Annotated in this window: 56 protein-coding genes, 1 tRNA gene and 4 pseudogenes (1 of these 61 only partly in view); 30 read left to right on the plus strand and 31 right to left on the minus strand. The window is 43.9% G+C overall.

What is annotated here, in order from left to right:
* Positions 1 to 266: 266 nt before the first annotated feature.
* Positions 267 to 563 (plus strand): DUF7219 family protein, encoded by a 297-nt coding sequence (locus tag MiAbW_RS01680; RefSeq protein WP_151694659.1) that lies wholly within the window; start codon positions 267 to 269, stop codon positions 561 to 563.
* Positions 564 to 650: 87 nt separating this feature from the next.
* Here the strand turns inward: MiAbW_RS01680 and thrS are convergent, their stop codons facing one another.
* Positions 651 to 2,450, minus strand: a complete 1,800-nt coding sequence (gene thrS, locus MiAbW_RS01685) for a threonine--tRNA ligase (RefSeq protein WP_151694660.1) — start codon at positions 2,448 to 2,450, stop codon at positions 651 to 653.
* Between the two features lie 134 nt (positions 2,451 to 2,584).
* On the opposite strand from thrS, the gene MiAbW_RS01690 reads away from it, so the two are divergent.
* Positions 2,585 to 3,496 carry a metal ABC transporter substrate-binding protein gene (locus tag MiAbW_RS01690; RefSeq protein ID WP_151694661.1) on the plus strand — a complete coding sequence of 304 codons (912 nt, stop codon included), beginning with the start codon at positions 2,585 to 2,587 and terminating at the stop codon, positions 3,494 to 3,496.
* An 83-nt stretch (positions 3,497 to 3,579) separates the two neighbouring features.
* Here the strand turns inward: MiAbW_RS01690 and MiAbW_RS01695 are convergent, their stop codons facing one another.
* Both MiAbW_RS01695 and MiAbW_RS01700 read right to left on the minus strand, forming a co-directional pair.
* The gene (locus tag MiAbW_RS01695; protein ID WP_151694662.1) at positions 3,580 to 4,680 is read right to left on the minus strand and encodes a CobW family GTP-binding protein; all 1,101 of its coding nucleotides are present in this window, start codon (positions 4,678 to 4,680) and stop codon (positions 3,580 to 3,582) included.
* 102 nt (positions 4,681 to 4,782) lie between these two features.
* Complete coding sequence (locus tag MiAbW_RS01700) at positions 4,783 to 5,220, minus strand: DUF4079 domain-containing protein (protein ID WP_151694663.1); 438 nt, start codon at positions 5,218 to 5,220, stop codon at positions 4,783 to 4,785.
* An 88-nt stretch (positions 5,221 to 5,308) separates the two neighbouring features.
* Here MiAbW_RS01700 and MiAbW_RS01705 point away from each other — a divergent pair, with 88 nt between their 5' ends.
* A complete protein-coding gene (locus tag MiAbW_RS01705; RefSeq protein WP_151694664.1) occupies positions 5,309 to 7,861 on the plus strand; it encodes a M1 family metallopeptidase in 2,553 nt (850 codons plus the stop codon).
* Between the two features lie 322 nt (positions 7,862 to 8,183).
* On the opposite strand, the gene ndhD1 is transcribed toward MiAbW_RS01705, so the two are convergent.
* Together ndhD1 and MiAbW_RS01715 are read right to left on the minus strand one after the other, a co-directional pair.
* The gene (gene ndhD1 / locus MiAbW_RS01710) at positions 8,184 to 9,767 is read right to left on the minus strand and encodes a photosynthetic/respiratory NAD(P)H-quinone oxidoreductase subunit D1 (protein ID WP_002768562.1); all 1,584 of its coding nucleotides are present in this window, start codon (positions 9,765 to 9,767) and stop codon (positions 8,184 to 8,186) included.
* A 310-nt stretch (positions 9,768 to 10,077) separates the two neighbouring features.
* Positions 10,078 to 10,815: a phycocyanobilin:ferredoxin oxidoreductase gene (locus tag MiAbW_RS01715; RefSeq protein WP_151694665.1), complete on the minus strand. Its 738-nt coding sequence runs from the start codon at positions 10,813 to 10,815 to the stop codon at positions 10,078 to 10,080.
* 200 nt (positions 10,816 to 11,015) lie between these two features.
* Between MiAbW_RS01715 and MiAbW_RS01720 the strand changes: the two genes are divergently transcribed.
* From MiAbW_RS01720 to MiAbW_RS01740, 5 genes are all read left to right on the plus strand, one after another.
* On the plus strand, positions 11,016 to 11,780 hold the full coding sequence (locus tag MiAbW_RS01720) for a PD-(D/E)XK nuclease family protein (protein ID WP_151694666.1): 765 nt from the start codon (positions 11,016 to 11,018) through the stop codon (positions 11,778 to 11,780).
* Between the two features lie 349 nt (positions 11,781 to 12,129).
* Positions 12,130 to 12,363, plus strand: coding sequence for a hypothetical protein (locus MiAbW_RS20645; protein ID WP_151694667.1), 234 nt, complete (start codon positions 12,130 to 12,132; stop codon positions 12,361 to 12,363).
* A 30-nt stretch (positions 12,364 to 12,393) separates the two neighbouring features.
* On the plus strand, positions 12,394 to 13,083 hold the full coding sequence (locus MiAbW_RS01730; protein WP_151694668.1) for a J domain-containing protein: 690 nt from the start codon (positions 12,394 to 12,396) through the stop codon (positions 13,081 to 13,083).
* A 73-nt stretch (positions 13,084 to 13,156) separates the two neighbouring features.
* Complete coding sequence (locus MiAbW_RS01735) at positions 13,157 to 13,768, plus strand: DUF3611 family protein (RefSeq protein WP_151694669.1); 612 nt, start codon at positions 13,157 to 13,159, stop codon at positions 13,766 to 13,768.
* 2 nt (positions 13,769 to 13,770) lie between these two features.
* Entirely contained in the window at positions 13,771 to 14,112 is a 342-nt protein-coding gene (locus MiAbW_RS01740) for a DUF565 domain-containing protein (RefSeq protein ID WP_151694670.1), read from the plus strand.
* A 75-nt stretch (positions 14,113 to 14,187) separates the two neighbouring features.
* Here the strand turns inward: MiAbW_RS01740 and MiAbW_RS01745 are convergent.
* A pseudogene (locus tag MiAbW_RS01745) lies at positions 14,188 to 14,545 on the minus strand (Uma2 family endonuclease); the annotation flags it as partial.
* A gap of 258 nt (positions 14,546 to 14,803) precedes the next feature.
* On the opposite strand from MiAbW_RS01745, the gene MiAbW_RS01750 reads away from it, so the two are divergent.
* Positions 14,804 to 15,673 (plus strand): bile acid:sodium symporter family protein, encoded by an 870-nt coding sequence (locus tag MiAbW_RS01750; RefSeq protein WP_151694671.1) that lies wholly within the window; start codon positions 14,804 to 14,806, stop codon positions 15,671 to 15,673.
* 334 nt (positions 15,674 to 16,007) lie between these two features.
* Positions 16,008 to 17,897, plus strand: coding sequence for an ABC-F family ATP-binding cassette domain-containing protein (locus MiAbW_RS01755; RefSeq protein ID WP_151694672.1), 1,890 nt, complete (start codon positions 16,008 to 16,010; stop codon positions 17,895 to 17,897).
* A gap of 29 nt (positions 17,898 to 17,926) precedes the next feature.
* On the opposite strand, the gene MiAbW_RS01760 is transcribed toward MiAbW_RS01755, so the two are convergent.
* Positions 17,927 to 18,397: a hypothetical protein gene (locus tag MiAbW_RS01760; protein ID WP_151694673.1), complete on the minus strand. Its 471-nt coding sequence runs from the start codon at positions 18,395 to 18,397 to the stop codon at positions 17,927 to 17,929.
* Positions 18,398 to 18,517: 120 nt separating this feature from the next.
* On the opposite strand from MiAbW_RS01760, the gene MiAbW_RS01765 reads away from it, so the two are divergent.
* The 6 genes from MiAbW_RS01765 (at position 18,518) to MiAbW_RS01790 (ending at position 21,835) form a co-directional block, all read left to right on the plus strand.
* A complete protein-coding gene (locus MiAbW_RS01765; RefSeq protein WP_151694674.1) occupies positions 18,518 to 18,781 on the plus strand; it encodes a hypothetical protein in 264 nt (87 codons plus the stop codon).
* A gap of 90 nt (positions 18,782 to 18,871) precedes the next feature.
* Positions 18,872 to 19,225: a metal-sensing transcriptional repressor gene (locus MiAbW_RS01770; protein ID WP_002766602.1), complete on the plus strand. Its 354-nt coding sequence runs from the start codon at positions 18,872 to 18,874 to the stop codon at positions 19,223 to 19,225.
* 66 nt (positions 19,226 to 19,291) lie between these two features.
* Positions 19,292 to 19,474, plus strand: coding sequence for a 30S ribosomal protein S21 (gene rpsU / locus MiAbW_RS01775; RefSeq protein ID WP_002738938.1), 183 nt, complete (start codon positions 19,292 to 19,294; stop codon positions 19,472 to 19,474).
* 139 nt (positions 19,475 to 19,613) lie between these two features.
* Positions 19,614 to 20,267 carry a uracil phosphoribosyltransferase gene (gene upp, locus MiAbW_RS01780; RefSeq protein WP_151694675.1) on the plus strand — a complete coding sequence of 218 codons (654 nt, stop codon included), beginning with the start codon at positions 19,614 to 19,616 and terminating at the stop codon, positions 20,265 to 20,267.
* A gap of 14 nt (positions 20,268 to 20,281) precedes the next feature.
* Positions 20,282 to 20,569 (plus strand): hypothetical protein, encoded by a 288-nt coding sequence (locus MiAbW_RS01785; protein ID WP_151694676.1) that lies wholly within the window; start codon positions 20,282 to 20,284, stop codon positions 20,567 to 20,569.
* 885 nt (positions 20,570 to 21,454) lie between these two features.
* Positions 21,455 to 21,835, plus strand: a complete 381-nt coding sequence (locus MiAbW_RS01790) for a DUF1830 domain-containing protein (protein ID WP_151694677.1) — start codon at positions 21,455 to 21,457, stop codon at positions 21,833 to 21,835.
* A gap of 8 nt (positions 21,836 to 21,843) precedes the next feature.
* Here MiAbW_RS01790 and MiAbW_RS01795 read toward each other — a convergent pair whose 3' ends face one another.
* A complete protein-coding gene (locus tag MiAbW_RS01795; RefSeq protein WP_151694678.1) occupies positions 21,844 to 24,471 on the minus strand; it encodes a chloride channel protein in 2,628 nt (875 codons plus the stop codon).
* Between the two features lie 574 nt (positions 24,472 to 25,045).
* On the opposite strand from MiAbW_RS01795, the gene MiAbW_RS01800 reads away from it, so the two are divergent.
* From MiAbW_RS01800 to MiAbW_RS01810, 3 genes are all read left to right on the plus strand, one after another.
* Positions 25,046 to 25,816 carry a sirohydrochlorin chelatase gene (locus tag MiAbW_RS01800; RefSeq protein ID WP_151694679.1) on the plus strand — a complete coding sequence of 257 codons (771 nt, stop codon included), beginning with the start codon at positions 25,046 to 25,048 and terminating at the stop codon, positions 25,814 to 25,816.
* The gene (gene folK / locus MiAbW_RS01805) at positions 25,813 to 26,277 is read left to right on the plus strand and encodes a 2-amino-4-hydroxy-6-hydroxymethyldihydropteridine diphosphokinase (protein ID WP_151694722.1); all 465 of its coding nucleotides are present in this window, start codon (positions 25,813 to 25,815) and stop codon (positions 26,275 to 26,277) included. Before MiAbW_RS01800 ends, folK begins: the two co-directional genes overlap by 4 nt.
* 287 nt (positions 26,278 to 26,564) lie before the next feature.
* Positions 26,565 to 27,869, plus strand: coding sequence for a cytosine deaminase (locus MiAbW_RS01810; protein WP_151694680.1), 1,305 nt, complete (start codon positions 26,565 to 26,567; stop codon positions 27,867 to 27,869).
* Here the strand turns inward: MiAbW_RS01810 and MiAbW_RS01815 are convergent.
* The gene (locus MiAbW_RS01815; protein WP_151694681.1) at positions 27,855 to 28,196 is read right to left on the minus strand and encodes a DUF952 domain-containing protein; all 342 of its coding nucleotides are present in this window, start codon (positions 28,194 to 28,196) and stop codon (positions 27,855 to 27,857) included. The two genes, MiAbW_RS01810 and MiAbW_RS01815, sit on opposite strands and share 15 nt — an antisense overlap.
* 235 nt (positions 28,197 to 28,431) lie before the next feature.
* On the opposite strand from MiAbW_RS01815, the gene MiAbW_RS01820 reads away from it, so the two are divergent.
* Positions 28,432 to 29,427, plus strand: coding sequence for an L-lactate dehydrogenase (locus tag MiAbW_RS01820; RefSeq protein WP_151694682.1), 996 nt, complete (start codon positions 28,432 to 28,434; stop codon positions 29,425 to 29,427).
* A gap of 293 nt (positions 29,428 to 29,720) precedes the next feature.
* On the opposite strand, the gene MiAbW_RS01825 is transcribed toward MiAbW_RS01820, so the two are convergent.
* The 5 genes and pseudogenes from MiAbW_RS01825 to psaA form a co-directional block, all read right to left on the minus strand.
* Positions 29,721 to 29,897 carry a hypothetical protein gene (locus MiAbW_RS01825; RefSeq protein ID WP_238707169.1) on the minus strand — a complete coding sequence of 59 codons (177 nt, stop codon included), beginning with the start codon at positions 29,895 to 29,897 and terminating at the stop codon, positions 29,721 to 29,723.
* A 115-nt stretch (positions 29,898 to 30,012) separates the two neighbouring features.
* Positions 30,013 to 30,615 (minus strand): hypothetical protein, encoded by a 603-nt coding sequence (locus MiAbW_RS19485; protein WP_238707170.1) that lies wholly within the window; start codon positions 30,613 to 30,615, stop codon positions 30,013 to 30,015.
* A gap of 251 nt (positions 30,616 to 30,866) precedes the next feature.
* A pseudogene (locus MiAbW_RS01835) lies at positions 30,867 to 31,361 on the minus strand (DUF29 domain-containing protein).
* 54 nt (positions 31,362 to 31,415) lie between these two features.
* Positions 31,416 to 33,629, minus strand: a complete 2,214-nt coding sequence (psaB, locus tag MiAbW_RS01840; RefSeq protein WP_151694683.1) for a photosystem I core protein PsaB — start codon at positions 33,627 to 33,629, stop codon at positions 31,416 to 31,418.
* 178 nt (positions 33,630 to 33,807) lie between these two features.
* Positions 33,808 to 36,057 (minus strand): photosystem I core protein PsaA, encoded by a 2,250-nt coding sequence (gene psaA, locus MiAbW_RS01845; protein ID WP_371730748.1) that lies wholly within the window; start codon positions 36,055 to 36,057, stop codon positions 33,808 to 33,810.
* 467 nt (positions 36,058 to 36,524) lie between these two features.
* Here psaA and MiAbW_RS01850 point away from each other — a divergent pair, with 467 nt between their 5' ends.
* Both MiAbW_RS01850 and MiAbW_RS01855 read left to right on the plus strand, forming a co-directional pair.
* Positions 36,525 to 38,099, plus strand: a complete 1,575-nt coding sequence (locus MiAbW_RS01850) for a hypothetical protein (protein ID WP_151694685.1) — start codon at positions 36,525 to 36,527, stop codon at positions 38,097 to 38,099.
* A 208-nt stretch (positions 38,100 to 38,307) separates the two neighbouring features.
* Entirely contained in the window at positions 38,308 to 38,874 is a 567-nt protein-coding gene (locus MiAbW_RS01855; protein WP_151694686.1) for a hypothetical protein, read from the plus strand.
* A gap of 124 nt (positions 38,875 to 38,998) precedes the next feature.
* On the opposite strand, the gene MiAbW_RS01860 is transcribed toward MiAbW_RS01855, so the two are convergent.
* The 4 genes from MiAbW_RS01860 to MiAbW_RS01875 form a co-directional block, all read right to left on the minus strand.
* Positions 38,999 to 39,646, minus strand: a complete 648-nt coding sequence (locus MiAbW_RS01860; RefSeq protein ID WP_151694687.1) for a YqiA/YcfP family alpha/beta fold hydrolase — start codon at positions 39,644 to 39,646, stop codon at positions 38,999 to 39,001.
* 11 nt (positions 39,647 to 39,657) lie between these two features.
* The gene (locus MiAbW_RS01865; RefSeq protein ID WP_002748921.1) at positions 39,658 to 39,963 is read right to left on the minus strand and encodes a DUF2973 domain-containing protein; all 306 of its coding nucleotides are present in this window, start codon (positions 39,961 to 39,963) and stop codon (positions 39,658 to 39,660) included.
* A 98-nt stretch (positions 39,964 to 40,061) separates the two neighbouring features.
* On the minus strand, positions 40,062 to 40,469 hold the full coding sequence (locus MiAbW_RS01870) for a DUF2605 domain-containing protein (RefSeq protein ID WP_151694688.1): 408 nt from the start codon (positions 40,467 to 40,469) through the stop codon (positions 40,062 to 40,064).
* Between the two features lie 15 nt (positions 40,470 to 40,484).
* Entirely contained in the window at positions 40,485 to 41,111 is a 627-nt protein-coding gene (locus MiAbW_RS01875; RefSeq protein ID WP_151694689.1) for a TenA family protein, read from the minus strand.
* Positions 41,112 to 41,227: 116 nt separating this feature from the next.
* On the opposite strand from MiAbW_RS01875, the gene MiAbW_RS01880 reads away from it, so the two are divergent.
* Both MiAbW_RS01880 and MiAbW_RS01885 read left to right on the plus strand, forming a co-directional pair.
* Positions 41,228 to 41,434, plus strand: coding sequence for a hypothetical protein (locus MiAbW_RS01880; RefSeq protein ID WP_151694690.1), 207 nt, complete (start codon positions 41,228 to 41,230; stop codon positions 41,432 to 41,434).
* A gap of 41 nt (positions 41,435 to 41,475) precedes the next feature.
* Positions 41,476 to 42,375 carry an amino acid ABC transporter substrate-binding protein gene (locus tag MiAbW_RS01885; RefSeq protein WP_151694691.1) on the plus strand — a complete coding sequence of 300 codons (900 nt, stop codon included), beginning with the start codon at positions 41,476 to 41,478 and terminating at the stop codon, positions 42,373 to 42,375.
* A 329-nt stretch (positions 42,376 to 42,704) separates the two neighbouring features.
* On the opposite strand, the gene MiAbW_RS01890 is transcribed toward MiAbW_RS01885, so the two are convergent.
* The 3 genes from MiAbW_RS01890 to MiAbW_RS01900 all read right to left on the minus strand — a co-directional run bounded on the left by MiAbW_RS01890 (position 42,705) and on the right by MiAbW_RS01900 (position 44,122).
* Positions 42,705 to 43,103, minus strand: a complete 399-nt coding sequence (locus tag MiAbW_RS01890) for a type II toxin-antitoxin system VapC family toxin (protein WP_002750612.1) — start codon at positions 43,101 to 43,103, stop codon at positions 42,705 to 42,707.
* A gap of 9 nt (positions 43,104 to 43,112) precedes the next feature.
* Positions 43,113 to 43,367 (minus strand): hypothetical protein, encoded by a 255-nt coding sequence (locus MiAbW_RS01895; RefSeq protein ID WP_002750614.1) that lies wholly within the window; start codon positions 43,365 to 43,367, stop codon positions 43,113 to 43,115.
* Positions 43,368 to 43,462: 95 nt separating this feature from the next.
* Entirely contained in the window at positions 43,463 to 44,122 is a 660-nt protein-coding gene (locus MiAbW_RS01900; protein ID WP_151694692.1) for a PEP-CTERM sorting domain-containing protein, read from the minus strand.
* Between the two features lie 124 nt (positions 44,123 to 44,246).
* On the opposite strand from MiAbW_RS01900, the gene MiAbW_RS01905 reads away from it, so the two are divergent.
* Complete coding sequence (locus tag MiAbW_RS01905) at positions 44,247 to 44,468, plus strand: hypothetical protein (protein WP_151694693.1); 222 nt, start codon at positions 44,247 to 44,249, stop codon at positions 44,466 to 44,468.
* Positions 44,469 to 44,526: 58 nt separating this feature from the next.
* Positions 44,527 to 44,739, plus strand: a complete 213-nt coding sequence (gene sipA, locus MiAbW_RS01910; protein ID WP_151694723.1) for a regulatory protein SipA — start codon at positions 44,527 to 44,529, stop codon at positions 44,737 to 44,739.
* Between the two features lie 131 nt (positions 44,740 to 44,870).
* Here sipA and MiAbW_RS01915 read toward each other — a convergent pair whose 3' ends face one another.
* The 9 genes from MiAbW_RS01915 to MiAbW_RS01955 form a co-directional block, all read right to left on the minus strand.
* Positions 44,871 to 46,469, minus strand: a complete 1,599-nt coding sequence (locus tag MiAbW_RS01915) for a peptide ligase PGM1-related protein (RefSeq protein WP_151694724.1) — start codon at positions 46,467 to 46,469, stop codon at positions 44,871 to 44,873.
* 167 nt (positions 46,470 to 46,636) lie between these two features.
* Complete coding sequence (gene psaJ, locus MiAbW_RS01920) at positions 46,637 to 46,765, minus strand: photosystem I reaction center subunit IX (RefSeq protein ID WP_002738148.1); 129 nt, start codon at positions 46,763 to 46,765, stop codon at positions 46,637 to 46,639.
* 45 nt (positions 46,766 to 46,810) lie between these two features.
* On the minus strand, positions 46,811 to 47,305 hold the full coding sequence (locus MiAbW_RS01925; RefSeq protein ID WP_004163740.1) for a photosystem I reaction center subunit III: 495 nt from the start codon (positions 47,303 to 47,305) through the stop codon (positions 46,811 to 46,813).
* 132 nt (positions 47,306 to 47,437) lie between these two features.
* Positions 47,438 to 47,857 (minus strand): secondary thiamine-phosphate synthase enzyme YjbQ, encoded by a 420-nt coding sequence (locus MiAbW_RS01930; protein WP_151694694.1) that lies wholly within the window; start codon positions 47,855 to 47,857, stop codon positions 47,438 to 47,440.
* A gap of 10 nt (positions 47,858 to 47,867) precedes the next feature.
* A complete protein-coding gene (cobA, locus tag MiAbW_RS01935; protein WP_151694695.1) occupies positions 47,868 to 48,668 on the minus strand; it encodes a uroporphyrinogen-III C-methyltransferase in 801 nt (266 codons plus the stop codon).
* A gap of 270 nt (positions 48,669 to 48,938) precedes the next feature.
* Positions 48,939 to 49,229, minus strand: a complete 291-nt coding sequence (locus tag MiAbW_RS01940; RefSeq protein WP_002757266.1) for an addiction module antidote protein — start codon at positions 49,227 to 49,229, stop codon at positions 48,939 to 48,941.
* A gap of 9 nt (positions 49,230 to 49,238) precedes the next feature.
* On the minus strand, positions 49,239 to 49,529 hold the full coding sequence (locus MiAbW_RS01945) for a type II toxin-antitoxin system RelE/ParE family toxin (protein WP_072927249.1): 291 nt from the start codon (positions 49,527 to 49,529) through the stop codon (positions 49,239 to 49,241).
* 135 nt (positions 49,530 to 49,664) lie between these two features.
* On the minus strand, positions 49,665 to 49,928 hold the full coding sequence (locus tag MiAbW_RS01950) for a DUF2442 domain-containing protein (protein ID WP_151694696.1): 264 nt from the start codon (positions 49,926 to 49,928) through the stop codon (positions 49,665 to 49,667).
* A 353-nt stretch (positions 49,929 to 50,281) separates the two neighbouring features.
* Positions 50,282 to 52,054: a lipoxygenase family protein gene (locus MiAbW_RS01955; RefSeq protein ID WP_151694697.1), complete on the minus strand. Its 1,773-nt coding sequence runs from the start codon at positions 52,052 to 52,054 to the stop codon at positions 50,282 to 50,284.
* Between the two features lie 769 nt (positions 52,055 to 52,823).
* On the opposite strand from MiAbW_RS01955, the gene speB reads away from it, so the two are divergent.
* Together speB and MiAbW_RS01965 are read left to right on the plus strand one after the other, a co-directional pair.
* Positions 52,824 to 53,723, plus strand: a complete 900-nt coding sequence (speB, locus tag MiAbW_RS01960) for an agmatinase (protein ID WP_151694698.1) — start codon at positions 52,824 to 52,826, stop codon at positions 53,721 to 53,723.
* 46 nt (positions 53,724 to 53,769) lie between these two features.
* Positions 53,770 to 53,843: transfer RNA gene (locus MiAbW_RS01965), tRNA-Val, on the plus strand.
* 218 nt (positions 53,844 to 54,061) lie between these two features.
* On the opposite strand, the pseudogene MiAbW_RS01970 reads toward MiAbW_RS01965, so the two are convergent.
* A pseudogene (locus MiAbW_RS01970) lies at positions 54,062 to 54,907 on the minus strand (DUF4351 domain-containing protein).
* A 258-nt stretch (positions 54,908 to 55,165) separates the two neighbouring features.
* Here MiAbW_RS01970 and MiAbW_RS19855 point away from each other — a divergent pair.
* Positions 55,166 to 56,500: a DEAD/DEAH box helicase family protein gene (locus MiAbW_RS19855; protein WP_238707171.1), complete on the plus strand. Its 1,335-nt coding sequence runs from the start codon at positions 55,166 to 55,168 to the stop codon at positions 56,498 to 56,500.
* A 24-nt stretch (positions 56,501 to 56,524) separates the two neighbouring features.
* Positions 56,525 to 56,659, plus strand: a pseudogene (locus MiAbW_RS20385) (restriction endonuclease subunit R); its annotated part runs 144 nt beyond the window's last position; the annotation flags it as partial.

The raw sequence follows: 56,659 nt of genomic DNA on the forward strand, positions 1-56,659 counted from the left end.
GATCAAGCTAGACAAAAAATTTATCTCATCAGGGGGATAATTGTTGAGAAAAATAATGTATAATTGCTACTTAAAGATAAATGCCAACATTTAGCGACCGAACCTTAACCTATAACCAAAAACCGTCACGATCCTGGGGGTCAACTTTTGGCAAATCCGCCAAGTTTTTACTTAAATCCTCAATCATAGCCAACAATTGATATTATCTCCCATTACCATTACCGAAAAATCTAAAGAAATTCCGCAAAATTACCCGCCGTCGCCCTATGAATCAGAATCCTCCTAACGATGATAACCCCAATCTCCCCGATCGCCGCAAGGAGGATTTTCTCTATCCTCGCGCCCCCTACTATGGAGAATTTAAGCCAGAAAACCTGCTATTTAACGCCAATTTACAGGAATTTGCCCAAAAAGTCAGTTTTATTTGTAATCTGGAAACCGGGGGCAAAATCAGTTCTCTAGAAGCCTACCAAAAAATTAAAGCCCTCTGGAAAGACTTAAAACAGAGCAAAAAAGGCCTAGGCATTGGGGAAAATCCCTTTAAAAAAGATGATGATACCTAAAGGGTAATCAATAAAAATCTCCTGGGTTGACCAAAAATACTGGGACAGAAATATTTTCTGTCCCCATAGAATTAGATGAGCAAACGCTTAAAAATTACCGTGATTTTGGATGGCACTTTCTAATTTTGCCACCACTTCCTCGACGCTAATTACTCCTAAATCGCCCGTGGCACGGGTGCGAATACTTAAACTATTACTTTCCATTTCCTTTGCCCCCACCACTGCCATCACGGGAATTTTTTCGGTTTCAGCATTGCGAATCATTTTACCCAAACGTTCGCCACTGGTATCGGTTTCGGCGCGAATTCCTAACAACTGCATTTTCGCTGTCACCTCTTTAGCGTAATCCAATTGACTATCACTAACTGGTAATAATCGTATCTGAACAGGGGCTAACCAAAGAGGAAAATCCCCCGCGTATTCTTCGATTAAAATACCGATTAAACGTTCCAAAGAACCAAAAGGTGCGCGATGAATCATCACCGGACGTTTACGATTACCATCTTCGGCAACGTATTCTAGTTCAAAACGTTCGGGTAAATTATAATCTACCTGTACCGTTCCTAACTGCCATTCCCTTTCGAGGGCATCTTGGAAAATAAAGTCTAATTTTGGACCATAAAAAGCCGCTTCTCCGGGGGCTTCAAAATAATCCATCCCCAAAGTTTGCACAGCTTTTCTAATCGCTGATTGTGCCTTTTCCCAAGCTTCATCGGAACCGATATACTTATCCGATTCAGGGTCACGAAAACTCAATCGCGCCTTAAAATTCTTTAATTGTAAACTCTTAAACACAGTCAAAATTAAATCAACAACGCTTAAAAATTCCTTGTCTAATTGTTCGGGAGTGACAAACAAATGGGAATCATCGACGGTAAAACCGCGAACTCTAGTTAATCCTCCCAATTCTCCCGATTGTTCGTAACGATAAACTGTCCCGAATTCTGCCAAACGCATCGGCAATTCCCGATAGGATCTTAAATCACTTTTATAGATTTGAATATGAAAAGGACAGTTCATCGGTTTGAGGACAAATCCTATTTCCTTACTAGCAGATTCCTCATCGTCTGCCATCATGGGAAACATATCTTCTTTGTACTTTTGCCAGTGACCGGAAATTTTAAACAAATCGACGCGAGCAATATGGGGAGTAACTACGGGTAAATAACCGCGTTTTAACTGTTCTTTTTTGAGAAAATCTTCTAACAAAGAACGAATTAAAGTTCCCTTGGGTGTCCATAAAGGCAACCCCGGCCCGACAGAATCAGAGAAAATAAATAAACCTAATTCTTTGCCCAATTTGCGATGGTCCCGTTTCAGTGCTTCTTCCTTACGGCGCTTGTATTCGGCTAATTGTTGGGGATTTTCCCAGGCTGTGCCGTAAATGCGCTGTAATTGGGCTTTATTCTCATCCCCGCGCCAATAAGCACCCGCTACCGTCTCTAATTCGATCGCCTTTACATCTAGTTCACTTGTATTGCTTAGGTGCGGACCGGCGCACAAATCCCACCAAGCGTCACCAAGATGATAGAGGGTGATGGGTTCTTGAATTCCCGCCAGAATTTCCAGCTTATAGGGTTCATTAATCGCTTTAATGCGCTTTTCCGCCTCTTCCCGAGAAACTTGCTCGCGAATCACCGGCAGTTTTTTATTGATAATTTTGACCATCTCTTTTTTGATGTCCTTGAGATCCTTATCGGTAAAAGGTTCCGGCACATCAAAATCGTAGTAAAATCCGGTTTCAGTCCAAGGCCCGATAGTAACTTGGGCTTGTGGGAATAATTTCTGCACCGCCATGGCCATAACATGGGAGGTGGTGTGACGAATGCGCTTGAGGTGGTCGGATTCGCTGGTTTTCGGTAGTTTAATCGGGGCTTGGTTATCCATATTTCTTGAATTTACACCTTCTCTATTCTCTATTTTAATGGTAAAAGGAGTCTTTAGTCAGGAAAAAAATCAGGATAGATATCAAGGCCATTTCCCCTCATCTCTAACCTCTAAACTCTCATCTCTATTTCCCGATGAAAAAACTAATTTTATCCTGTTTATTTTTGGGATTGGTTGCTTGTCATGCCTCGGTTAATACCACCGATAATCAAAAACCCAAGGTCATCTCCACTAGCACAATTATCGCCGATTTAACCGCACGAGTGGGCGGTGAAGAAATTGACCATCAAGACATTTTAAAACCGGGGGATGATCCCCACGTTTATGAACCAGTTCCCGCCGATAGTGTGGCTTTAGAAAAAGCCGATTTAATTCTCTATAACGGTTATAATCTCGAACCGTGGTTAATTAAAATGATCAATTCTACGGGAATTAAAGCTAAAAAAGTGGCTGTGGGAGAAGCAATCAAGCCTTTACAACTGGAAAAAGAGGGGCAGAAAGTCCCCGATCCCCACGTTTGGGGTTCGGCTAAAAATGGCATAATCATGGTGGAAAAAATCCGAGATCAATTGATTGAATTAAGTCCCGAAGATAAAGAGATTTTTAACCAAAATGCCGCCCAATTAATCAGGGAATTAGAAAATCTTGATTTTTGGATTACTGCGGCTATTAAAACTATCCCCCCTTCCCAAAGACAATTAGTCACCACTCATGACGCTTTTCAGTATTATGCTCATGCCTACGGTTTAAAAGTAGCGGGAACTTTAATTGGCATTAGTACCGAAGAACAACCAAGCGCCCAAACAGTCAAAAATTTAGCCGATGCTATTAAAAATCTCCGGGTTCCTGCTATCTTTGCCGAGACCACTATTAATCCCGCTTTAATTACCACTGTAGCCGAAGAAGCGGGGGTGAAATTAGCACCACAACAATTATATTCTGATTCGATCGGCGCGGTGGGTACTGGGGGGGATAGTTATGTAAAAATGCTGAAAGAAAATACTCGATCGATCGTGGAATCTTTAGGGGGAAAAGTACCCGAATAAAAATAAATAATTGGGGGAAGTGGGGTAGTGGGGAATTTAGGTGATGGGGGTGCGTTACCCTAGGCTAACACCCCCGACGGGGTTTATTTCCCAAATCCTTTACCGCGATTGACAGCAGGTAAACAGAGACAACTATTAATTTGCTCTTTGATAGTGTCATGATCGAGATTTTGACCGATAAGAACTAGCTGATTTTTCGGAGTACCTTTCCATTCGTCATCTTCGAGGGTAAAACGTTTACCACTGAGGTGGAAAATATGACGTTTAGGACTTTCATCAAACCAGAGAATACCCTTAGCGCGGAAAACGCTTTCTGGTAACTGATTATCGAGGAAATATTGGAACTTCCGAATCGAAAAAGGTTGTTCACTTGCGAAGGAAATAGAAGTAAATCCATCCACCTCTAAATGATTAGAATGGTCGTGATGATCATGATCATGATCGTGGTGATGATGATCGTGATCATGATCGCAATGGTCGTGATCGTGGTCGTGGTGATGATGGTCGTGGTGTTCTTCTTCTGTGTCGAAATATTTATCCGATTCAAATAGTCCGACGCTGAGAATTAAGGGTAAAGGAACCTGACTTTTGCTAGTACGAAGAATTCTCGCTCCTTGCTTCATGTCCCGGATTCTTATTTCTAAAGAATCCACATCCCCTTCATCCACTAGATCGGTTTTATTGAGAACAATAATATCACCGTAGGTGATTTGACTTAAGGCTGCTTGCGAGTTGAATAAATCGAGGCTAAAATTGGCACAATCCACCATAGTGACAATGGAATCTAAACGGGTCATTTCCCGTAATTCCGTCCCTAAAAAGGTTAAAGCTACCGGTAAAGGATCGGCTAATCCTGTGGTTTCTACGACTAAATAATCGATTTTTTCTGGACGTTCGAGAACTTTATAAACTGCTTGAATTAAATCCTCGTTAATTGTGCAGCAAATACAGCCATTATTTAATTCTACCATGCTGTCATCACTGCTGATAATCAGTTCATTATCGATACCGATTTCACCAAATTCATTGACAAGAACAGCAGTTTTTAATCCCTGTTGATTGCTGAGAATATGATTGAGGAGAGTAGTCTTGCCACTACCAAGAAACCCAGTAATAATTGTTACTGGTAGCCCTTTTTTTGGCACTGACATGGTGTTAATAGCTTGTGATTCGACGGTTTGCATAATGATTTGGGGGTGAGTATTCTGTCACTAAAAAGCGATTTTTCGGGATGAGATAGCTAGTTTTTCTCGATCGAACAGTCTCCACTCGATCGCCGACTATTTTTATTGTAGATATTTTTGCACCACATCCCATCCTGTTAGGCTAACAAAAAGAAAACCCAGAAACAATAAAAGATTAGTGCCGATGTGGAGAGACCGCGCTAGGGGTGGACGGGTTGTAATGTTCAGTCCGCTAATTGCCGAAACAAAAACCAGAAAAACCACCGATAAACCCGCTATCAGGTGGGAAGAGTGACCTAAACTGCCATAATGACCGATTGTTCCCACTAATCCGATTCCCAGCAGAATTAAGACCAAAGCAACCATGATCAGGCCGCTGAGGAGATGAAAGGCTCTTAACCATTTTGGTCGAGATTGGCCCGCAAGTCGTCGATAACCCATGTTTACCCCCGAAACCGCTAGTAAAAAATAGGCAAAGAGGGCAAATCCCATCGACCAAGCGGCAATTTTCCATAACCAGAGAAAGGAGGGGAGATTCATAGGGGGGGGATTATTATGAGCAAGGAAAGGGACGACCGATCGTGTTAATTTAAGTTTACCGGACAAAAATCAGCAAGTTAGGGCTAATATGTCTCATCTCACCATCGACACGGAAAATAATCAGCGTCAATCCTTTGAATTACCGGGGGCTAAACCCCATTATAACCCCGATCGACCCGGACAAGTTAATCATATTTTTCTCGATTTAATTATTGATATTCCCCAACAAAGTTTTCAGGGCAGCTGTCAGATTACCCTCACCCCCATTCGTCAGGGAATTAGCAGTTTAACCCTGGATGCGGTGGATCTAAATATTGATTCTGTGTTTATTGAAGGTATCAGTCAAACCTTTGACTATGATCGTTCTCTCCTGACCATTCATCTGCTGCAACCCACCACCGATAAACCGATTATCCTGACGATTAACTATCAGGTTAAGCAACCACAACGGGGATTATATTTTATCGGCCCCGACGAATACTATCCCGATAAACCGATTCAAGTTTGGACCCAGGGAGAGGATGAAGATTCTCGCTTTTGGTTTCCCTGTTTTGATTACCCTGGCCAATTAACTACTTCCGAAATTCGGGTTAAAATTCCCCAACCCTATATGGCTATTTCTAACGGGGAATTAATCTCGGTGGCAACCATTGGTGAAGACAGAATTTATCACTGGTCACAAAAGCAAATTCATCCTACCTATTTAATGACCCTTGCGGTGGGAGATTTTGCTGAATTATGCGACTCATGGAATGGTGTTCCTGTCACTTATTATGTGGAAAAAGGACGGGAAGAAGAGGGACAAAGAAGTATGGGTAAAACTCCCCGCATGATCGAGTTTTTTAGCCAAAAGTTTGGTTATCCCTATCCCTATCCTAAATACGCGCAAGTTTGTGTAGATGATTTTATCTTTGGTGGGATGGAAAATACTTCCACCACAATTTTAACCGATCGCTGTTTAATTGATCAAAGAGCCAGCATCGATCATACTTGGACAGAAAGCTTAGTTGCCCATGAATTAGCTCATCAATGGTTCGGTGATTTAGTGGTGATTAAACACTGGTCTCACGCTTGGATTAAAGAGGGAATGGCTTCCTATTCTGAGGTTTTATGGACAGAATCGGAATACGGAAAAGCTGCTGCTAGTTATTATTTATTGGGGGAAGCAAGAAGTTATTTAGAAGAAGATAATTCCCGCTATCGTCGTCCGATTGTTACTCATGTTTATCGAGAAGCGATCGAACTTTATGATCGTCATCTCTACGAAAAAGGTGCTTGTGTTTATCACATGATCCGCTCTATTTTAGGGGAAGATTTATTCGGAAAAGCGATTCAGACTTTTGTGCGGGATAATGCCCATAAAACCGTAGAAACTGTGGACTTATTACGGGCGATCGAAAAAGCGACTGGCTACAATTTATTATTCCTCTTTGATCAGTACGTTTATCGCGGTGGTCATCCCGATTATAAGGTGGCCTACAGTTGGGACAATCAGAATAATTTAGCCCAATTAACTGTCACCCAAACCCAGGATGAAAAGGAACTATTCGACTTGAAAATTCCCGTCGCTTTTGCCTATCTCAACTCTGAGGATCTTACCTACAATCTGCGGATTCACCAAAAAGAACAAAGTTTCTATTTTCCCCTAGCACAAAAGCCCGATTTTGTCAAGTTTGATCGGGATAATAATTTCCTCAAAACCGTCACTCTTGAGTATCCCATCGCCGAATTAAAAGCGCAATTACAACAGGATGCCGACCCGATTTCCCGTATCTATGCAGCCATAGCCATTGCTAAAAAAGGCGGTTTAGAAGCGATCGAAGCTTTAGGGACATCCCTAGAAAATGAGCCTTTTTGGGGGGTGCGTGTGGAGGTGGCCAAACAGTTAGCAACTCTTGGTTTAGATCAGGCAGTTACTGCTTTAATTAAAGGTTTAAACGATGAAAAAGCACAAGTACGTCGGGCAGTGGTCGAGGGATTAAGTGAAATTAAAACCTTAGATAGTTATCACGCGCTTAAATCCCTACTAGAAGCCGGAGACGCTAGTTATTATGTGGAAGCGGCCACGGCGCGAGGATTAGGCTCCATGGCCGTGGGACAATTGCAAAATAAAGAAGGGGAAATTATTGACCTGCTCAATCACATTTTACAGTCAAGAAAGGGGTGGAATGAGGTAGTAAGATCGGGCGCAATTGGCGGTTTAAGCCAGTTAAAAACCTCGCCAGCGGCTTTGGAGTCAATTTTGACCTACACGGCTTTAGGCACACCTCAACCCCTGAGATTAGGAGCCATCCGCGCCCTGGGAGCGATTTCTTCGGGACAAAGCACGGATAAATTAACCGTAATTTTGGAACGTTTAGAAACTATTGCCAAGGAAACTTTTTTCTTGACGCAGGTGGCAGTGTGTAACGCTTTAGGACAGATAGAAAATGCCAAAGCTATCGCTATTTTACAAGCTTTGAGCGATCGAACTCCCGATGGTCGCGTGCGTCGTGTAGCGGAGGAAGCAGTACAAAAAGTCCAGAAAAAATTAGGTTCCGAGAAAGCAATTCAGGAAATTCGCGAGGAATTAGAAAAAATGAAACAGGAAAATCAGGAACTTAAAAGTCGTTTAACCAAATTAGAGGCGAAAAATAGTTAGTTAACCTGAGTTATCAGTTATATAGCGTTTTCAGTCTGCTGAGGTACAAAAGTTATGGGTTTTAGGCAAAAGGGAAGAAAAATAGGTGTACCTCACTAGCTTAGGAAACGCTATAAGTCAATATAAACACCGAATTTTGAACAATTATGCCACAATTTATTCAACAGCCTGAGTTTAGTTTCTGGAGAGAGTGAAAAGAAAGCGGCAACTTCCTGTTTAACCCCGTCCCCTGAAAATTCAGATAAGCCCTCTCTTGATCAATAATGTGGTGGGTTAGGGCGAACTCTTAACTTAACTTCTCGTCGCCTAACCCACCCTAAATTTAGATTTCGGGGGCTTTTAGGGAATAAAGGGAGAAACTAGGGGTTTTTGCCTTTGCCTGTTGCACTAAACTGGGGACAGAATTACGCGCTAGGGCGGTTAATTTATTGGTGGTAGCATCGTAAATCGTCGTGGCCACTTTGGGATAGAGTCCAATGCCGATAATTGGCACTAATAGAGAAGCGATGATAAAGACTTCCCGGGGTTCCGCGTCGACGAGGGCATGGTGTTCTTCTAATTCCTTATTTTCAGGCCCGTAGAGAATTTCTCGCAACATGGACAACAGATAAATCGGGGTGAGAATGACACCGATAGCCGCTAAAAAGACAATAATGACGCGGAAAGTGGGACTATAGGCATCACTGGTGGCAAACCCGATAAATACCATTAATTCCGCCACAAAACCGCTCATCCCGGGCAAAGCCAGGGAAGCGAGGGAACAGGTGGTCCACATGGCAAAAACTTTCTTCATTTTCTTGCCGACACCGCCCATCTCGTCTAACATCAGGGTATGGGTGCGATCGTAGGTACAACCGACCATAAAGAATAAACTCGCCCCAATCAGTCCGTGGGAAATCATCTGTAACATCGCCCCACTTGTACCAATATCGGTAAAGGAAGCCATACCAATCAGGACAAATCCCATGTGAGAGATGGAAGAATAGGCAATTTTGCGCTTAAGATTGCGTTGGGCAAAGGAGGTTAAGGCGGCGTAGATAATATTAACTACCCCTAAAATCACCAAAACGGGGGCGAAAACGGCGTGAGCATCGGGTAACATCCCCATATTCATCCGTAGGAGCGCATAACCACCCATTTTAAGCAAAATTCCCGCTAGTAACATATGGGCGGGGGCAGTGGCTTCGCCGTGGGCATCCGGTAGCCAAGTATGGAGAGGGAAAATCGGCAGTTTTACCCCGTAGGCAATCAGAAAACCGGCGTAGAGGAATAATTGCAGTTTTAGGGGGAAATCCTTGCCGGCAATAGTCACCATGTCAAAGGAGACGGTATCGCCATAAAAAGCCATCGTCAGCGCCGCTACAAGGATGAAGAGGGAGCCTCCGGCGGTGTAAAGGATAAATTTGGTGGCTGCGTAGAGACGGCGCTTACCGCCCCAAATAGAGAGGATCAGATAGACGGGGACTAATTCTAATTCCCAGACGAGGAAGAACAGTAACAGATCCTGTACGGCAAACACCGCAATCTGTCCCCCGTACATCAACAGCATCAGGAAGTAGAATAGTTTCGGTTTAAAAGTTACCGGCCAAGCCGCTAAGATAGCCAGAGTGGTGATAAATCCCGTTAAGATAATTAGAGGCATGGAGAGGCCATCGGCTCCTAAAGACCATCTTAGGTCAATTTCGGGCAACCATTGGTAACTTTCCACTAATTGCAGATTGGGATTAGCAAAATCGTAACTGCTATAGAAAGCGTAGATAATTAGGGCAAAGTCGATTAATCCCACCGTCAGAGCAAACCATCTCACGGTTTTACCGTCTTTATCGGGAATTATGGGAACCAATAAGGCGGCGACGATGGGAAAAAGGATGATGGCAGTTAACCAAGGAAAGTTCGTTAGATTCATCGGCTGTTTTAATATTTATTTAATCGTCAGAATCGAGAAATTAAGCTAGGGCTTTTTGGCGGTTTTACCTGGGAAAACCGCTTTTTTTCGCTTGTTCTCGCGGTTACATTTAACTGTACCTAAATCAATCTAGCAATTATTCTCCTGTCCTTGTCTGTTAATATTGTTAAGTTTCAAGAGACTTCTGGCCTAATTAATTTTTGGGAGTTCAAAAATGGGAAAAATAGCGACGAAGTTGCAGAAAATCTCTAAATAGACTCTTTAATTGATTATCGTTCACCCTTAATTCTCCTGACTGCTTGCTAACCACTTAATCGGGCAAATCAAAGAGAACACCCGTCATATAACGCTCTGCCCATTCCCAACCAAAGGCTTTTTCTAGTACACGCCGAGTTTTATCGTTTTTCTGCTGTTGACTACAATAATCCCGTTGTCCCTGTAAATAAATGCGCGCTTCTTCCCCAGAAAGAGGCTGACTTTCTTTAGCACATTTGCAGTGAATTGTCAAGAAATCTGTTACTCTTTGTAAAAATTGTCGTTCCTCGGCGGCGGTTTCGGGACGAATAAACAGACAATATTGGGAGAAAATATGACCCCAAGAAGGCAAATCACGAGCTTGAGCGAAATCGGCCGCAGGTAAAGCCGCTAAAGCTTGATTATAGGCACTAGAGAGGGTTTTATCGCCACTGGTGGGAGAAAGATCCACAATAGCGGCACTGATTCCCGCTTTGCCGGAGACTATATCACATCCGAACATCGGCAGCGGATATTCTGGACGGGGGAACATGACACAGTGGAGAATATCCAAACCATTGCCCAGTTTAGCCAGTTCTAGGTGCATTTTGCGGAACTGGGGAGTTTGATAGCAGCGATTCTCGATAATTAATTTTTCCCCTTCTAAACGTCCCTCCACATAGCCTAAACCTTCTGGCAACTCCAAGGGCGACAAGTCAAGATAATTTTCCCAGTGGGACAGAATTGCCGTGGCTAATTGTCCAATCAGGGGATGAAGTAACGGTAAAATTTCAGGCTTGGTAACGGCTATCATAGATCAGTTATCAGTAATCAGCTACTGAAGAGAACTCTGGCAAGTTAATTATATGTTGTAATGGCTGGTTAACTAATTTTCCCCAAAAAATTAGCTAATTGGTACATTTATTCGGAATTGAAACTTGAAGTTTAACTTTTAACTCAAAACTCCTTAGATATTTGCTTTGACTAATCACATTAACGATAACCCTATCTATCATGTCTAAGATCTATCGTCTTGCCCAAGGCCATTTAAACCTATTGGAAACCTGTCCACCGAGATTTCAAAAAGTCTATCTAGAGCAACTTAACACACCAGCTGACCCCAGTCAATTGCAGCGGCAAGAATGGGGCAGTCAGTTTCACCTATTATTACAGCAGCGGGAATTAGGGCTGCCGATCACGTCCCTATTACGCGAAAATGAACAGTTAGAACATTGTTTAACAGCCCTATTAAAGGCCGCCCCAGCAATTGCCCAAAATCCGGGAGAAGCTAATCGAGAAGCAGAACATTGTCGCAGTTTAACTGTGGGTAATTATTTATTAACGGTTATCTATGATTTAATTTTACTAGAGGGCGATCAAGCGGTAATTTTTGACTGGAAAACCTACTTAAAACCTGTGGATGCCGACAAACTAGCCAAAAATTGGCAGACGAGACTTTATCTGTATGTGTTGGCAGAAACTTCTGCTTATCCTCTTGATAGTTTATCGATGACCTATTGGTTTGTGCAGTTACCCCACAGCCCCGAACAAATTACTTTTAACTATAACCAGCAATTACACGAACAAACGGGACGAGATTTACGGCGTTTATTGAATGATCTCGATCGCTATCTATCAGCATACCAAAATGATTTAGTTGATTTTCCCCATCGTCTCGATTGTCAGCTTCATTGTCCCTATTATCTTAGACAAGAGCGCTCGATCCAAATTGACTTACCCTCGCTCGATGATATCCCTGAAATCAATCCTTTTGTCTAATTATTGCCAATTTCGTCAGAACTCAGAATTCATAATTCTGACGATTATTGTTATTTATTCTCCCTTCTCCCCTCTCCTCACTTCCTAATCCATACTTTGTGCTTTTTGTCAAAAAAACTTTTTCTTTGCAATAAAACTACACAAAAAAAAGATCATCGTTGCCAGTGAAATTGACTGATTTACCAGTCCTAATTAGGATTACCCTGTAGATGTGGCAAGAGTTTTAACCATTGCTGCCCAAAAAAGCACAGAATAACCCACTATAAAATTCTATCAAATCGCTGTAACCATTGTAACATCGTTGTTAAATAAAAATCCTTCTCAATTAATTCTTAAGAATTTATAAATATTGCGAAATATTAATTTAAATATTCTCAAGTTTTTGGAGTCAATAAATAATTTTTGCTTATCTTTGGTCAACATTGGGTTAGAAGTCAGTATTCTCCGAGTCGGGAGACAGTATTCAGGAGATAGGAGACAGGTTTTAGGTGTTGGGGTTTTGGGGTTTTGGTTCAATTTCCCCACTTCCCACTTCCCATTCCCGACAATTCTCCTTCTCCGCTGCGTTAACCATGGTCGATAATAACAAAAGAAAGATCGATCGCTTGCGCTCATGACCGGCAACCACTACCAAACCTTAGAAATCAGCCATAAATCGACCCCTGACGAGATTAAACAGGCCTATCGGCGTTTAGCCAGACAATTCCATCCCGACAGTCAAAACGATAGTGCCAGTCACGATAAAATCGTCGCTATTAACGCCGCCTACGAGATTTTAAGCGATCCGAGACTAAGAAAAGACTACGATAACCAACTAATCGGCAATTCTCCCGAAAAACGCGCCCAACGCACTGCCGCAGCCCAAGCAAATTACCATCGTTACAAAGAAACAGCCCAGGGAGACGAGTCCCTAGTCAAACAGTGGTATAACCAAACCTATAGCCCGATTAATCGCCTGATTGGTCAAATTATCCGTCCTCTCAAACGTCAGATCGATCACCTATCCGCCGATCCCTTCGATGATCAGTTAATGGCTGTGTTTCAAGACTATCTAGAAACCTGTCACCAAAATCTTGATCGAGCCAAAACCCTCTTTTCCCAACGGCCCAACCCTGCCAAAATGGCCAAAGTGGCCGCTTCTCTTTACTACTGTCTCAATCATCTCACTGATGGACTAGAAGAATTAGAAACCTTCACCCTTAACTATGACGATCGCTCTCTCCACACCGGCCAAGAAATGTTTCGCATGGCCCAGGGTTTACAGATGGAAGCTAAACAGATAGCCAGTCAGTGCCAAAATTAAATCTCTAGCCATGGGCAAAAAAAAAGACGAAAATAGATCAAGACCAGATTTACCCAATTCTAGCTTAACCCCGATGAGAGACAAACAATCAGAAATTACCAATATATCCACCAGTAGAGATTCTGATCTTTATTCCTTGCCTCCGGCGGTCCAACGGGCTGCTAATATCCTTTTACGTCAGGGAAGAATCGGTTTTTGGACGCAGATTGTCCTGGGCGTAATTTCAGGGGTTTTATTACTCATTGCCACCGCTAGTTTATTAGGGACGAGACAACGCACTTCCGGTATTGAAATCGGTGTTTTATGTGCCATTGGTGGGGCTGGTTTCTTGGTGGTCGCCATTTTCTTTTCTTCTCGTTACATGAAAATTGCCCGTCAAATGTTGAGGGGTGATCAAGATAGTCGCCCGAAAAAATCCGATACTATTCAGTTAATCCGTCAGGGTTTAATCGCTAATATTGTCGGGATGTTTTTAACCATTTTGGGGGCGCAAGCGTTAGCAGGAATCATCTTAATTAAATCCCTCAATGTTCCCCAAGGTACTTTTAATGTGGCCTCTAACCCCAGTCAATTTGTTAATTCTGTTGACCTGTTAATTGTGCAGGCCAATACTAATACAATTCTCGCTCACTTTACCGGTATCGTTACCTCTTTGTGGCTTCTTAATCGTATTACTTCTAAATAAATATGGCCATGCAGCGCACCCGTTTAAGTACGCTGGCTAATGTCACCAGCAGTCGATTTAATAGCTTTTTTGGTAATCCTTGGCGGCGGATTTCTCTCCAGATAATTTGTGTTTTATTTGGAATTTTTTCTGGTCAAGCAATTGTCACCACTGCCGGACAAACTGCCCAATGGGATGTCACGGCTGCCGGTTTATTGCTGCTGTTTACGGAGGCGACTAGCCGGATTGTTTACCGAAAAAGTTCCCAGGCTAAACCAGCACCAATTCTCCGAGAATCTTTCAATTTACTCAAAATTGGTATCACCTATAGTTTATTTCTAGAAGCCTTTAAAATTGGCTCTTAAATATTTAATGAGCGCTGCCGTTTTCCTGTGCCGATTCTAACTGTTATTCTTCTGCTATTTATAACGGCACTTTTCTTAGATTTCATCGGGGTTAATGCCAAGCAATCTCAGCCTTTCGGCCAGCCCTGTCGCTCTTTGTTCAGCTTCCTGTTTAGCCAGTCGTTCTTGAGCAGTGATCGCATCAGCCTGTTTCGCTCTTTCCTGACTGGTCATACCAGTATAACCATTCTCGATTCTCGTAACCCAGCGCCAAGCCAATTTCAAGCAACCAAACTCGATTATTCTCACTCTCTAGAAGTTGATATTTTCCTGAGATTAATTTATATACTTCTCATCTTTGTCGGTTTTTAAATCTTCCCCTTCTGCCACTGAAAGGATTGTATATTACATAATACAAAATCCCTAGGCTTTGGTAATTTAGAAATTTTTCCTCCGCTCAGTCGAGCGGACGGTGAACCTAGTGTTAAAACTATTTGGTTGTGACTGCGAAGGTTACAGGATATCAGCCAGACTTGGAAATAAAACCCCCTTGAGCCATCTTGCACACTTTTCTCTCTTTGTCAAATTTTATGTTAAGAAAGATGTGACTAATGGATAGCGGGGGTTTTTAGTTGGCAAAATCGGTAACTAGGGACACGAATAAATTAGTCAATTTATGGGAAAATAAGCGTATCTTCTCCGCTTTTATCCCATGCAAGCCAACTTTTTTACTAATATCCTCTTACCCGTTGCCCTAGGCGTTTTAATGTTAGGCATGGGATTAGGATTAATTCCCGCCGATTTTCAGCGTATCACCCGTTATCCCAAAGCAGTCCTAATCGGTTTAGTCAATCAGATTATTATCCTACCGCTCGTCGGCTTTGTTATTGCTTCTCTCTTGCCCCTCCGGCCAGAAATTGCCGTCGGTTTAATGATTGTCGCCATTTGCCCCGGCGGTCCTTCCTCCAATGTTTTAACCTATTTAGCTAGGGGAGATGTGGCCCTTTCTGTTACTTTAACCGCTTTTAGTAGCATCATCACCATTTTCACAATACCTTTTTTAGCTAGTTTAACTCTCTGGCATTTTATGGAGGAAAGTTCCGCCATATCCCTACCCATTGGTTCCACTATGGGGCAAATATTTTTAATTATAGTTTTACCCATGGTTATGGGTATGACTATCCGCCATTACTTCCCGTTACTGGCTAAAAGTCTGGAACCGATAACTAATCGTTTAGCCGTGATTTTTCTAGCAGTTATTATCTGCTTATTAATCCTGAGAGAATGGGAACGTTTACCTTTATTTATCGCTCAAACTGGCCTGGCAGTGATCATTTTAAATACGACTGCTTCCCTAATTGGGTTTTTCAGTGGTCGTTTATTTCAATTAACTATTCCCCAAAGAATTTGTATCGCAATTGAGGTGGGTATTCAAAGCGGCACTTTAGCTATTGCTATCACTGCTGGTTTATTAAATAATCCCGATCTAGCCATTCCTGCAATTGTCTATAGTTTATGGATGTATGTCAGTGCTTTTATCGCTGTTTATTATGGTCGCAAAAAAGTAGCTTTGGCAAAATAGGTAAATGGGGCGATGGGGAGAATGTAGCGGGATGCTTGTTCCGTTATTAGTCAACATTACTCAGTAATAATATTCGATTATTGGTCGAGTTTTTCGGCTCTCTTATTCTTTGTGTGATAAGTTTAACTTATATAGTAGCGATCGATCTTTGTGTCTCTGTGGTTCGTTCCATTTTCTCAGCAGCCGAGTAGCTAAAAACCTTACTAGGCGGTTATTTCAGGTATGACAACCCTATTTGATGCCTGAACATTTCCCACTGATCAGAAACGCCGTAATCTAGCGCTTGTATTAGTCCAGACATTACAATAGAAAAGAAGGATTATTCCCAGAAATCATGACACTGCTGACGGTTCGATCGCTGAAAAAAGACTTCGGTATCAAGGAAATTCTCAAAGATGCCAGTTTTAGCCTCGATGATCGCGATAAAGTCGGCCTGATCGGTACGAATGGATCGGGAAAATCGACCCTATTGAAAATGATCGCCGGATTGGAAGCGATCGATGGTGGCGAAATTCAAATCAATTCCGGGATGAAAATCGTCTATTTACCCCAGCAACCCGATCTAGACGACGATAAAACGGTTTTAGAGCAGGTTTTCGCCGATAGTGGCGAAAGTATGACTTTAATCAAGGAATACGAGGAATTGTCCGATCGCCTTCTCCATGAGCCAGAAAATCTGGATACTATTATGGAGCGTTTGTCAAGGGTTTCGCAACAAATTGATAAACTTGCCGCCTGGGATTTAGAAACCAATGCTAAAGTTATTTTAAGTAAACTGGGCATCAATAATTTTAATGCTCGCGTGGGAGATTTATCGGGGGGATATCGCAAAAGAATCGCCATCGCTACCGCACTTTTAGCCGATCCTGACTGTTTATTGATGGATGAACCCACCAACCATTTAGACGCACTTTCCGTGGAGTGGTTACAGAGTTATTTGTCCCGTTTTCGGGGAGGATTATTATTAATTACTCATGATCGCTATTTTCTCGATCGAGTGACTAATCGCATCATTGAAATTGATCGGGGAGACTTATCTACTTATGCTGGTAATTATGCCTATTATCTAGAAAAAAAAGCTTTAGCGGAAGAATCGATCGCCAGTAGTCAACGCAAACACGCGGGAGTTTTACGACGGGAATTAGAATGGTTATCCCGGGGACCCAAAGCGCGCAGTACCAAACAAAAAGCGCGGATCGATCGCATTCAGTCCATGGGGAATAAGGAATTTAAACAGGTGGAAGGAAAAGTCGATATTGCCACTGCAGGAAGACGCATCGGCAAAAAAGTTATTGAAGTAGAAAATATCTCGAAAGCTTACGGTGATCGCACTTTAATTAAAGATTTTACCTATATTTTTACCCCCGAAGATCGCATCGGTATTATTGGGAGTAACGGGGTAGGAAAATCTACTCTCATGGATATTATTACCGGGAAAACTCTCCCCGATTCAGGCACGGTTGACATCGGTTCCACTATTCATATTGGTTACTTCGATCAACAATCCGATGATCTCAATATCAACGAAAATCAAAGAGTGATCGAATATCTGAAAAGTGTGGCCGAATTAGTCAAAACCCTAGACGGCAGCGTGATTACCGCTTCCCAGATGTTAGAAAAATTTCTCTTTCCTCCCGATCAACAGTATGCACCAATTTATAAACTTTCTGGAGGAGAAAGACGACGCTTATTTTTACTACGAGTCTTGATGAGTGCCCCTAATGTTTTAATCTTAGATGAACCCACCAATGATCTCGATGTGCAGACTTTAGCAATTTTAGAAGAATATTTAGAGGACTTTAACGGTTGTGTGATTGTCGTTTCCCATGATCGCTATTTTCTCGATCGAGTAGTTGATACTATTTTTGCCTTTGAAACGGGGGGCAATATCCGTCAATATCCGGGTAATTATTCCCTTTATCTCGATCAGAAAAAAGAGGAGGAGGAACCCAAAGAAAAAAAAGTCACCCCAAAAACTGTTAAAGCTTCTTCCTCACCTGTCAATAAGAAAATCTCTTTTAAAGAGAAAAAAGAATACGAAGACATCGAGAAACAAATACCAATTTTAGAAGCAAAAAAAGCTGAAATTGAACAGGTACTTTATGGAGAACCCCTAGAAGATTTTACCAAGATCACTGCTCTGACCGAAGAATTAGCTCAATTAAGTCAAAAAATTGATAATTTAACCGATCGCTGGTTAGAATTAGCAGAAAAATTAGGCTAGGATGATCCCTATTTTCCCGATCAATTGAGTTAAAACTGAGTGATAATTTCCGGTGAATCATCCTCATCCATGACCAGATCTACCGACTCCACCCGCAAGAGTGCCAAATTATCATTAACCTCCCCCTTCAGATAGATTTCCCCCATCCCTTCACCCCCTAGATCGATCGAGCCAAAAACTTGACTGGTTTTGGTATTAAAATTAAACTGAAAATAATTAGCCGAGGAGATTCCCTCGCTGACATTATCGTATTTAGCGATCTCTTGACCACTGTTATCATAAAAATATACTTGAAAATTTTCTAAAACTTGCGTTTTTCCCGAACCTTTTTCCGAAAAGATAGGCGGGGCCGTTTTTTCATCATAACTAAAAGAACCTTTAGCTGTATAACCTTGATTTCCCAACCATTGAAAATCGATCGTCACAGCTAAAACCCGTTGGCTATTCATGTTAGCAACTAAAAGCCAAGCTAATAGTAAAGTCAATATCATCTTTTTCATGGTCAATCTGAACTATCATTAGTAGGTTATTTCAGTGATCAGTGATCAACTTTTTGCTTCCCACACCCTACACCCCACTTTCCTATACCTTTTAAACAGGATTTAGTATCACTGATCATCATGAATAGGGCCAATTTTATCCGACAAAGAGCGATTTACAAAAACTGGCACAATTATCAATCGCGGTGTCAGATTTTGCGATCGCAACTTGGTTTTAATCAAGTGCCTTCCTCCCGCCCCCAAACCTGCACCGGTTGTCGTCACTACCACGGTCAATCCTACGGTCAGAGTCGAGAAACCCGTCAGCGTCTAATTTGTGGATTTCATCCCTCCAGTTGGAATCAAGGCGAAAATTGCCCCGATTGGCAAAGCGAAGACCCTTGAACGGAAATTTAAACCAGACAAAACCATACTAGGATATGGGGTTCGCAACTGTGGCACACTAGAGAGTATAACTGAATTGACAGTAAACCCTTGACTAATCAAATTACCCCTTTCGACCCCCTTCACAACCACGACGAGACGGGCCATGACCACGAGTCAAAAGGGACTCCCCACGTCCATAGCGAAGCTTCCCTGAAGCAAATTATTAACCGTCTGTCACGGATCGAGGGACATATTCGCGGCATCAAGACAATGGTATCGGAAAATCGTCCCTGTCCTGAAGTTTTGATGCAAATTGCCGCTATTCGCGGGGCGATTGATCGTGTGGCCAGAATTATTCTCGACGAACATCTGAGCGAATGTATTGCCCGGGCTGCCCAGGAAGGTAGTATCGAGACAGAAATCGAAGAATTAAAGGCCGCCTTGGATCGCTTTTTACCCTAGATTGTGCTATAATGAGAAGTTGGCATTTTTTAGGCAGAGAGCAATTACAGGAGGTGAATTAGGTTAATGACCCAAGTGGTAGTTGGTCAGAACGAGGCGATCGAATCAGCCCTGCGTCGTTTTAAGCGACAGGTAGCGAAAGCGGGAATTTATGCGGATATCAAAAAGCATCAATTTTTTGAAACCCCTCAAGAAAAGAGAAAGCGTAAAGCAGTAGCCCGGAGACGACAAAGAACCCGTCGTCGTTAAAATTACCCAAGTCAGAAGCCACTCGCAAGCTTCTGGCTTGCTTTTATTTTAACCCGGTTTTGGGGGTTGAGAAGCGGGAAGTGGGGAGAAAAAAGCTGATAAGATAAAGTTTAGCCCTCGATCGAGTTCTAGTGTTTTCATGGTTTTACAACTGCGCGTCTATGTTCCCGAACATCCTCTGGTTAAGCATTGGCTGGCGATCGCACGCGATCAAAATACCCCCTCGGTACTGTTTAAAACAGCGATGACGGAACTAGGGCGCTGGTTAACCTATGAAGCAGCCCGGCAATGGTTGCCGACCCTGGAAACTAGCGTTAAAACCCCTCTAGCGGAATGTCCCGCTACTTTTATCGATCCTAGCGTACCGATCGCCGTAGTCCCGATTTTACGGGCAGGATTAGCCCTGTTGGAAGGGGCGCAAAGTCTTTTACCCCTAGCTAGTACCTATCATCTCGGTTTAGCCAGAAATGAGAAAACCCTGGAGGCGAGTTGTTATTTAAATAAATTACCAGCCAGTTTTGATCCGGCCACAAGAGTCTTAATTCTTGAACCGATGTTAGCCACGGGGGGATCAATTTCCACCGCAATGGCAGAAATTACCAGCAGAGGCGTTGATCCTGCCCTGATTCGGGTGATTTCCGTGGTGGCTGCCCCGCCGGCTTTACAGAAATTGAGTCAGAATTATCCCAGCTTGAACATCTATACGGCTATTATCGATGAAGGATTAAATAGCCGTGGTTACATCGTGCCAGGGTTGGGCGATGCCGGCGATCGAGCTTTTGGAACCTATTAGGAGAAAAAGGGATTATGAGTCAGCGAGATGGGTTTGCGGGCGGTTTTTTAGCCGGTGCGATTGTCGGTGGTTTAGTGGGCGGTGTTTTGGGGACAGTGTTGGCTAATCGCAGCCGTCGCAGTTTAGCAGATGGTGATAATCAGTCTTTTTTGGAGGAGATCCGCAATGGGCGCTTGACTCCACAGGAAGGTATGGAAATAGCCCGCCGCAGTTTAGAAGATAAAATTGCCCAGTTAAATCTAGCGATCGATGATGTGCGTCAACAGTTAGGATCGGTACAGGAAAACGGCAGCGATCGTTAAAGTAGCTCTAAAGAGTCTTGGGTTAAAAGTTAAACTTCAAGCTCTTGCTTAGTACAAATATACCCAAAAAACTGATTTTCGGGGACAAATTAGTTAACCCATTCTACTGACTTCTAACCCAATGGTAGATGTGGGATTTTGGCAGCAGTCCTATTTTACGACAAAGATAAGCAAAAATTATTGATTGACTCCAAAAACTTGAGAATATTTAAATTAACATTCCGCAATATTTACAAATTCTTAAAAATTAATTGAGAAAGATTTTTATTTAACAACGATGTTACGCTGGTTACAGCGATTTGATAGAATTTCATAGTGGGTTATTCTGTGCTTTTTTGGGCAGCAATGGTTAAAACCCTTGCCACACCTAGAAGGTCATCCTAATTAGGACTGGTAAATCAGTCAATTTCACTGGCAACGATGATCTTTTTTTTGTGTAGTTTTATTGCAAAAAAAAAGTTTTTTTGACAAAAAGCACAAAGTATGACAGACCCACAATAGATTTCTGGCTGCGAGTAGCTATCCCAGAGTGGGGAGAAGGGAGTGCCGGAGTTGGGAGCAGGGGAGAAAAAAGCTCACGGCTAACTTGACAAAAATTACCTCGGTTTCTATAATCCCGAAGCCGTCAATAAAATTCAGCGATAAATAGCTGGGCAAAAAGCAAGAAAAACAGCCAAAAAACGTAGTTACCCCCTTGACAAATAGCCAAAACTAGGCATTAATTAAATTTAATCATTTTTTAATAAAAACCGCTTTCTATAACCAGAAAAAGCGATCAGTAGATTTTTATCAGAGTAATGTAATCATCTTTACAGCTATCGGGGATCAAAGGATGTTACGGTGAAGGAGCGATGACAAACCCACTTTAAAATCACCCCAATTGCTATGGCACAGATTCTCGATCCCCTCCCCAACGGCAAGAAAAATAGTATTCTTTGTTGCTATGTGAATGCGACCAGTCATATTCAAATTGTTCGCATCACCAATATTGCTAACTGGTATTTTGAAAGGGTGGTTTTCCCCGGGCAGCGTTTAGTATTTGAGACCCTAGCAGATGCTTTCTTAGAGATTCATACGGGTATGATGGCCAGTGCCATCCTTTCCGATAACATCCCCTGTGAGCGCCTTTATATCAGCGATGGGGATGACGATGACTCCGATGGTCAACTAGACAGGGAAATATTCTACCCCCATTCCTTAGAGGAAAGTCAAGGGGCAAAAATTGACAATACCGTACCCTTCGGTTTAACTTTAGCTTCCGCCTAGCTCATCAACTAATCCGATAATTCCCCTCGCACGAGAATGACAGTGCAATTAACCGCACGGGCAATCGTCGAGGGGATATTGCCATTTAAGAACTGATTGAGCAAGCTTTCCCTAGATGCACCCAAAAGCACCAAAGAACAATCCTCCGATTCTACCAGATTAATTACCGCCTCGGCCGGAGAGGCCGAACGAATCGGTAAAGGTACAATCGGCTGTGCGATCGCTTTTTGTAAAGATGCTTGTAAAACTTCCAAAATAGACAGATCTGGCAGTAACTCCGTGGGGGAATAGATTTTAGATAACCAAACTTCGGGATGATGGGAGGACTCGGACAAAGACAGCAAACTAGGCAATAATGCTAAAGCGCGTTGGGCATTCGGACCGCCGGCGGTGGGAATCAGCCAAATCCTTTCCCGATTAAGATCGTTGGGAAAACAATCCTTTGTTCCCAATTTTACCAAGATAGTTTCACAGGGAGCTTCAGCGATCAAAGTATCGACTAAAAACCCAAAAATCGCCCCAGTGGTGGATCTTTCCCCCGTCCAACCCATAATTAATAAATTGCTGTGTCGTTCGCGAATCGTTGCCAAAATCCCTTCAGCGATATCCTGAGCCACCGAAATTTGTGTATGAACAGAGATATGCTGCTGTCGAGCTAATCTTTCCAGACGATGAAGTAATTTGCGTCCTTCCCGCGTATCTACCCGGACTTCCGCCGGAGAACTAAGACGAGGCACAGTAATCACATAGAGACAATCTATCTCATAATTGCGTTCACGGGCGACAGCAGCGGCAATTTTAAACAAAGCGGTAGCGGTATCGGGATTGGCAATAGGTAACAAAATCCGGCCTATTCCCACGGCCGGGGAACGAGTTTGATAAACCACATAGGAAGGGGTAGTGGGTTGGGGCAGTTGACAAACCCCCCCCAATTGATCAGCTTCCACCCGGATAATATCAGTGCGGGTGATGATCCCCACCAGTTTTTGACCATCGGTAACGGGTAAACGGGAAAGCTGATAGCGATTTAAGAGAAATAAAACATCGCTTAAGGCTGCCTGGGGGGCTACAGTAATCGGATTGGGAGTCATGATCTCCCGTAGGACAGTTTGACTGTTTTTTGATCGCCATTTATCCAGATCACTTTGGGTAAAAATCCCCAATAGTCGCCCCTGTTCCACCACGGGAAAACCGCGATGATGGGAACGGGACATAATTTTCACCACTTCCCCCAGGGGTAAATCCGCCGGCAGAATTTCCACCTGCGATTGCATCACATCCATAGCCGACAGATGGGCCAGCACATCATTAGCAGGGGTTTCCTCGTTGAGAATAATACCACTAGCGGAAAGTAAATGCTGATAGAGAGAACCGGGTAGAATGCTTTCGGCAGTGATATAAGAAACGGCACAGGTCAACATCAGGGGCAGCACAATATTAAAATTGCGATGCAGTTCAAAGACAATCACGATCGCCGTTACTGGAACCCTGACTACTCCCGTAAAAAAGGCCCCCATACCCGCTAAAGCATAACTAGGTTCGCTGCCGAAACCCATAATTTTCGTCTCGATTCCCCCCACCAGAAACCCCAAACAGGATCCCAACACCAAAGCAGGGGCGAGCAGTCCTCCCGGGGCGCCGGAACTATAGGAAATCATCGTCAGGAAAAAATAGACCACAAAAGCGAGGGCGGTATTCTGCCAACTTAATTCCCCTGCCAGCAAAAACTCGCGTAAACCCGTATTATCTCGAAAAAAGTCGGGTAAAAAAGCCACTACCGTTCCCGATAACCCACTGACCAGACCGATCCGCCACGCCAGAGATAACCGCCAACGCCGCTGCAGCTGACTACAAAAAAGGATGCCTTGATTGAATAAAGACCCCAATAAGCCCGCTAAAACCCCCAAAAGGCAATAAATCGGTATTTCTTGGGCAGAGAAGCTAATATTGGCATATTCAGTGATAATCGAGGGGGTATTCTGCAGCATCATCGACACCACCGCCCCGGTAAAGGAAGCCACAATCGCCGTTTCTAGGGTCATACTGGAAACATCGCGCATTAATTCCTCGATCACAAAGAGAACCCCAGCGATGGGAGTAGTAAAACCGGCCGCTAACCCCGCGGCTGCCCCGGCTGCGATCATCTGACGACGGTGATCGGGACTGGTGGGCAGCCAGACGCTTAATTGGGCTGCTAGGGCTGCCCCGATGTGTACCGTGGGGGCCCGACGACCAAGGGTTAAACCACCGCCAAGGATCAGGATCGCCCCGATCATTTTTACGAGGGCGACGCGCCAAGATAGGGGCAAAGGATATTTAGCTAGGGCTGCTTTTACTTGAGGAATACCACCCCCGGCAGCCGCGGGGGAGAAGTGTTCCACAATCCAACCGGCACTGTAACCAAGCAGAAAACCGCCGAGGGGCAAAACTAGGAAAGGAGAGGAATTGGCTACTAGATGCACCCGCCAACCACCTAACCAACCGATGCCCAATTTCAGGATAATAGCGGCCAGGGCGGAGAGAATTCCGATTAAACAGGCGACCAGTAAAGCATAACGACTATCGGTGGCGCTACGTCCGAAGTGTTGGGATTTGAACCACTGACGGAGGTTTTGGTGACGGGCAAAAAGTCCCATAATTATCAGGGAGAATCAAGGCAATGGCGGAGCGAGGATTTATTTCGGGTTCTGATTCCTCGTCTTTAATCATAGGCCGTTAAGTTCTGTCACCGTTCACCTTGTTGCTACCAGTGGACCCAATAGTAGTTTTTCGATCGATGGGTTAGGATCAAAGGTTGTCCCTGTCTTTTTGAAAAAGAAGGGGAAAATAGTCGGCGCACAGCTGCCGCTAACCTGACTTGATTTTAAGGTTCTAATGACAACTTCTTGAGCAGTAAATAAAGATAAATATTAGCAGATGAATTACGCTAGTTAAACTTGACTAACTTCAACTTTATTGACTTTTGATGATGATGAGAACAAAACTATTAATTAGATAGGACTGGCTGAACAAATCTAAAAACCTTGTTGGATAAGATGTGGGTTGATTGGCTCTCACTTCACATCCCGTAAAATGTTAGTGCTTGGAGCTAGTGGGAGCTTTTCTGCTTGCCAATCGAGATAGGCTAAATTGAGAATATCAGGGGCATTGATGCCTAAAGGGAGACAAAATGTATTAGGCTAAAAGCTAAACTATTTTGGCAAGATTTCTTTGAAGACCTCCTCAGCCTACTTATTGGTTTTCCACGGTAGTCGCGATCCGCGTCCAGCCCTGGCGCTGACACGATTAGCAGCCTTAGTTCGGGAAAAAATCAGTCAACCCGCCGAAAGATTGGCGAGTAAATCGGAGTTTAGCCCATCTCTAGCGGTTCTAGAAGCAGATAGTCGGGTATTAGTGGGGACGGCTGCCCTCGAATTAGCGATAACACCTTTCCATCAACAAATAGAAGCTTTTGCCCAACAAGCACAAAGCCAAGGATGTAACCGGTTGCAGATTATCCCCCTGTTTCTCCTGTCGGGGGTTCACGTTAAAGAAGATATTCCCGCAGCCGTGGCCAAAGTGAGATCGCCGATCAAGCTAGAGTTAAAGCCCCATTTAGGCAGTTATCAGGGCATAAAATCGCTGTTATCCCGACAATTTGCCGATTTAAGCCATCAAGAGCGCATTTTACTGTCCCACGGTAGTCGTCGCCCTGGCGGTAATCGGGAGGTGGAAAATCTAGCAGCGTTTTTTGGGGCAATTACAGCTTATTGGTCGATCGAACCGAGTTTATCCCAACAAATCGAGAGTTTAATCGCTCAAGGTAGCCGAAAAATTTCTATACTGCCCTATTTCCTCTTTGCTGGTGGAATTACGGCCGCGATCGAAGCCCAAGTTTTTGCACTATCACAAAAGCATCCAAATGTCAATATATTTTTAGGTAAATCTTTGGGGGCGACGGGGGAATTAGCCGAGATTATTGTTGAGGAAGGATGTGGATGAAGCGGGCAGCGATCGCTTTGGGCAGTAATTTAGGAGATTCAGCGACAATTTTAGGGCAAGCTTTAGGGGAATTAGAGCGAGTCAAAGGAATTAAACTAGAAGCTCATTCCCAATGGTATCAAACCGCCGCCGTCGGACCGCCTCAGCCCGATTATCTCAACGGTTGCGCCATTGTGCAAGTGGATTTATCGCCCCTAGATTTACTGGATAAATTATTAGAAATCGAGCAGTTATTCGGGAGAGTCCGACGGGAAAGATGGGGACCGCGTACCCTCGATTTAGACTTAATATTTTATGATAACCTGATCTTAAAAACGCCCGAATTACAGATACCCCATCCTCGCTGCCGAGAACGCACCTTCGTGCTGCTTCCCCTGGCAGAAATTGCCCCCGATTGGCGAGATCCTGTCACTGGAAAAACCATCCTTCAGTTATTGGGGGAATTGAGATTGGGGGAGTAGGGTGTCCATTAACCTGCGGGAGTCCCTACCCGAGCGCGTAGCGGGATAGGCACGATTTGGGTTTCTGTTTCATTACACCTCCAGCAAAAGTAAGTTCTCGAGCCGCTATCAGGTCAAAATATCGAAAACCTCAGATAAATTTGACATAATCTTAGGTTTTATGGATAGTTTGCTTTTTTCTCCTCCTATCTCCTATCTACTGTTTCCTCACCTAAGGTCAGATTTTTGATTTTTGCAGAAAATCTATTGTCGTCGTAAAACTACGGGTTTCAGACCCAAAAATTTCAATGATTCCCTCAAGCAATCGCTACTGGCTCAAAAATGCCCATATTCCCGTTTCCCTCCTAGAAAATGAGAGTTTTTCTCCCCAAACCTCCGAGGGATTAACCTTAATTCATCTAGAAATTAATGACGGTTACATTAATCGCATCACCTCAACCATCCCCCCCGAAGACAATATTCCCGTTATCGACCTCAAAAAAAAGCTTGTTTTTCCTTGTTTTGTCGATATGCACACCCATCTCGATAAAGGTCACAGTTGGCATCGTTGTCCTAACCATGATGGCACTTTTGACAGTGCCTTAAAAATGGCCCTAGAGGATTCTCTACGGCAGTGGCGCTTAGAGGATGTGTATCGTCGCATGGAATTCGGCCTTAAATGCAGTTATGCTCACGGAACCGCCGCTATTCGTACCCATATCGACTCTTTTGGTCAACAGGCACAGATTAGCTTAACCGCTTTGGCAGAATTGCAACGACAATGGGCAGGTAAAATCACCCTGCAAGCGGTTTCTCTAGTTTCCCTTGACTACTATCAAACCTCCGAGGGAGCGGCCTTAGCCGATAAAATTGCCGAATTTGGCGGCATATTAGGGGGAGTAGCCTACACAAATCCCGATTTACAGGCACAAATTGATATTACCTTCAAATTAGCCCAAGAAAGGGGTTTAAATCTCGATTTTCATCTGGATGAAAACGGCGACCCCGATTCTACCTGTTTAGCAGCGATCGCGCGTACTGCTATCAAAGAGCAATTTGACGGACAAATCATCTGTGGTCACTGTTGCAGTTTAGCAGTACAATCCCCTGAAATAATCCAAGAAACCCTAAATTTAGTCAAAAATGCGGGCATTGCTATCGTTAGCTTGCCGATGTGCAATCTCTACCTACAGGATCGTCAAAAGGAAAAAACCCCCTTTTGGCGCGGGACAACTAAGGTAAAAGAGATGAAAAAAGCGGGAATTCCAGTGGCTTTTGCCAGCGATAACTGTCGCGATCCCTTTTATGGTTTTGGGGATCACGATGGTTTAGAAGTCTTTACCCAAGCGGTGCGGATTGCCCATCTCGATACACCCTACGCTGACTGGGTAAATAGTGTCACCCTCACCCCAGCAAATCTGCTCGTATTGCCCCATTTAGGGCGCATTAAGACGGGTCTAGAGGCAAATTTGTTAATTTTCAAGGCTCGCTACTTTAGCGAGCTATTATCGCGGCCACAGTGGGATCGTCTCGTGATTCGGCGCGGGTTGAGCATCGATACTACTCTCCCCGATTACCAAGAGTTAGATGATTTAGTTCTAGAAATTGATTAAATCCTGTAATGGTTTGACAAAAACCACCGATTCTAGGTTGATAGCACCGTAAATATGGGGAAAAGTCTCTCTTTCTAGCTCTAGAGTTGCATTTTCTGGGTTAGGATGTTGGGGCTGCTCCCATTTAACTGGGGACTGCAATTGTTCAGGAGAAATGGCTAAAACCAGCAAATCTGGCTGATTTTGATAAAAAGCGGCCACAACTTTCGGAATTTGTTCTAAGGTGGAGCAATGGATAAATCCCTCATTTTTTAGAGAATGCGCCCGATATTCCCCCATTTCACGAGCTATTCGCCAACCTCTTTCTGTAGTGATGTGATAGATCATCGGTTCGCCTCCTACTGTTACCTTATTCCTAATTTTAGGATATAGCCTGAAGCTGTCAGTAGCCCTCAATTCTCTTAAACTAGAGGTCAGGGAATAAAGACAAGAAATTCGTCCGACTAATTACCAGAGAAAAATTGCCGATAACGTCCTCAAAATCTCTTTATAGTCTCCTTTTACCTGATATTAACCATTTCCCCTTAAAATGAGCTTACCGAGCCAGTAACTGCAAAAATCTATGTTAGATAAAATATTTACTCCCAATCCCTACGCTGAAAAACCCGCACCTCTACGTCCTCGCAAGGGAGTAATTATCGGTGTTGGTCAGGTGGGGATGGCCTGCGCTTACTCGATGTTAATTCAAGACTGTTTTGATGAATTAATTCTCCAGGATATCGCCACGGATAAAGTCGAAGGGGAAGTGATGGATTTAAGGCACGGAATGCCTTTTATTGAACCCACAGACTTGAAAATGGGAACCGTGGCCGATGTGGGACAAAATGCCGATGTGGTGATTATTACTGCCGGGGCCGCCCAAAAAGAGGGAGAAACCCGATTACATCTCCTTGAAAGAAATGTGGCAATTTTTCGCCGTATTCTCGCAGATGTGGCTGTTTACTGCCCCAGTGCTTTGATTTTGGTGGTGAGTAATCCCGTCGATATCATGACCTATGTTACCCTGAAAATAACCCGTTTTCCGCCTTCTAGGGTGATTGGTTCGGGTACGGTGCTAGATTCTGCCCGTTTACGCTCTCTTTTATCCACCCAACTCCATGTAGATGCGCGTAACGTCCACGCTTATATTATCGGTGAACACGGGGATAGTGAGCTTGCTGTCTGGAGTTCGGCTAATATCGGAGGAGCAAGGTTACTCGAAGGAGATTGGCAGGATTTAAGCGCAACCGACCAAGAAAGCTTAACAGAAATTTTTCTTCAGGTTAAAAACGCCGCCTATGAAATTATCAAACGCAAGGGTTATACTAGCTATGCGATCGGTTTAGCTGCCACGGATATCGTTAAAGCGATTTTACGTTCCCAAGAAAGAATTCTCACTATTAGCACTCTCCTCGATGGTCAATACGGTCTCAAAGATGTGTGTTTAAGTATTCCCTCGGTGGTTAACGAGAAAGGAGTGATTAAAACCCTGAATCTTGCTCTCAGTCCCAGAGAAACGGAACAGTTACATAATTCGGCCAAAATTATGCGCGATTTAATCGATCAACTCAAAATTTAACCTAGGGTTTCCTGAATAAATCTAAAAACAGGGTAAGATTTTTAGATTTTTTTGCCCTCAAAAAGTGCTGGACATAAGAGCGATGGGGGGGAAATTTTAGGTACTTTTTCCCTGAAAATTAGGTAATTGACCCCACCTCAACTGAGTGTTAGTGAGTCTGTCGAAGTCTCACCGTCGAAGCCTTTTGCCTATCCTGATATGTAGCCTATACTCAACGGATTTAGTATAACCACCCACACCCCCCAAATCACCTTAATTTACCGCCATCGTCGCAATAGCTAACGTTACTGAGACTAACTATTTCTTTTCAAGGCAATTGCTAATTGTCTCAGTCGTTCACTAACTTCTAAATTAAATTCTTGAGATTTCAAATTAGCGGGTAATTCTGCCACAAGCTGAGGATTCTCCTTATACCATTCGTTTTGGGCGACACCTGCCCATGTTCCTTCTTTTTCTCGAAAAATATCCACTAATCCTCTTAATTAAGTACCTAAGCAAAATTAATTACACATTTCGATAAAGCTTTTGCCTATTGCCTATTGCCTTTTGCCTATCCTAACCAAGAAATTAATTTTACACGACTACTTATTGAATACAGTAGGACTCAAATCCTGCAGCTTCAAAAATACCATGGCGTAGATATTCTTCAAAAGCGTTAATATCATTAGTTACTTCAAAGGTAACAACCTCTCTGGGTGGGGTTAATTGGTCGGCTAAATCGATAACTGTATCTACTTTCATTCCGATAACGTTTTTGGCAATTTCTGTTACACCTAACACCTGTTGACGAAGATTAGAGTTAAAGAGTAAATCAGAACCATACTTAACGTATTTTTTTAAGACTCTAAAAGCAGGTTCATATCCTTGATAATAGTTATCAATCAGTTCCACATCAGCCCCTAAGGATTTGACAATTTGGCTGCGGGTATCACTGTTAACAGGACCGCGAATTAATGTTTCAGCAACGGGACGAGCAAATCTTAAAAATAACACTGATAAACTATTTTCTAAGCGAGTTAAAAACTCCTGTTCTGAATAACCAATTAATCGTTCTTTTACTTGAGAACTTCCCCATAATAAAGAGGACATATAATCGACTAATTTTAAGGCTTCATCTTTCCAATAACCCGCTAGAAGGTTAGCTTTATTTTCCACTGCTTGGAAAACTTCGTAAGATTTTTGACTCATAATACTCTACCGCTGACAAAATAAGCCACAACTTCACTATAACGATAATTTTTTTTCCTGCCTAGATCTCCTGCAAAAATCAAAAATCTTCCCTTATGTAAGGAGACGAAGGACAGGAGGAGAAAAAAAACAAGAAACAAATATCCTCTCGATAAAACCCAAGATTATGTCAAATTTATCTGAAGTTTTAGATATTTTGAACCGATAGCACCTCGATCACTTACTTTTACAGGAGGTCGCCTTTGATTCTCCTATTCTACTGGTAAAAAATCAAAATCTATAATTTCTGCAAAAGTATAAGGACAAACTTGCGGAAAAGTATCAACAGATAAACCAGTTTTTTTGATTACCGATCGCTTGGCTTTATCATAAATAATATCTAGCCTAGAAGCCCCATAATTGTAGAGGGTTTTTGACTGGAATAAAATTTCTAGTTCTAGACGAAAATTATCGATTTCATCGGCCTATTCCCAGCCATAATTGCCTTTTTCAGTCAGCCAATACTGATACATTAATAAATGTTTAACGGTTTGAATTAGATAGCTTTCCACTTTGTTTCTTTGTTCTCTACCCAAATCTTCTATCTCCGTTAAAAGATGTTCCCAATCTAAATTTTTCATCTCCCCGCGTCGAATTTGTTCAATGGTTCGCTCAATCCACAAAACAAAGTCCTGATCATAAAGCTGTTTTAATTCTTCCACCTGCATAGATTTTTGAGATTGAGCCGCGCTTTTATGATCAATCATAAACAAAACCCCCCACCAAATGGCGGGGGGTTTTTTAGTCACCTAATTCAAGGTTTAGCCGAACTTGCCAGCAGTGGAAGCGATCAAGAAGGCGGCGTAGGTGAAGATATAGCCAACGGTGAAGTGAGCTAAACCAACCAAACGAGCCTGAACGATCGAGAGAGCCACGGGTTTGTCTTTCCAACGAACGAGGTTCGCCAGAGGAGTGCGTTCGTGGGCCCAAACGATAGTTTCGATCAACTCTTGCCAGTAACCACGCCAAGAGATCAGGAACATGAAACCGGTTGCCCAAACGAGGTGTCCAAAGAGGAACATCCAAGCCCAGACAGAAAGGTTATTAACACCGTAGGGGTTGTAACCGTTGATTAACTGAGCCGAGTTAGCCCAGAGGTAATCGCGGAACCAGCCCATCAGGTAGGTGGAGTTTTCGTTAAACTGAGCCACGTTACCCGACCAGACACCGAGGTGTTTCCAGTGCCAGTAGAAGGTTAGCCAACCCAAGGTGTTCAACATCCAGAACATGGCTAGGTAGAAGGAATCCCAAGCAGAGATGTCGCAAGTACCGCCACGGCCGGGACCGTCGCAAGGGAAGGAATACCCGAAGTCTTTTTTATCGGGCATTAATTTGGAACCACGAGCGTCTAAAGCACCTTTAACCAGGATTAGAACGGTGGTGTGTAAACCAAGAGCGATCGCATGGTGAACTAAGAAGTCGCCAGGACCGATGGTTAAGAATAGGGAGTTAGTGCCGCTATTGATTGCGTCTAACCAACCGGGTAACCAAACATCACCGTAGTTAGGATAGGCGGTGTAAGCGATACTATCGGGGTTAGACAACAGTACGTTCATGCCGTACAGGGTTTTACCCGAAGCTGCTTGCACGAATTGAGCAAACACAGGTTCGATCAGGATTTGTTTTTCGGGAGTACCGAAAGCGACGACCACATCGTTATGAACGTAGAGGCCGAGGGTGTGGAAACCTAAGAAAAGGGAAACCCAGCTTAGGTGAGAGATGATCGCTTCTTTATGCTCCAGCATCCGCGCCAGCACGTTATCTTTGTTCGCTTCGGGATCATAGTCACGCACGAAGAAGATAGCACCGTGGGCGAAAGCACCCACCGCTAGGAAACCAGCGATGTATTGGTGGTGGGTATAAAGAGCCGCTTGGGTAGTGTAGTCCTTAGCGATAAAAGCATAAGGGGGTAGCGCGTACATATGCTGCGCCACCAGAGAGGTGATCACGCCTAAAGAAGCCAGGGCCAAACCGAGTTGGAAGTGGAGAGAGTTGTTAACCGTGTCATAAAGATTTTTGTGACCGGCTCCTAACTTACCACTGGGGGGTTTGTGGGCATTGAGGATTTCCTTAATGCTGTGACCGATGCCCCAGTTGGTGCGGTACATATGACCAGCCACAATGAAGATCACAGCGATCGCCAAGTGGTGGTGAGCCATATCGGTTAACCAGAGGGACTCGGTTTGGGGATGGAAACCACCTAAGAAGGTGAGAATCGCAGTTCCTGCGCCTTGGGCGGTACCGAAAATGTGGTTAGCAGTATCGGGGCTTTCCGCATACACACCCCAGTTACCAGTGAAGAAGGGTAGTAAACCCGCCGGGTGGGGGGGAGTGGAGAGGAAGTTGTCCCAACCAACGTGCTGACCGCGGGATTCGGGAATAGCAACGTGAACCAGGTGTCCGGTCCAAGCCAGAGAGCTAACACCGAACAGAGCGGCGAGGTGGTGGTTCAGGCGAGATTCAGCGTTTTTGAACCAAGCGAGGCTAGGACGGAACTTAGGTTGTAAGTGTAACCAGCCAGCAAAGAGGAAAATCGCCGAGAGAATCAGCAGGAACACTGCACCTTGGTATAGGTCTTGGTTGGAGGTCATACCGATGGTGTAGAACCAGTGGTAAACCCCGGAATAGGCGATGTTAACCGGATTAGAAGCACCAGCTTGGGTGAAGGCATCCACAGCGCCTTTACCGAACTGGGGATCCCAAATCGCATGGGCGATGGGACGGATGTTTAAGGGATCTTTGATCCACTGCTCGAAGTTACCTTGCCAAGCGACGTGGAATATAGTACCGGAAGTCCACAGGAAAATGATTGCAATGTGGCCGAAGTGCGACGCGAAAATCTTTTGGTAGAGATTCTCTTCCGTCATGCCATCATGACTTTCAAAATCGTGGGCTGTGGCGATCCCGTACCAAATCCGACGGGTGGTCGGATCTTGGGCTAGATCTTGGCTAAATTTAGGGAATTTAGTTGCCATAGCTGTTTAGGAAATTCTCCTCTCTAAATAACTGAGGCTCTTACACGAGTGCTGGTTATTTCCTTTTTTAAATTCACCTACTGTAATAGGAAACGCTTACAGAGGGATCGGTCAATCGACGCTGGTTCAGCCTAGTCTTGCCAATCCCCGGGGGACTGGCAAGCCTTTATAGGCAAGTTTAGCCAATCGAGAGACTTCTGGCCAAGAAGAATGCCCAAGTGGTGACAATACCGCCTAGTAGGTAGTGAGCCACACCAACGGCACGACCTTGAATGATGCTCAGGGCGCGAGGTTGGATAGCGGGGGCAACTCTTAACTTGTTGTGCGCCCAGACGATCGACTCGATTAGTTCTTGCCAGTAGCCGCGACCACTGAACAGGAACATCAAGCTAAACGCGAAGACGAAGTGACCGGCTAGGAACATGATTCCGTAGGCGGACAGAGCGGAGCCATAGGAATTAATGACTTGCGCCGCTTGCGCCCAGAGGAAATCCCGTAACCAACCGTTGATGGTGATGGCACTTTGGGCGAAGTTACCGAGGGTAACGTGGGTGACAGTGCCATCGGGGGCGACGGTTCCCCAGACATCGGACTGCATTTTCCAGCTAAAGTGGAAGATTACGACCGAGAGGGAGTTGTACATCCAGAACAGGCCGAGGAAGACGTGATCCCAACCCGAAACTTGGCAGGTACCGCCGCGACCGGGACCATCGCAGGGGAAACGGAAACCGAGATTCGCTTTATCGGGAATCAGACGGGAACCGCGAGCGTAGAGAACCCCTTTGAGGAGAATCAACACCGTTACATGGATGGTGAAGGCGTGGATGTGATGCACGAGGAAATCGGCAGTACCGAGAGTGATCGGCATCATGGCCACTTTGCCACCCACTGCTACCACGTCGCCACCGAAAGCATAACTAGCGGTAGTGAGAGCGTTAGGAGCGGTGTTGCCAGGGGCTAGGGTGTGGAGACTTTGTACCCATTGGGCAAAGATGGGTTGTAGTTGAATTCCCGTATCCGAGAACATATCTTGGGGACGACCAAAAGCCCGCATGGTGTCGTTGTGAATGTATAAACCGAAGCTATGGAAGCCAAGGAAAATACATACCCAGTTCAGGTGGGAGATAATTGCGTCGCGATGACGGATCATCCGATCGAGCAGGTTATCGACGTTTTTGGCCGGATCGTAGTCCCGCACCATGAAGATCGCTCCGTGCGCTCCCGCACCGACGATTAAGAAGCCACCGATCCAAGTGTGGTGAGTAAACAAGGATAGTTGGGTGGCGTAGTCCGTCGCCTGATAGGGATAGGGCGGCATGGCGTACATATGGTGGGCCACGATGATGGTTAGCGAACCTAAGAGAGCCAGGTTAATCGCTAACTGAGCGTGCCAAGAGGTGGTCAGGATTTCGTACAGTCCTTTGTGACCTTGACCGGTGAAGGGACCTTTGTGGTTTTCGAGGATTTCCTTCATGCTGTGACCGATACCCCAGTTGGTACGGTACATATGACCAGCAATGATGAATAATACAGCGATCGCCAAGTGATGGTGAGCAGTATCGGAAAGCCAGAGACCACCGGTCACGGGGTTCAAGCCACCTTTGAAGGTGAGGAAATCCGAGTAAGCACCCCAGTTAAGGGTAAAGAAGGGGGTCAAACCCTGGGCGAAACTGGGATATAAGTCCGCCATCTTGCTCGGTTCGAGAATGAACTCGTGGGGCAAGGGGATATCTTGGGGAGCAACTCCCGCATCGAGGAGTTTGTTCACCGGTAAAGAAACGTGAATCTGATGACCGGCCCAACCTAGGGAACCTAAGCCGAGTAAACCCGCCAAGTGGTGGTTCATCATCGATTCCACGTTTTGGAACCATTCCAGTTTCGGTGCGCTTTTGTGGTAATGGAACCAACCAGCAAACAGCATCAGGCCCGCCATAACTAAACCACCGATAGCGGTGCAGTATAGCTGATAGCTGTTGGTGAACCCGGAGGCGCGCCAGAGGTAGAACAGACCAGAGGTGATCTGAATACCGTGGAAACCACCGCCCACATCACCGTTGAGGATGCCTTGACCGACGATCGGCCAGACCACTTGGGCGCTGGGTTTGATGGCCAGCGGGTTGGTTAACCAAGCTTCATAGTTAGAAAATTTCGCGCCGTGGAAGTACATTCCACTCAGCCAAACGAAGACAACGGCGAGATGTCCGAAGTGGGCGCTGAAGATTTTCCGAGAAATATCTTCGAGATCGCTGGTTTGACTATCAAAATCGTGGACGTTGGCGTGTAGGTTCCAAATCCAGGTGGTGGTTTTGGGTCCTTTGGCTAAAGTGCGATCAAAATGCCCCGGTTGCCCCCACTTCTCAAAGGAAGTAGGTACTGGGTCTTTATCTACAATCACTTTAGCTACCGCCTCTTTGGGGGGGAGTGCCATGAGGATTCTCCTCTCTCGACAATAGACTTAGCGTTTTATTTGAGGATAGATTTTTTAACCTAAAAAAGGCAAGTTGAAATCTGACCCACCTTTTGTTAATGTCGCTTGACTTTCCTCTTGGGTGAGATTCCAGTCGAAAGCATCAATAGTAGATGATAAGTCTTTGTTCTCTTGTCTGTTCGTTGTGCTTAACAATAATTAAAATTCTCTTAATCCTTGATAGGAGAGACATTTTCTGCTATGGACGGTCTTAGTCAGAGTCAGACCGGTGATTTTTCTTTACAAAAGTTTATCAATTGTCGTCTCGGCAGCCGATTTCCCCTTTTTCTGCCTCACCAGACCATATAGAAAATTCAATGGATAGATTCTCAAAAAACAATCAAACAATTCTGTAAAATTGAGGCCATAACCTGATCTTCTCGCGCTTTTGCTGACACCAGAGGATTCAATGACTCTAGCAAAAATCAATGGTTTGTATAGATTTTGGCCTTGGCTCTAGGAGGAACGTGCTATCCCTACTACATAAATTAATCCCAGTCAAAACCCTTCGTATATGTCTTGTGATCGGTTTACTGACCACCCTGTTAACCGCCTGTGGCGATCGCCTGACGGCCACCAATCTCCCCACTTCTGAAACCTCTAATCTTCCCGTCGTCCAAGGCCGCATTTCTGAGGTTGCCCCCCCAGCCCTAATTCAGGAACTGCGTCCCAGTTTAGAGCGTTACGCTCCCCAAGTAACGATTCTCAGTCCTCTGGCCGAACAAGTTTTCGATGACCCTCAGGTGACAGTTAAACTACAAGTGTCGGATCTGCCAATTTTCCAAGACGATACCCTGAAATTAGGACCCCACTTGAGTCTAATTGTCGATAATGAACCAGCAGCAGCTATCTACGACCTCAAACAACCGATTATCCTAGAAAATCTTGCCGCTGGTACTCACACCCTCCGCGTCTTAGCCCTGCGTCCTTGGCAGGAAAGTTTTAAAAATGATGGTGCCTTCGCTGAAACAACCTTTCATATTCTGACAAAAACAGGCAAAAATGCTCCCGATAACAACTTACCCCTATTAACCTACAGTAGTCCGCAAGGAATCTACGGTGCAGAACCGATCCTGCTCGATTTTTATCTGAGTAATGCTCCTCTACGTCTGTCCAATACTGCCAACGGGGATAATAATCTTCAAGATTGGCGCATTCGTGTCACTGTCAACGGTGAAAGTTTTCTACTTGATACTTGGGAACCAATCTATCTCAAGGGTTTTGATAAGGGCAATAACTGGGTACAACTAGAATTCATCGATGGCAAGGGAAATAAAGTCGAAAACGAGTTTAATACCAGCGTGCGCGTGATTAGCTTTGATCCCTCTTACCAAGACGGCCTCAGTCAATTGATCCGCGGCGATTTATCCCCTACAATTGCCCGTAGCATTGTTGATCCCAACTATAAAATCATTCCAGGTCCAGAGGAAGAAACCCCTGTGGTTGAGCCAGAAAGCCCTATAGTTGAGGAAGAAACCCCTGTGGTTGAGCCAGAAAGCCCTATAGTTGAGGAAAACCCCGTTATTGAGCCAGAAAGCCCAATAGTGGAAGAAAAACCAGTAGAGACAGAAACAATCGAAAAGGTCGAGGAAATTCCAGTAGTTGAGGAAATTCCAGTAGTTGAGGAAATCCCTGTAGTTGAGGAAATCCCTGTAGTTGAGCAGGAAAAACCCGTTATTGAGCCAGAAAGCCCAATAGTGGAAGAAAAACCAGTAGAGACAGAAACAATCGAAAAGGTCGAGGAAACCCCTGAAGCGATCGAATCTCCCCTAACCACCATACCAGAGACAAAAGAGATTAACGAACCTGCCCCCGGTATTCAGCCTCCGCTAGAAGTGGAACCTATTCCCGAACCCCAGAACAATAGCGAGCAAAAAATCACCATTTTTGATCGCGTTCAACAAACCTTCAATCGCTTCCAGTCAACCTCTCCCCCAGCGGAAAAAGATATCGAACTACCCACCCTCGATCCTGAATTATTCAGCAATATCGATCGATCTTAAAGCCTAGCTTCATCCGGTTTTTAGGGGAAGTGGGGAATGGGGGAATTTCAACTAACACCCTAAAACCCCAACACCCTAAAACCCGAACCTCCAACCGCTCGATCGAGAAATTATTAAACAAATATTTCGCAATATAGACAAAATTGGGAACTAAGTTATAATTTAGAACGTCTATAGGTAATTTACCAATTTTTTGCTTGAGGTAATTGTGTTTAACAAAATTTCCCTTGTCGCTGGTTTTGCCGGTTTAGTTGCCCTAACTACCGTTGGTGCTGTACCCGCACAAGCAGGACCGCAAAATAACGAAATCCTGATCAGTCAACTGCGCGGCCATAACACCTACAGAGGTGAGCCGCAACTCAACCCCGGTGACTATATACTCGGTCGCGTCCGGGGAACCGTGGGTGGTATTATGTCCATCCAATTGATCAGACCTGTAACAGTGGATGGCAAAGAAATTTTCAGTGGCGACTTTGCCGACGGAACCACCGCTCGTATTGTTGGGGATGCCACCGGTGGCGATGACGTGATTTTGCAAGTGGTAGATGGCAAATTAGTTTATGTGGGTAAAGCTCGTCCCTATTGGGTTTCCCGCTTAAAACTAAAATCGGAAATCACCACCAGCACTAATCGCTCGCAACTTTTAAGAGAAGTTAACCAAAAAGAACCCGCTTGGGGACTTCCCGCTTTACCCCCAGAAACCAGAACCTTTACTGAAGTTGCTCCCCAACCCGCTGCCGAGCCTAGTGTATCTCCTATCCGCGGACTTTGGTAGTAGAAACACATCAGGAGAAAATCTCTTGTCTTGAGACTTAGAAGCTGAAAAATCTTCTCAAAATTCAATACAAATATACTAAATACTCTCCTCTTTTTCCAATGGAAGGGGGGGGCTTTTTTAGTCAAAAATTGAGAAATAATTGTATTTCAGCCCAGATTCTCGTCAAAACGTCGGTAAGGGCATGATCACTATCTAATTCGATTAATTTTACCCAAGGGCGATTTATGCGATAATGGCGACTATTTTCTAGGGGAATCACCTCATCAGCACGACCATGAATAATCAGGGTGGGGAGCTGCCTGATTAACTTTTCTTGGGGATAATTAGCTAAATCCTCAATAAACTTGTAATCAATTGGCAGATAACGACGATAACCGTAGTGATAAACCGATAAACTCCCAGATTTTTGCCAATTGTCCAGGGTTTCCGCTCCCAATTTTCCCAACCAAACCGGCCCGAAATTAAAAGCCGGAGCTAATAAAACGAGCCTTTGCACCTGAGAATAAGTTTCTGCCAGCCAAGCTGCCGTTAAACCGCCAAAACTGGAACCAATCAGAGTAACGGGAAGCTGAGATTGTTCAATCAATTGGCCGACTTGAAGAATCTGACGAGTGAGAGTTAAGCTAGAAAAGTCATCACCGTTAAGATCGGGAATTTCCATCGCTAAACCCCTATCTTGCCAACAATGCCTCAAAAATTGTGCTTTTGTTGATTGGGGGCCAGAAGCAAAACCGTGTAGATAAATATATCTGTTTTCAAGAACCGCCATTCTAGAACCAATTAGATTTCTTCATCCTGCTCTTTGGTGACACTGGGAGAAGAATTATAAATGGCATCTAACTGCTGACGAGCATCTTCCACAGTGAGAGAACGAATCACTAACAGAGGTTCATTAATCGGTTGTCCGGCCTCGTCCAAAAGTTCGGGATGGGAAGTCATGGGATAACCGTAGGGATTATAGGAATTAGCCGATTTAGCAGGACGTTTCTGGGAATCCATGCTGACAGTAATCAGACTACGAATTAAATTATTAATGGTCAAAAAAGCGATAACTGTGAAGGCGAGGATATAGAGCAGATGTAACATTGGCTGAGTCTCCCATGAATTATGTGTGAATATTCCTAATTGCCAAAACTTTATGCTAAAAATTCGCTCAACTCTCTAGCTTACCAAAAAGTTTCAGGTTAAGCATCAGTTTGAGGAGATGGATATTCCCCCCAACCCTGTAATCGACGACGACGACTGCTGACACCCCAACACTCTGCCACCAGCTGATGCCAAGGCAACAACATCTTGGCCTCGATACCCACCTGACCACCTGTGGTTTTAAAGAGTAAATGAGCCGTGGCCACCTCCTGTTGGGCGTTTTTGACTCTTGCTAATAAATCGTTTTGTTCCTCGACGCTGAGAAAGGATAATCTCTCGGATTCGAGGAGGAGACGGGAACGGGAAAACCAATGGGTGAAATCCTCTAGTAGAGGTTCCAAGATAGTTTTCAGTAGTTCGTTTTCGGTGGGTTGCGAAGGAAACATTATTTTTATAATGACGATTTTGCTTACCTTAATCTTAGCGTCATTTATATTTCTTAACATTGTGACGGGAAAATTTTAAGATTTGCCCCGGCTGTAGGCGGCACTAAAGAAGTCCTGTTCACAAATAAGGGCATAACGATAGGATAAAGAGATATTTTCCGTCATCAGGGCGTATTTATCCGCCAATTCCTCTAACTGGCTTGCTAAAGCGGCGAATTCATCCCCACTATAACTATCAATCCAAGCTTGATAGGGATTCTCAGAAATCGGTTCTAAGGCTAATTGTTGACCCAGATAAGCATAAAGACGCATACAGGGACTCATCGCCACGGCAATCGCACCGATGTCACCCATCCAAGCGGTAGCGAGAAGAAAATCCCTATAGCGACGGGTGGCATTAGCGGGCTGAACCTTTCTCAGGTCAACCCCCCACTGTAAAGCGTAATTTTCATGTAATTCTAACTCCTGTAATACCCCTGCCGCTAACCGATGAAAGCTAATAAATCCCTGCCAATCGGGAGCTTTAGCGGCGGCGATACTGTAAGCACGGGCGAAAGATTCCAGAAAAAAAGCATCTTGACCGACATAAAAAGCGAAACAATCCCGTTTAAGCTCTCCTGTGGCGATACCTCGCACAAAAGGGTGTTCTAGACAAGCTTGTACTAGATCTTGATGGCTGTGCCAAAGTTGCTGACTAAGCATGGGAGAATACTAATTAGGTGGACAAGGTTGGTTAACTAGAATTCGGCATTCCTTAACCCAAACTGACGTTAACCATGTTATAATACAGATAACTGACTAAATTTGAATTAAAAACTATGCGACTTAAGCGATGGGAGTCCCCCCGCCGTCAGGGACGTAACGACAAAGGCAAGGGCGGTTCGGCCCGACAGCGACAACTGAAAAAACAATTTAAAATGTTGTCCAAAAAACTAAAAGGGGGAGAGAGTAACATCTCTCCTCTTTTTTTGTCCCCAGCAATCACCGCTAAAAAATCTCCCTCTGGGAAACTCTCAGTCTCCTGAAACAGTCCCAGACTTGAGCCACTTTCAGATTAGGGAAAAAAATGAAGCGTACACTTGCCGTCATGACGATGACAGTAGCTTTAACCGTCACCAGTAACCATTCTAGCCTTGCCGGAGCAATCTTCGATCGCATTCAAAAAACTGGGGTAATTACTGCTGGCGCTCGTAAAGATGCTATTCCCTTTGGTTTTGTCAACTCCCAAGGCAAGTGGGTGGGTTACAGCCTTGATATGTTAGAGTTAATTCGCAAGGAAACCGAACGGAAGTTAGGAAAACCAATTAAATTAAAAATTGTTGAGATTACTCCCCAAAATCGTTTTGAAAAGTTGAAAACAGGGGTGATAGATATCGAATGTGGCTCCACTACTTTTACTTGGAAAAGAGAAAATGAAGTGGATTTTTCCGTTAGTTACTTTGCCAGTGGCACTCAATTGCTCACCCGCAAAGGTAGTAATCTCGATGACATCGGCAGCCTGGCAGGAAGACGCATTGGAGTGATTGCCAATACTACTAATGAAGCAGTAATTAAAACCCAACAACCTGCCGCTATTTTGGTCAAAGTTAAAAGTCGTGGCGAGGGTTTACAAAAACTAGAAACGGGAGAAATTGATGGTTTTGCCAGTGATGGCATTACCCTAGAAGGTTTAAGAAAAAGTGCTAAAAATCCTAATAATTTAGCCATAGTTCCCTCCTATCCCTACGCCTACGAATCCTATGCCTGTACTTTACCCGAAAATGATTCTAAATGGCGCGATACAGTGAATTATACGCTATTAAAATTCATGGAAGGGATCGTTAGTGACCAACAACAAGCGGTGACAATTTATGAACGTTGGTTTGGTGAAGATGGTGTTGTTCCCTATTCCAGAGAGACTATTAATGATTATTTTCAAGGCATTGTCAACACCTACGAATGGATTCCTTTAACTGTATTTCCCTAAAATTAAGACCTTTTTAGGGACCAGTTGAAAAAGGCAAGAGGCAAGAGGCAAGAGGCAAGAGGCAAAAGTATTGATTAATTTGTCTCCCTAAAACTCTTGTTGACCCTAATAAATACTGTTTAAAAGGTATAGGAAAGCGAGAAAATGGGGAGAAGGGAGCGGGTTTTTAAAGTTTGATTTGTTATTAATCAAGTTAATAAAGGGGAAAAATAAACCCCCTCAACTGACTGAATGAAGGGGCGATTACGAGTTTTTTATTAATGTTTTTTAGGAGACTTTTGTGGTTTCCTTTTCTGAGGGTTTGGAGGGTTTTAGTTGGCACTTTAGGGTTATCTCCATACTTTCACCCGCATTATATCAAAATGATAATCATAGCTCCAAACAGGTAGATCTAATTCGATTGAGATGATAGCAGTCAAAGCATCAACAATAGTAATAGTTTGATCAGGAAATTGTTTAGCTTTTGCTATGGCTGCGAAATACTGATCTTCTGTCGGATTTATCAGATTAGCAGATTCTAAGCAATTTTGTGTGAAATGATTGGCTTGTTCAAATCCTAATCTATATAGAAGCAAGCTGTAAGTTTCTATATATACGGGGAAAGAGATAATAACTGTTAAATCTTCCGATTCTATGCGTCTTAGCTCTGCTTGCGCTCTACTATGATATTGATCACTGGTATCTATCGCTCCGTAAAGGGGGGTTGTGTCGGCAATAATCGCTTTCAAGATTTGAGCTTAAGGTAATTTATGGGACAGAGTAATTTCGGCTAAAACAGCGTCATGATTGATGGATGTGTCAGTATAGCCACTTCCTTTGGGTGCGGGAGATAAGTGAAAAGATTTTTTCGGTTTGGATAAATAGCCTTTCGCTATTAAAAATGATTCTATAGCCGTTTGTACTGTATCAGAAGAAGATACCTTATGCTCTTGATTGTAGGCGGCTAGAGCATTAATTATGGTGGTGGGTAGCTCAATCGTCACCTGTTGCATAACCAAAATCCTCTTGATTTAATCATGTCCCTATTATACAATAAACCCCCTCAACTGACTGAATGAAGGGGCATTTATCGTATTTTGTCAGCAATTTAGCCTACTTTTGTGGTTTCTTTTTCTGATGTTTTGGATGATTTTAGTTTGCGTTTCAGGGTTGAAGCGGCACCTAATGCACCAAAGGAGCCAATAGCTAAAAGTCCAGCGGTTGAGGAGGGTTCAGGAACTAGCTTTAGGTTTCTAATAGTAACACACGGGGTCAAACACCCCATATAACTTTGACTAGCAGCATCATAGAATGCCTGATAAGGATCAACAGTAGGAGGAGTGGTGTTGTTTTCATTAATCGTGTAAGCAAGTCCCCCTTGAGAGAAAAAGGCAGATGCTGTATTAGTTCCAGGGTTTTCAACACCATTTGGATTAAATAGATTATCGTTTAGGGCAGCGAATGGACCAATCTGAGTTGTGCCTGGAGCTAATAGACCAATTATTGGACCACTCTCTGGATCGGCAAATGGACTTGTACCTTGAGTTCCAGTTATGGATGTAACTCTATATCCAGTAAAGCCTGATTCAGTGGTCAAAAAATCCTCCGTGATCAATGTGGCATTAACTGGTGTGGGATTGAGAGCAGAGGGAAAATCTATATCGAAACGAAAATTAAATGTCAAAGCCGAAGCAGGATTTACTCCAAAGCCAATCATTGTAGTCGTTGCAGCCGCTCCAAGAGCCAAGGCTAAAGTCCAATTTTTCATTTTTTACTCCTGAGTAGTGTTTTTTGTGTGTAAGTTTGTAGTCTTAGCTTTGAGGCTATTAGCCTACTTTTGTCGTTTCTTTGCTAGGTCAGGCAACACCTTAACCCAACTCCAAAGGGAGACAATGGGATTATACACATTCCCCCCCCCACAACTGTATCAAAAAGTACAATTTAATAAATCTTTACATTCTTCTCCCCAACTAGCGATTCAGATTTTGGTTTTTTTGGTTGTACTGATAGCGATCGCCACCCTCGCCGCTAGGTCAAGCAACACCCCAACCCAAGGACAAAGGCGGACGATGACAGTTTACACAACACCTATTCTTTGGAAAATCTATCTTTAGAATGATTTGAAATATGCTAAGTTGAGATACGATGTCACGATCGCATTTAGCCAGTACCATGAGTGAAATTAGCGTCGGGGGAAAAGTCCGTCTGATTGCCATTCCCCCTTACCTGAAAACCGCCGATCCTATGCCTATGTTACGGCCGCCGGATCTGCTCGATATCGACAATATCGGCACGGTGATCGATCGCCGGCCGGGGGGTTATTGGGGTGTAAAATTCGATCGAGGCTCATTTCTACTCGATAGCAAATATTTAGAAGCCATTTAAACCAGTTAAGTGCATCCCAGTCAAGACAACTTTTAACCAAGGTAAAACTATCGGTCATTGGCTGCCAGGAACTGCCTGCTTGGATGATTAAATCTCTGAAACAAAAAATTATACCCAGTAAATCAGTCTAGTTAGATCCAAGTGATCGGTAATCCAGAATAATAACCTAAATTTATGGAACTATGCTCTGTTTCCCAATCTAAAACCTGTTCCACACGCTGATAAATTGCCGCCGCTTCCTCACTAGAATTGCCGATACAAGTTAACCCTAATTTACCAAATTCTGACAGCGCACCCATGAGATGAAAAACTGTTCCTGTTTTACTGCTACTATCAAAATGCAAGCGATGTTTAGCAATAATATCCATTAAATCATCGGGAAGTAAACCTTTGTATTGGGGTTTGTGGAGATTATCGGAGGCAATATAGTATTTTTCCTGGTGAGGTTGACTAAAAAATAATCCAGTTTCTCGATCGTATTCACCATTAGTTAAAAGCTTCAAAGTCATGAAAGGATGCGTAGTTCCTCCCTTTCGCAGATTAATTTCGATCGCCTGTAAATCCCAGAGTAAAGTTTCCGGATTTTTCACAGCGACGAAATCAACTCCATAGCGTTCAATTGCCCCCTTGGCTGCCAGAATTTCCCCTATTTTTAGTCCTAATTCCTGTAATTGTAGGCGATAATTTTCATCAGCAGGAAAATGACAACCCAGATAAATTTGACCATCGGGACCTCCTAAAATTTGATCGTGAGTGGAAAGAATATTTACTTCTCCCGTGGGTGTAATATAACCCTGCACACTCGGCGATCGCTTTTCTTCTCCTTCGATAAAAGCTTCGACAATTGCCCCTAATTCAGCAATTCTGACGGAAAAACTCTCCCAATTTTCATCGCTTGCTTGAAAACTCATCTTGTCTAATTGCTTAGCCAAGAGATTCATTCTCTCGCTTAAATCTAGGCTATTATTATCAACAATTTCCCCTAAAGGACGTAAATCTAAAACCGCATTTCCTTCTCCCGATAACCCCTCATTTAACTTCACTACCATGCGTTTTAATTGCGGTTGACGAGACCACAAACTAGCGGCCTCATACAACAAATCCTTAACCGTATTTACCTGTAAACTACCGTCAGGATGGGGAATATTACCTTGACTAAAAATCTCGCGACTGCCACTTTTAGAACCCCAATACAATAAATCTGGACTACAGGCAAATAAAGGAATATCTAATTGTAAAGACAATTCTCGCTCTAAATTAGTAGAATTAAAACAAACCATATAGGCACGATCTCGACGTAACGCTTGCCGGATTCTTTCTACTAAGCGCGGTCTTTCCAGAATTTTTTGGGTTAAAGGTTGAAAAGAGTTATCGTGAGTTGTCAGTAATAAAAGACGGTTATTAGCATGGGAAAAAGGAATCCCCGGTAACAATTGCAGGTAATAATCAATCACCATCCGCGCCAATGGCTGCGCTGTTACATAGATTAAACGAGTTTTCGGGTGTCGCAACCGAATCAGAGAAAATAATAATCTTTCTTCGTAATGTAAAAAACCCGCCACTTTTTGACCGACTCTCTGATCGATACTAAAAGAAGGGACAACTAGGATATCATAATCGCACTCATCCGATTCGGGAACATTTTCTCCCTGCCAAATCTCTTTTAATTTTTCTTGTAATTCTTGATACCGCAGCCGCTTTCCCAGCATCAAATCTCTATCTAACAGCATGGTTTGTCCCACCTCTGTGGTTGCAGACATCTGTATCTTATCGATTTTTAGAGCCTGTCGTCTCCAGTGTCTTTCTTTTCTTAATATTTCGCCAATACCTGTGATCATTGCCCTTAAAAAGGGGATACAGTGGACTCTGTATCCCCTTTAATCACCTGAGATTGCCTTTAACCTAGCGGGTGGAATAAGAGATCGGGATAAAAGCGATTAAATTCGATTAAAATCCCGGCAGTGAAAGTCAGCAGCGCCATAATTAACACGGGTGCGGACGAGAGAAATTTAGTAAGTCCTTCCATCTGAGTTCTCCTAGGGAATAAAAAGTCAAGGGTTTGACACAAAAATTAACGAGGGGAAACGGTAATTTCCGAATCCTTAACGGTTAATTTACCAGAAGTGGCTTCTTGTAAAGCCGCCAACGGCCAGAGGAACCCCGTTAACATTTTGCTCAAAGCGAGGGGAACATCGATGATGATTTCCTTCATTTCGGCATCTTTGCTGTCGCGCACGGCGATTAAATAGGCCCGACCAACCCAACCGATCCAACCAGCAATGTACAGGAATAGGATGCTAGGGATAAAGAAATCGCCCATGTGATCCCAACGACCATCAACAATTAGGTGCGGATAGCCTTCCGGTCCACAGAGAGCTTGGGAGTAGGTTTGAGCGCGCTTGGCTCCCGATTCGGGGTCAGGAGTGGTGTTGCGGAAACTCTTCGCTTTTTGTAGGAAAGCGGGATTTTCGCTACAAGGGGTCAGATTGGACAAATCAGCCGACGCTGGAGCGGCAAAGGTGAACCAGAGAGATAGCACCAGGGCCAGAGCGAACAATTTTCGCATAAATTGTTTCCTTTTGTTACGAAATATGAAGTTCTTTGTTCAAAAAGCGAACAATTTGATCGTACACGGAAAAAATCTTACTCCTATGAGGGGTACGAGTAAAGTTTCTATTACAAAACTATACGCAAAGCTTCAGACCCCGGTGATATGAACCACCACTTGCCTTTGGTGACGACTCTGACGATGTTCCCAGAGATAGATACCTTGCCAGATCCCTAAAACTAATTTACCCCTAGCGATCGGGATTTGTTCCGATGTCTGGGTTAGGACCGAGCGAATGTGCGCGGGCATATCGTCTGGCCCTTCGGTAGAGTGATAGTAGAGACTGCTATCTTCCGGGACTAACTTGGCGAAGAAATTGGCCAAATCGGTGAGAACATCGGGATCGGCATTTTCTTGGATCAGCAAAGAAGCGGAGGTGTGACAGACAAATATACTGCATAATCCCGTCGTTATGCCCGATTCAGCCACGATCGCCTCTATGGGGGCAGTGAGACGATGGAAATTCTTGGGACTGGTGGTAATCGTCAGGGATTTTTGATATTGACGCATGGCAACCGAATCAGGGAGAAATGGGGGTAGGGGGGATTGTCCTGGAGAGCAAAGGTTGTCCCGCTTGCAAGAGATCGTGAAGGTTCACCACTGCCCCGATAACAGCGATCGCAGGGGATTCAAAGCCAGTGGCTTCGATCTGATCCCTAATTGTGCTGAAAGTACCGATTAACTGCTGTTGTTGCGGTGTTGTTCCCCAGCGAATCAGGGCGATCGGTGTTTCTGGACTTCTGCCGGCCTTGGTTAACTCGCCGATAATATAGGGTAAATTATGCACACCCATATAAACGACAATTGTTTCCGCACCATGGGCGATCGCTGACCAGTTAACCTGGGGACGATATTTACCCGCCATCTCGTGGCCGGTGACGAAGGTAACGGAAGAACTATAATCGCGATGGGTGAGGGGAATACCGGCGTAGGCAGGCACGGCAATTCCTGAAGTGATCCCCGGCACGATCTCGACGCTAATTCCGGCCGCGATCAGATCGAGCATTTCTTCACCCCCGCGACCGAAAACAAAGGGATCACCCCCTTTAAGACGAACAACCACGGCATTAGTCTGGGCCTTTTGGATCAGTAAAGCTGTGATTTCCTCCTGTACTAGAGAATGACGACCGCGACGCTTACCCCCATGGATTTGTTCGGCCCTGGGGTTAATCATGGCTAGAATCGAGGGACTGACTAGGGCATCATAGAGGACAACATCGGCATTTTCTAAGAGAACTTTCGCTTTTAAGGTCAACAAACCGGGATCTCCGGGACCTGCACCGACGAGATAGACCTTACCACAACTTTCTGATTGATTCATAGATACTGGGGAGAAAATTCTTGCTTCGATCGAATGCGCTTGATCCCTACTTTATTGTGACTGGGACAAAATTTGGTATTTTTAGCTACAGTTACTCGGCGATCATGCGCTTTCTTCATGAAGAATTATAATTTTAACATTACTTAACCTTTCATCTAGCGATCGCTCTGATCCTAAATCCCGTTCAACAGGTATGGGGGAGAGCGGGTTTTTTAAGTGGGATTGGGAGTTAATCATGCTATTAAAAACCGATTCAGTATAACGGTGAAGTTAGGCAATTGGTACGACTTGGAGGCGTAACCCAAGTGATTGTAAGACCTTAAGAACTGTGGCAAACTCTGGATTGCCTTCGATTGACAAAGCTTTATAGAGACTTTCACGCCCCAACCCTGTTTCACGGGCAATATGTGTCATCCCTTTAGATCGAGCAATATCACCTAATGCTGCTACCACTAAGCTTGGATCGCCATCTTCAAGAGCTGCTTCAAGATATGCAGCTATATCTTCTTTTGTTTCGAGATGTTCTGCCGCATCCCAAGGATAGGTTTGGATAGTAGCCATGAAAATCTCCTATAAGTCTTGTGCTAAATTTAATGCTGTTTTGATGTCCCGTTCTTGAGTTTGCTTATCTCCTCCTGCCAAGAGGATGATCAAGGTCTCGCCTCGCTGAATGAAATACACCCGATAGCCTTGGCCATAATCGATCCGCAGTTCCGATACACCTTTTCCTACTGGTTTAACATCGCCTGGATTGCCCATAGACAGGCGACGAACACGAATGTCTATACGTGCTTTTGCTTGGCGATCCCGCAAATTGCTAAACCACTGAGAGTAGGTTTCGGTCTGGCGAATTTCAATCATGCCTTAAGTGTATCCTATGGGATACAGAAGGACAAGCAATAAAAATAAGGTGCGTTACATTTTATGAACGCACCCTACCAGATCGGCGTGCTGCTACGCAGTGCCTTCGGCATCGCACTTAATTAAGGATAAAAACTAGGCTTTAACTTTTAAAGGAAATCTCTCAGGATTTTTAATAATTTCTTTGCTTAAATCTACATCTAAATCTGGCCAATAAAAATGATTAGGAAAAGGCTCTTGTATATTTAAAATTTTTCTAATAGGGACATCTTGAAACCAAGGAAAATCTTGATAAGAAAGAAACATTTCTTCATTGTTTGCCAGAATCCATATTCCATGGGAAGAAATATGAGTTACTTCAGCTTGAGAAGTGTTTTGTCCAAGCATTTTAAAGTTCATTTTGTCGTTCCTCAATAATAGTTTCTATCGCTTGAAGATGATTGATGCTTACCCTTTGTTTATTAAAGCAAATATTCAGTTAAAAATACAAGAGGGAGAAGCAAGAGCCTAAAAATCCCCCTCAACTGGTCTAAAATTAAGGAGGAATCAGTTATATAAAAAAGCAATTTAACCGACGTTAGCGGCTTCTTTTTGTCCCGATTGAGTGGATCATGTTTTCCAGTGGATTAAGCTTTCCTAATCCAGCCAATCGGCGAAGCTTAACTAATAAAAATCCCCCGGTCTTAGGGGGGATTTTTTTCAGGGTAAAATAGCAGAACTTGAAAGCCAAGCTTAGAGATATTATCTTAGACTTAAATGCTGATGCTATTGAGTATTAGAGAAGGTTTTAGATAGGTATAGGGTACGATCCGTTTTTGATTATTAGCATCAATCTCTTGTTCGTTCATATTGAGATTTTGCTGAAATTGTCGAAGGAAGCCCGTAATTGTTGCCTGATCACCCTCGGCAAAAACCTCCTCAAACTTCCGGCCATAGAGTTCTCGAAAAGCTTTATCGTAATAGCCCAATCGATCGTATCGATAGTCGGATAAAGTGAACAGACTTTGTAACTGATCGGCAGCCTTTTTATAAGGAGGCAATAGCTGAAGAATGTCTTTTTCGGTAATTGATCCTCTGGCATCTCCAATTATTGATCCTGTAGTATCCTTAATCGCTTCTGGAAGATCACAGTAAGCGGCCAAGGGCATATTAGCGGCAAAAGTCATGTAATCATACTGACCATAGTTAACAGCCGAATGCAGTGGCCCGCAGATAAAAATAATTGTGGTAACGACTTCAATTAAGTCCTCTACATCCGTAAAATTGGCCAGCATTCCCTTCACATTGCCCCCTTGATCTGCCGCAGAATTAGATAATTCTCCGGCCCATGCTTGCAATTCTTGATCGTTAGTGATGTCTTGGGGGTTTGGGTAAAAATAACGGAGATAATCAGAAACAAACTGATTAATAGACTGCCAAACCAGCATCCCATCATCCCGGTAAGGGTAGTGGGGTAGTCGTTCCGTATCATCCATACCCCGGTTACTTATTTCTTTAGGAAAGGCAAAGTCTCGAAGATTCCAGTTTGCGTAGGCATCCTTAACCAGTGCCATCGATTCGCCCAAGGTGCCGGCCAATAATTCATCCACCGGTCCACCAGGGTTGATCAGTCTCTCTTGTCCCAGATGGTTGTTCGTTAACATAAATCTTAGGTGCGGCTTGAGCAGAAGGCTGAGGGGATGATTTTCTGCCAGTTGCCGGGCCGTGCCGATCGCGATCGGTTCCATGACAAAATGAGTTCGACAGAGATGGGAATTCATCTCGTGGTGATTGCTATCGGCCACCTGAACACAAATTTTAGCAAATAGCCAAGCAAGGGGGTTTTTCTCAAAAGGAGTATAAAGCTTTTTCGCATTTTCCCCAAATTGGATAGCGATCGGAACTAATTTGCCCCGATCTCTGATGCCACTTTTCCGCCACCAAAAGAAGGCCCTGGGTTTCGGTAAATATTTTCGCCCTTTGGCATGGGTTCCCCCTTGAACAAAAGAGGGACCCAGATAATTAGCATCCGTACCTGTATAATCGGCAATATAAATGTTTCCCTTCTCTAATTCTTGATTTACCTGAAACAATGGCTCGAAGTCTGTCTTAGAACTAGGGATTTGATTGAGAACTTGGGCGCGAGCATCCCCCGGCTTCAGTAAACGTAATACTAGGGGATTAGCTCCCGATAGACGTTGTTCGGCAAAGGCATCATTGGTTTGATAGACTTTGGCGATTTTGGGTAAGGGGATAATGGCAAAGAAGTCCTCATAATCTTGTAGCTCATCGAGGGGATCTAAAAAAGATTTGACTTTGACAGCCAGCATATTGGCCGGTAGTTCCGCAGTTGCCGCCAACCGTTCAGTAATGTACTGAAGGGAAAAGTTTTCCGCTGCAGGCACGGATTCCATGAGGACTAAGGGTGGGAGATACTGATAGTCGTATCTATAGGCTTGGCGTTGAAGATTGAGGGAATCAGCCCGCCGATTCGCATCTGGTTCATTTTGGGGCAGACAAGGAGTGGGAGGAGGGGTATTAACCATTCTGATCAAGTTTGAAAAAATTTAGGTAATCGTACCTTGTTTTTTCTTCCTTACATTGATTTCTGAACATTTTTTAATAATTGATTCTCGCTATCACCCATTTTGATTCTCAACATCCGGCTTTCTTTTTCATCGGAAATTTTGGGTCTGAAACCCCGCCGTTCTAGGTTGGCTTTACGTTAGAATTAAAAGGCCAGTCTCGAAAACCAAGTGGACGGCGCAGCACCTTGAAAACTCGGCTTAGGGGGTTCCGACCAGAAAAGCTTGGCCGGGTAAAAAGTCGCGCGCAAGAAGTACAAGAAGCTATAGGCGGTCAACGTACCGTGGGACACACGGAATCGGGCTTCTGAAATGGGGCGAAAGTCTGTGGACTCTGTGTAAGACAGTACATGGTTTTTTAACTGTGGTATGCGACGGTGGTGGAAGCAGAAACTTAAATCGTGAGGTTTAGGAATCGCCGCACTTTTAGGGCGGCGAGGATGTCAACTGGCAACAAATATCAGAACGGGAATATCAATATCAGAAACTCCTCGGGTTTCTAAATCCCAGACAAATTGTTCAAAATTAGGATACTCTGACAAACATTCTTGAATAAACATGGGTACAGCAAAAAAAGTTAAGGGATGTATCTATTGATAGATAAGGGGTTTTGGCTATTGCAGTAGATATGTTTGGAGTCAGTTCAGGTTGATAAGAAAGGCTGTAATAGACAAAAATAGTCAAAACATTTATAATGGAAGGTCGGACTAAAATTTTCTGTGACTTGCCCATGTTATTGTCTTGCGCCACCGGTAGCGAACAATTTTTAGGGAGTGAAGCGATCGCCACTTACGCCACAGCTAAGGCCGTGATCCTGCCGATTCCCTACGAGGCCACCACCACCTATCGCAAGGGTTGTGAAACTGGACCTGCGGCGGTGATTACCGCTTCCCAACAATTGGAAGCCTATGATGAGGAACTCAAGAGGGAAACCTGTTTAGAAGTGGGCATCTATACCCATGATGCGATCGCCGATACCCGTCAGCAACCGCAATTGTCCGCCGAGGAGATGTTAGCCGTCACCACAGCCACAGTTTCCCGTCTAATTGCCGATGATAAATTTGTCGTCGCCGTCGGGGGTGAACACGCTATCACCACGGGAGTAGTACAAGCTTATCGACAAGCTTTATCGGAACCTTTTACGGTGGTTCAAATTGATGCCCATGGCGATATGCGTTTTGAGTACGAAGGCTCCCACCATAACCACGCCTGTGTGATGCGTCGGGTGTTAGAAATGGGTTTACCGACCTTACCCGTGGGAATTCGGGCTATTTGTCGAGAAGAAGCCGAATTAATCGCTAAACAGCAGATTCCCGTGGTTTGGGATCGAGATATCGCCAGGTATGCCGATTGGATTGAAAAAGCGATCGCCAAAATTACCACTGAGAAGGTATTTTTAACTATAGACGTGGATGGCATAGATCCCGCTTTAATTCCGGGAGTGGGAACACCTGAACCGGGGGGGTTAAGTTGGCATCAAACCCTAGGCTTTCTCCGTCGTCTTTTCCAAACCCATCAGGTGATTGGCTGCGATGTGATGGAATTAGCCCCGATTAGTGATTCGGTGGTCTCGGAATTTACCACTGCCAAGTTAATTTATAAGTTAATTGGCTATCAATTTATTGCCTAGGGGCTTGCCTAATTAGGAGCAATCGTGTTATAATAGCAATTCGTACGGACGTATAGCTCAGTTGGTTAGAGTACATCGTTGACATCGATGGGGTCACTGGTTCGAATCCAGTTACGTCCATAAACCATTTAACCCAGTCATCGGCAGGAGCTAAATTTACCCCAAATAAAGCGAGTCACGGATGCAACCATTTATCTATAGCGTTTCCTAAGCTAGTGAGGTACACCTATTTTTCTTCCCTTTTGCCTTTTGCCTCTTGCCTTTTGCCTAAAACCCATAACTTTTGTACCTCAGCAGACTGAAAAACGCTATAAATCTGTCAAAGTGTTAAAGTCTAATCAAGCGAGTCCTAAGTCTTCTAATCGCTCCACAGGAAGTTTACGGATAGTTTCTTGTAGATTCTGGGGTATTTCTCCGAAACGTCGCTGAAGTTGACGGAGGAGTAAATACGCTTCTCCCTGTTGTCTTCCTTGTTTAATACCTTGCTGAACCGCTTGTTCCCTATCCTGTTGGTAAAGTGGAGCTAAAGGCATAATAAACTCCCTATCCTCCTGTGTTTTTTTCGATAACGCTTCTAAATTTCTACTCAAATTATACAATAAGTTTAAGGAAGCAGATTTTAGGGGATTATTCGGCGATAATCTTTCTAATTCATCGATGGCTCTCTCTCTTATTCCTCCTCTACCCAATAATCTTAGCCATAATATCCCCGGTATTTCGGGTAATTGATGAATGACGACAATAGCTGTACCTAAACCTTGCGGGAGAAAATAAACCCCTTCTAGTCAATTGGGTTGTAATTGAGCCGTAAACAGGGATAAAATGCGCTCACTAGCTGTGGGAGTAAGAATCCATAACTTAGGTATCTCCTCCTCTGATATTCTCTGTTTATTTCTCTTTGCTGCTCTGTGGAAGATTTCACGGATAGCAAAGCGCTTAGACAGACAATCATTGATACCATCAAGGGTAATACCATTGCGATAGGGTTCCAATAAACAAGGATTTTGGCATAATTTTCCTAATAACCCTAACCCAGAGGGAATTTCCTCGCTATTAGGACTAAAATACACATCAATTTCTTTAATTTCCGAGGTGACTTCTTTGCTGACAACTACTGTACCGTAGGGAGAAAGAAGGGTTTCTAAGAAGTCTTTGCTAAATTTATCCCCAATAAAGTGCGTCAAGGGTTAATTGCCTCAGTTGCTGATTTTAGCCTCTAGATTAATCATCGAGAATTGAGCAAGCGATCGCATTTATGATCTAATTCTAATTTATTGAGAGTCAGTAAGAATAGCGATAATTGACATTTCTTAAGATCTTATCTCCGACCACTGATAATTAACATTAAAATAGAAAAAAACTTTCTAAAATCTGCTTATATAAAGATAAATATTGACATTTGCTGTTAAATTAGTCAGCTTATCGCGCCAAATTTGCTAACCATGCCTTCCAGCAATCAAACCCCAGAAAACCAATCCCGTGAACTGATTGACGAACAATTGCGTCAAGCGGGGTGGTCCATCCAAGATAAAAAAGAAATCAACTTCAATACCAGTTTAGGGGTGGCTATCAGGGAATATCCAACCGATAGCGGATTCGCTGATTATGTCCTGTTTGTGGATAGAGAACCCGTCGGTATTATTGAGGCCAAACGAGAGGAAAAAGGCTTGTATTTAACGGTGGCGGAGGAACAATCAAACAAATACGCTAATAGTAAACTGAAATATAGCAATAACCAGCCCCTTAACTTTATTTACGAAAGCACAGGCAAGCTGACGCGCTTTACCAATCGCCGCGACCCGAAACCTCGTTCCCGTCCTGTTTTTTCCTTTCACCGACCGGAAACCCTGCAAGAATGGCGAGATAAACCCAAAAGCTTGCGGGATAAACTGCAAGATATTCCCCCCCTTGACCCGAAGGGACTAAGAGAATGTCAAATTAAAGCTATTACCAACTTAGAAGCCTCCTTTAAGCGAAATTTTCCCCGGGCCTTGCTGCAGATGGCCACGGGAAGCGGCAAAACCTTCACCGCAATTACCGCTATTTATCGTCTCCTAAAGTTTGCCGATGCCAAACGGGTGTTATTTCTAGTCGATACCAAAAACTTAGGAGAACAAGCTGAACAGGAGTTTATGAGTTTTGTTCCCAATGATGATAACCGCAAATTCACCGAACTTTACAACGTTCAGCGATTATCCTCCAGTTATCTGGCCAAAGATGCTCAGGTCTGCATCTCAACCATTCAAAGACTCTATTCTATCCTTAAAGGGGAAAGTCTCGATGAGGCTGCCGAACAAACCAACCCGAATGAATTAGTACAAGGGAAACAACCCGTCCCCGTGGTCTATAATCCGAAAGTTCCTCTTGAATTCTTCGATTTTATCGTCATCGATGAGTGTCATCGCTCGATTTACAACGTTTGGCAACAGGTTTTATTATATTTCGACGCTTTTCTGATTGGTTTAACCGCCACTCCCGACGTGCGGACATTTGCCTTTTTCCATGAAAATGTAGTTAGTGAATACAGCTACAAACAAGCGGTAATGGACGGCGTAAACGTAGATTATCAAGTCTATACTATAGAAACGGAGATAACCAAGAATGGCGGGCGTATTCTCAGGGAATACATCGAAAAAAGGGAAAAATTAACCCGTGAAAAACGCTGGGTACAACCGGACGAGGATATTATCTATACCGGCAAGCAACTTGACCTAGATGTGGTCAATCCCAGCCAAATACGCCAAATTATCCGCACCTTTTGCGATAAACTGCCATAATTATTTCCCCATCGCCAAGAAGTCCCGAAAACCCTGATTTTTGCCAAGGATGACAGCCATGCTGACGATATTATTCAGATAGTCCGGGAAGAATTTAGCGAAGGGAACGATTTCTGCAAAAAAGTTACCTATAAATCGCCAGAAGACCCGAAATCCGTG

It is taken from the genome of Microcystis aeruginosa NIES-4325 (assembly GCF_008974145.1).
Lineage (GTDB): Bacteria > Cyanobacteriota > Cyanobacteriia > Cyanobacteriales > Microcystaceae > Microcystis > Microcystis aeruginosa_G.

Bases quoted from the DNA above. Each gene is read 5' to 3' on its own strand.
- MiAbW_RS01810 (WP_151694680.1), top strand. From the start codon at position 26,565: ATGATTCCCTCAAGCAATCGCTACTGGCTCAAAAATGCCCATATTCCC.
- MiAbW_RS01720 (WP_151694666.1), top strand. From the start codon at position 11,016: ATGTCTAAGATCTATCGTCTTGCCCAAGGCCATTTAAACCTATTGGAA.
- MiAbW_RS01900 (WP_151694692.1), bottom strand. From the start codon at position 44,122: ATGAAAAATTGGACTTTAGCCTTGGCTCTTGGAGCGGCTGCAACGACT.
- MiAbW_RS19855 (WP_238707171.1), top strand. From the start codon at position 55,166: ATGCCTTCCAGCAATCAAACCCCAGAAAACCAATCCCGTGAACTGATT.
- folK (WP_151694722.1), top strand. From the start codon at position 25,813: ATGAAGCGGGCAGCGATCGCTTTGGGCAGTAATTTAGGAGATTCAGCG.
- MiAbW_RS19485 (WP_238707170.1), bottom strand. From the start codon at position 30,615: ATGAGTCAAAAATCTTACGAAGTTTTCCAAGCAGTGGAAAATAAAGCT.
- sipA (WP_151694723.1), top strand. From the start codon at position 44,527: ATGAGTGAAATTAGCGTCGGGGGAAAAGTCCGTCTGATTGCCATTCCC.
- MiAbW_RS01730 (WP_151694668.1), top strand. From the start codon at position 12,394: ATGACCGGCAACCACTACCAAACCTTAGAAATCAGCCATAAATCGACC.
- MiAbW_RS01850 (WP_151694685.1), top strand. From the start codon at position 36,525: ATGGTTTGTATAGATTTTGGCCTTGGCTCTAGGAGGAACGTGCTATCC.
- MiAbW_RS01735 (WP_151694669.1), top strand. From the start codon at position 13,157: ATGAGAGACAAACAATCAGAAATTACCAATATATCCACCAGTAGAGAT.
- MiAbW_RS01945 (WP_072927249.1), bottom strand. From the start codon at position 49,529: ATGATTGAAATTCGCCAGACCGAAACCTACTCTCAGTGGTTTAGCAAT.
- psaB (WP_151694683.1), bottom strand. From the start codon at position 33,629: ATGGCAACTAAATTCCCTAAATTTAGCCAAGATCTAGCCCAAGATCCG.
- MiAbW_RS01690 (WP_151694661.1), top strand. From the start codon at position 2,585: ATGAAAAAACTAATTTTATCCTGTTTATTTTTGGGATTGGTTGCTTGT.
- MiAbW_RS01875 (WP_151694689.1), bottom strand. From the start codon at position 41,111: ATGCTTAGTCAGCAACTTTGGCACAGCCATCAAGATCTAGTACAAGCT.
- MiAbW_RS01940 (WP_002757266.1), bottom strand. From the start codon at position 49,229: ATGGCTACTATCCAAACCTATCCTTGGGATGCGGCAGAACATCTCGAA.
- MiAbW_RS01765 (WP_151694674.1), top strand. From the start codon at position 18,518: ATGAATAGGGCCAATTTTATCCGACAAAGAGCGATTTACAAAAACTGG.
- upp (WP_151694675.1), top strand. From the start codon at position 19,614: ATGGTTTTACAACTGCGCGTCTATGTTCCCGAACATCCTCTGGTTAAG.
- MiAbW_RS01740 (WP_151694670.1), top strand. From the start codon at position 13,771: ATGGCCATGCAGCGCACCCGTTTAAGTACGCTGGCTAATGTCACCAGC.
- MiAbW_RS01705 (WP_151694664.1), top strand. From the start codon at position 5,309: ATGTCTCATCTCACCATCGACACGGAAAATAATCAGCGTCAATCCTTT.
- MiAbW_RS01870 (WP_151694688.1), bottom strand. From the start codon at position 40,469: ATGTTAAGAAATATAAATGACGCTAAGATTAAGGTAAGCAAAATCGTC.
- MiAbW_RS01715 (WP_151694665.1), bottom strand. From the start codon at position 10,815: ATGATAGCCGTTACCAAGCCTGAAATTTTACCGTTACTTCATCCCCTG.
- MiAbW_RS01930 (WP_151694694.1), bottom strand. From the start codon at position 47,857: ATGCGTCAATATCAAAAATCCCTGACGATTACCACCAGTCCCAAGAAT.
- MiAbW_RS01815 (WP_151694681.1), bottom strand. From the start codon at position 28,196: ATGATCTATCACATCACTACAGAAAGAGGTTGGCGAATAGCTCGTGAA.
- MiAbW_RS01915 (WP_151694724.1), bottom strand. From the start codon at position 46,469: ATGCTGTTAGATAGAGATTTGATGCTGGGAAAGCGGCTGCGGTATCAA.
- psaA (WP_371730748.1), bottom strand. From the start codon at position 36,057: ATGGCACTCCCCCCCAAAGAGGCGGTAGCTAAAGTGATTGTAGATAAA.
- MiAbW_RS01795 (WP_151694678.1), bottom strand. From the start codon at position 24,471: ATGGGACTTTTTGCCCGTCACCAAAACCTCCGTCAGTGGTTCAAATCC.
- MiAbW_RS01865 (WP_002748921.1), bottom strand. From the start codon at position 39,963: ATGTTACATCTGCTCTATATCCTCGCCTTCACAGTTATCGCTTTTTTG.
- MiAbW_RS01955 (WP_151694697.1), bottom strand. From the start codon at position 52,054: ATGGTTAATACCCCTCCTCCCACTCCTTGTCTGCCCCAAAATGAACCA.
- MiAbW_RS01750 (WP_151694671.1), top strand. From the start codon at position 14,804: ATGCAAGCCAACTTTTTTACTAATATCCTCTTACCCGTTGCCCTAGGC.
- MiAbW_RS01695 (WP_151694662.1), bottom strand. From the start codon at position 4,680: ATGCAAACCGTCGAATCACAAGCTATTAACACCATGTCAGTGCCAAAA.
- MiAbW_RS01790 (WP_151694677.1), top strand. From the start codon at position 21,455: ATGGCACAGATTCTCGATCCCCTCCCCAACGGCAAGAAAAATAGTATT.
- cobA (WP_151694695.1), bottom strand. From the start codon at position 48,668: ATGAATCAATCAGAAAGTTGTGGTAAGGTCTATCTCGTCGGTGCAGGT.
- MiAbW_RS01820 (WP_151694682.1), top strand. From the start codon at position 28,432: ATGTTAGATAAAATATTTACTCCCAATCCCTACGCTGAAAAACCCGCA.
- speB (WP_151694698.1), top strand. From the start codon at position 52,824: ATGTTATTGTCTTGCGCCACCGGTAGCGAACAATTTTTAGGGAGTGAA.
- psaJ (WP_002738148.1), bottom strand. From the start codon at position 46,765: ATGGAAGGACTTACTAAATTTCTCTCGTCCGCACCCGTGTTAATTATG.
- thrS (WP_151694660.1), bottom strand. From the start codon at position 2,450: ATGGATAACCAAGCCCCGATTAAACTACCGAAAACCAGCGAATCCGAC.
- MiAbW_RS01860 (WP_151694687.1), bottom strand. From the start codon at position 39,646: ATGGCGGTTCTTGAAAACAGATATATTTATCTACACGGTTTTGCTTCT.
- rpsU (WP_002738938.1), top strand. From the start codon at position 19,292: ATGACCCAAGTGGTAGTTGGTCAGAACGAGGCGATCGAATCAGCCCTG.
- ndhD1 (WP_002768562.1), bottom strand. From the start codon at position 9,767: ATGAATCTAACGAACTTTCCTTGGTTAACTGCCATCATCCTTTTTCCC.
- MiAbW_RS01895 (WP_002750614.1), bottom strand. From the start codon at position 43,367: ATGCAACAGGTGACGATTGAGCTACCCACCACCATAATTAATGCTCTA.
- MiAbW_RS01680 (WP_151694659.1), top strand. From the start codon at position 267: ATGAATCAGAATCCTCCTAACGATGATAACCCCAATCTCCCCGATCGC.
- MiAbW_RS01785 (WP_151694676.1), top strand. From the start codon at position 20,282: ATGAGTCAGCGAGATGGGTTTGCGGGCGGTTTTTTAGCCGGTGCGATT.
- MiAbW_RS01760 (WP_151694673.1), bottom strand. From the start codon at position 18,397: ATGAAAAAGATGATATTGACTTTACTATTAGCTTGGCTTTTAGTTGCT.
- MiAbW_RS01950 (WP_151694696.1), bottom strand. From the start codon at position 49,928: ATGAACTTTAAAATGCTTGGACAAAACACTTCTCAAGCTGAAGTAACT.
- MiAbW_RS01755 (WP_151694672.1), top strand. From the start codon at position 16,008: ATGACACTGCTGACGGTTCGATCGCTGAAAAAAGACTTCGGTATCAAG.
- MiAbW_RS01700 (WP_151694663.1), bottom strand. From the start codon at position 5,220: ATGAATCTCCCCTCCTTTCTCTGGTTATGGAAAATTGCCGCTTGGTCG.
- MiAbW_RS01925 (WP_004163740.1), bottom strand. From the start codon at position 47,305: ATGCGAAAATTGTTCGCTCTGGCCCTGGTGCTATCTCTCTGGTTCACC.
- MiAbW_RS01885 (WP_151694691.1), top strand. From the start codon at position 41,476: ATGAAGCGTACACTTGCCGTCATGACGATGACAGTAGCTTTAACCGTC.
- MiAbW_RS01880 (WP_151694690.1), top strand. From the start codon at position 41,228: ATGCGACTTAAGCGATGGGAGTCCCCCCGCCGTCAGGGACGTAACGAC.
- MiAbW_RS01905 (WP_151694693.1), top strand. From the start codon at position 44,247: ATGGGATTATACACATTCCCCCCCCCACAACTGTATCAAAAAGTACAA.